General features: G+C 37.6%; 48 protein-coding genes and 3 tRNA genes. 17 read left to right on the forward strand and 34 right to left on the reverse strand.

Annotated elements, in window-relative coordinates; all coding sequences use genetic code 11:
• Positions 1 to 1239 precede the first annotated feature (1239 nt).
• From HMPREF9072_RS10345 to lysS, 4 genes are all read left to right on the forward strand, one after another.
• Positions 1240 to 2616 carry a sigma-54 dependent transcriptional regulator gene (locus HMPREF9072_RS10345; protein ID WP_002670899.1) on the forward strand — a complete coding sequence of 459 codons (1377 nt, stop codon included), beginning with the start codon at positions 1240 to 1242 and terminating at the stop codon, positions 2614 to 2616.
• A gap of 88 nt (positions 2617 to 2704) precedes the next feature.
• The gene (locus HMPREF9072_RS10350) at positions 2705 to 5635 is read left to right on the forward strand and encodes a glycoside hydrolase family 3 N-terminal domain-containing protein (RefSeq protein WP_009411671.1); all 2931 of its coding nucleotides are present in this window, start codon (positions 2705 to 2707) and stop codon (positions 5633 to 5635) included.
• 71 nt (positions 5636 to 5706) lie between these two features.
• On the forward strand, positions 5707 to 7032 hold the full coding sequence (gene nhaD / locus HMPREF9072_RS10355; RefSeq protein ID WP_009411672.1) for a sodium:proton antiporter NhaD: 1326 nt from the start codon (positions 5707 to 5709) through the stop codon (positions 7030 to 7032).
• 386 nt (positions 7033 to 7418) lie between these two features.
• Complete coding sequence (gene lysS / locus HMPREF9072_RS10360; protein WP_002670906.1) at positions 7419 to 9107, forward strand: lysine--tRNA ligase; 1689 nt, start codon at positions 7419 to 7421, stop codon at positions 9105 to 9107.
• A gap of 67 nt (positions 9108 to 9174) precedes the next feature.
• Here the strand turns inward: lysS and HMPREF9072_RS10365 are convergent, their stop codons facing one another.
• Positions 9175 to 10494, reverse strand: coding sequence for a sugar MFS transporter (locus tag HMPREF9072_RS10365; protein ID WP_009411673.1), 1320 nt, complete (start codon positions 10492 to 10494; stop codon positions 9175 to 9177).
• A gap of 280 nt (positions 10495 to 10774) precedes the next feature.
• On the opposite strand from HMPREF9072_RS10365, the gene HMPREF9072_RS10370 reads away from it, so the two are divergent.
• From HMPREF9072_RS10370 to HMPREF9072_RS10380, 3 genes are all read left to right on the forward strand, one after another.
• A complete protein-coding gene (locus HMPREF9072_RS10370; RefSeq protein WP_009411674.1) occupies positions 10775 to 13603 on the forward strand; it encodes a TonB-dependent receptor domain-containing protein in 2829 nt (942 codons plus the stop codon).
• Between the two features lie 167 nt (positions 13604 to 13770).
• On the forward strand, positions 13771 to 15801 hold the full coding sequence (locus HMPREF9072_RS10375; RefSeq protein WP_009411675.1) for a hypothetical protein: 2031 nt from the start codon (positions 13771 to 13773) through the stop codon (positions 15799 to 15801).
• Positions 15802 to 15813: 12 nt separating this feature from the next.
• Positions 15814 to 16941 carry an 8-amino-7-oxononanoate synthase gene (locus HMPREF9072_RS10380; protein WP_009411676.1) on the forward strand — a complete coding sequence of 376 codons (1128 nt, stop codon included), beginning with the start codon at positions 15814 to 15816 and terminating at the stop codon, positions 16939 to 16941.
• A gap of 57 nt (positions 16942 to 16998) precedes the next feature.
• On the opposite strand, the gene fmt is transcribed toward HMPREF9072_RS10380, so the two are convergent.
• A complete protein-coding gene (fmt, locus tag HMPREF9072_RS10385; RefSeq protein WP_009411677.1) occupies positions 16999 to 17949 on the reverse strand; it encodes a methionyl-tRNA formyltransferase in 951 nt (316 codons plus the stop codon).
• Between the two features lie 823 nt (positions 17950 to 18772).
• On the opposite strand from fmt, the gene HMPREF9072_RS10390 reads away from it, so the two are divergent.
• Complete coding sequence (locus HMPREF9072_RS10390) at positions 18773 to 20029, forward strand: sulfate adenylyltransferase subunit 1 (RefSeq protein ID WP_009411678.1); 1257 nt, start codon at positions 18773 to 18775, stop codon at positions 20027 to 20029.
• A 78-nt stretch (positions 20030 to 20107) separates the two neighbouring features.
• On the opposite strand, the gene HMPREF9072_RS10395 is transcribed toward HMPREF9072_RS10390, so the two are convergent.
• Positions 20108 to 20578, reverse strand: a complete 471-nt coding sequence (locus tag HMPREF9072_RS10395; protein WP_009411679.1) for a hypothetical protein — start codon at positions 20576 to 20578, stop codon at positions 20108 to 20110.
• 422 nt (positions 20579 to 21000) lie between these two features.
• Here HMPREF9072_RS10395 and rocD point away from each other — a divergent pair, with 422 nt between their 5' ends.
• The 5 genes from rocD to HMPREF9072_RS10420 all read left to right on the forward strand — a co-directional run bounded on the left by rocD (position 21001) and on the right by HMPREF9072_RS10420 (position 25026).
• A complete protein-coding gene (gene rocD, locus HMPREF9072_RS10400) occupies positions 21001 to 22245 on the forward strand; it encodes an ornithine--oxo-acid transaminase (protein ID WP_009411680.1) in 1245 nt (414 codons plus the stop codon).
• 120 nt (positions 22246 to 22365) lie between these two features.
• Positions 22366 to 23175: an enoyl-ACP reductase gene (locus tag HMPREF9072_RS10405; RefSeq protein WP_009411681.1), complete on the forward strand. Its 810-nt coding sequence runs from the start codon at positions 22366 to 22368 to the stop codon at positions 23173 to 23175.
• A 68-nt stretch (positions 23176 to 23243) separates the two neighbouring features.
• Positions 23244 to 23453, forward strand: a complete 210-nt coding sequence (yidD, locus tag HMPREF9072_RS10410; RefSeq protein ID WP_002680684.1) for a membrane protein insertion efficiency factor YidD — start codon at positions 23244 to 23246, stop codon at positions 23451 to 23453.
• Positions 23454 to 23466: 13 nt separating this feature from the next.
• On the forward strand, positions 23467 to 24810 hold the full coding sequence (gene dgt, locus HMPREF9072_RS10415; protein WP_009411682.1) for a dGTP triphosphohydrolase: 1344 nt from the start codon (positions 23467 to 23469) through the stop codon (positions 24808 to 24810).
• Positions 24811 to 24952: 142 nt separating this feature from the next.
• Positions 24953 to 25026 (forward strand) — tRNA-Asp (locus HMPREF9072_RS10420).
• 197 nt (positions 25027 to 25223) lie between these two features.
• Here HMPREF9072_RS10420 and HMPREF9072_RS10425 read toward each other — a convergent pair.
• The 9 genes from HMPREF9072_RS10425 to HMPREF9072_RS10465 all read right to left on the reverse strand — a co-directional run bounded on the left by HMPREF9072_RS10425 (position 25224) and on the right by HMPREF9072_RS10465 (position 32811).
• Positions 25224 to 25994 (reverse strand): ABC transporter ATP-binding protein, encoded by a 771-nt coding sequence (locus HMPREF9072_RS10425; RefSeq protein ID WP_009411683.1) that lies wholly within the window; start codon positions 25992 to 25994, stop codon positions 25224 to 25226.
• Positions 25991 to 26872 (reverse strand): ACP S-malonyltransferase, encoded by an 882-nt coding sequence (gene fabD, locus HMPREF9072_RS10430; protein WP_009411684.1) that lies wholly within the window; start codon positions 26870 to 26872, stop codon positions 25991 to 25993. Before fabD ends, HMPREF9072_RS10425 begins: the two co-directional genes overlap by 4 nt.
• A 37-nt stretch (positions 26873 to 26909) precedes the next feature.
• Positions 26910 to 28094, reverse strand: a complete 1185-nt coding sequence (gene coaBC / locus HMPREF9072_RS10435) for a bifunctional phosphopantothenoylcysteine decarboxylase/phosphopantothenate--cysteine ligase CoaBC (RefSeq protein ID WP_009411685.1) — start codon at positions 28092 to 28094, stop codon at positions 26910 to 26912.
• A gap of 89 nt (positions 28095 to 28183) precedes the next feature.
• Positions 28184 to 28498, reverse strand: a complete 315-nt coding sequence (locus tag HMPREF9072_RS10440; protein WP_002670957.1) for a DNA-directed RNA polymerase subunit omega — start codon at positions 28496 to 28498, stop codon at positions 28184 to 28186.
• Positions 28499 to 28510: 12 nt separating this feature from the next.
• Positions 28511 to 29317 carry an outer membrane protein assembly factor BamD gene (locus HMPREF9072_RS10445; RefSeq protein WP_009411686.1) on the reverse strand — a complete coding sequence of 269 codons (807 nt, stop codon included), beginning with the start codon at positions 29315 to 29317 and terminating at the stop codon, positions 28511 to 28513.
• Between the two features lie 36 nt (positions 29318 to 29353).
• Positions 29354 to 30100, reverse strand: a complete 747-nt coding sequence (fabG, locus tag HMPREF9072_RS10450) for a 3-oxoacyl-[acyl-carrier-protein] reductase (protein ID WP_009411687.1) — start codon at positions 30098 to 30100, stop codon at positions 29354 to 29356.
• 35 nt (positions 30101 to 30135) lie between these two features.
• Positions 30136 to 30459, reverse strand: coding sequence for a translation initiation factor (locus tag HMPREF9072_RS10455; protein ID WP_009411688.1), 324 nt, complete (start codon positions 30457 to 30459; stop codon positions 30136 to 30138).
• Positions 30460 to 30461: 2 nt separating this feature from the next.
• Positions 30462 to 31994, reverse strand: coding sequence for a DUF4270 domain-containing protein (locus HMPREF9072_RS10460; protein WP_009411689.1), 1533 nt, complete (start codon positions 31992 to 31994; stop codon positions 30462 to 30464).
• A gap of 7 nt (positions 31995 to 32001) precedes the next feature.
• A complete protein-coding gene (locus tag HMPREF9072_RS10465) occupies positions 32002 to 32811 on the reverse strand; it encodes a glycogen/starch synthase (protein WP_009411690.1) in 810 nt (269 codons plus the stop codon).
• A gap of 110 nt (positions 32812 to 32921) precedes the next feature.
• Here HMPREF9072_RS10465 and panC point away from each other — a divergent pair, with 110 nt between their 5' ends.
• On the forward strand, positions 32922 to 33764 hold the full coding sequence (panC, locus tag HMPREF9072_RS10470; RefSeq protein ID WP_034566412.1) for a pantoate--beta-alanine ligase: 843 nt from the start codon (positions 32922 to 32924) through the stop codon (positions 33762 to 33764).
• Positions 33765 to 33856: 92 nt separating this feature from the next.
• On the opposite strand, the gene HMPREF9072_RS10475 is transcribed toward panC, so the two are convergent.
• The 22 genes from HMPREF9072_RS10475 to HMPREF9072_RS12375 form a co-directional block, all read right to left on the reverse strand.
• Positions 33857 to 34480: a rhodanese-like domain-containing protein gene (locus HMPREF9072_RS10475; protein WP_009411692.1), complete on the reverse strand. Its 624-nt coding sequence runs from the start codon at positions 34478 to 34480 to the stop codon at positions 33857 to 33859.
• Positions 34481 to 34492: 12 nt separating this feature from the next.
• Positions 34493 to 34840 (reverse strand): hypothetical protein, encoded by a 348-nt coding sequence (locus HMPREF9072_RS10480; protein WP_009411693.1) that lies wholly within the window; start codon positions 34838 to 34840, stop codon positions 34493 to 34495.
• Positions 34841 to 34997: 157 nt separating this feature from the next.
• Positions 34998 to 36137, reverse strand: a complete 1140-nt coding sequence (locus HMPREF9072_RS10485; RefSeq protein WP_009411694.1) for a hypothetical protein — start codon at positions 36135 to 36137, stop codon at positions 34998 to 35000.
• Between the two features lie 83 nt (positions 36138 to 36220).
• On the reverse strand, positions 36221 to 36478 hold the full coding sequence (gene rpsT / locus HMPREF9072_RS10490; RefSeq protein ID WP_002670974.1) for a 30S ribosomal protein S20: 258 nt from the start codon (positions 36476 to 36478) through the stop codon (positions 36221 to 36223).
• Positions 36479 to 36548: 70 nt separating this feature from the next.
• Positions 36549 to 36620: transfer RNA gene (locus tag HMPREF9072_RS10495), tRNA-Glu, on the reverse strand.
• A gap of 42 nt (positions 36621 to 36662) precedes the next feature.
• A tRNA-Glu gene (locus HMPREF9072_RS10500) sits at positions 36663 to 36734 on the reverse strand.
• A gap of 184 nt (positions 36735 to 36918) precedes the next feature.
• Positions 36919 to 37923: an acyl-CoA reductase gene (locus HMPREF9072_RS10505; RefSeq protein ID WP_009411695.1), complete on the reverse strand. Its 1005-nt coding sequence runs from the start codon at positions 37921 to 37923 to the stop codon at positions 36919 to 36921.
• A 103-nt stretch (positions 37924 to 38026) separates the two neighbouring features.
• Positions 38027 to 40543 carry a DUF5686 and carboxypeptidase-like regulatory domain-containing protein gene (locus HMPREF9072_RS10510; RefSeq protein WP_009411696.1) on the reverse strand — a complete coding sequence of 839 codons (2517 nt, stop codon included), beginning with the start codon at positions 40541 to 40543 and terminating at the stop codon, positions 38027 to 38029.
• Positions 40544 to 40995: 452 nt separating this feature from the next.
• Positions 40996 to 41817: a hypothetical protein gene (locus HMPREF9072_RS10515; RefSeq protein ID WP_009411698.1), complete on the reverse strand. Its 822-nt coding sequence runs from the start codon at positions 41815 to 41817 to the stop codon at positions 40996 to 40998.
• Positions 41818 to 41844: 27 nt separating this feature from the next.
• Complete coding sequence (locus tag HMPREF9072_RS10520; RefSeq protein WP_009411699.1) at positions 41845 to 42477, reverse strand: hypothetical protein; 633 nt, start codon at positions 42475 to 42477, stop codon at positions 41845 to 41847.
• 228 nt (positions 42478 to 42705) lie between these two features.
• Positions 42706 to 43197 carry a hypothetical protein gene (locus tag HMPREF9072_RS10530; RefSeq protein ID WP_157236453.1) on the reverse strand — a complete coding sequence of 164 codons (492 nt, stop codon included), beginning with the start codon at positions 43195 to 43197 and terminating at the stop codon, positions 42706 to 42708.
• A 4-nt stretch (positions 43198 to 43201) separates the two neighbouring features.
• The gene (locus tag HMPREF9072_RS10535) at positions 43202 to 43630 is read right to left on the reverse strand and encodes a hypothetical protein (RefSeq protein WP_009411702.1); all 429 of its coding nucleotides are present in this window, start codon (positions 43628 to 43630) and stop codon (positions 43202 to 43204) included.
• A gap of 125 nt (positions 43631 to 43755) precedes the next feature.
• Entirely contained in the window at positions 43756 to 45051 is a 1296-nt protein-coding gene (locus tag HMPREF9072_RS10540; protein ID WP_009411703.1) for a hypothetical protein, read from the reverse strand.
• 4 nt (positions 45052 to 45055) lie between these two features.
• The gene (locus HMPREF9072_RS10545) at positions 45056 to 45568 is read right to left on the reverse strand and encodes a hypothetical protein (RefSeq protein ID WP_157236454.1); all 513 of its coding nucleotides are present in this window, start codon (positions 45566 to 45568) and stop codon (positions 45056 to 45058) included.
• A 26-nt stretch (positions 45569 to 45594) separates the two neighbouring features.
• Positions 45595 to 45759 (reverse strand): hypothetical protein, encoded by a 165-nt coding sequence (locus HMPREF9072_RS12290; RefSeq protein ID WP_009411705.1) that lies wholly within the window; start codon positions 45757 to 45759, stop codon positions 45595 to 45597.
• 18 nt (positions 45760 to 45777) lie between these two features.
• The gene (locus HMPREF9072_RS10550) at positions 45778 to 46101 is read right to left on the reverse strand and encodes a hypothetical protein (RefSeq protein ID WP_009411706.1); all 324 of its coding nucleotides are present in this window, start codon (positions 46099 to 46101) and stop codon (positions 45778 to 45780) included.
• Positions 46102 to 46822: 721 nt separating this feature from the next.
• Positions 46823 to 48406 (reverse strand): UDP-glucose--hexose-1-phosphate uridylyltransferase, encoded by a 1584-nt coding sequence (locus HMPREF9072_RS10555; protein WP_009411707.1) that lies wholly within the window; start codon positions 48404 to 48406, stop codon positions 46823 to 46825.
• A gap of 39 nt (positions 48407 to 48445) precedes the next feature.
• Positions 48446 to 49513 carry an aldose epimerase family protein gene (locus HMPREF9072_RS10560; RefSeq protein ID WP_009411708.1) on the reverse strand — a complete coding sequence of 356 codons (1068 nt, stop codon included), beginning with the start codon at positions 49511 to 49513 and terminating at the stop codon, positions 48446 to 48448.
• 12 nt (positions 49514 to 49525) lie between these two features.
• Positions 49526 to 50683, reverse strand: coding sequence for a galactokinase (locus HMPREF9072_RS10565; RefSeq protein ID WP_009411709.1), 1158 nt, complete (start codon positions 50681 to 50683; stop codon positions 49526 to 49528).
• A gap of 92 nt (positions 50684 to 50775) precedes the next feature.
• Positions 50776 to 51819: a phosphotransferase enzyme family protein gene (locus HMPREF9072_RS10570; protein WP_009411710.1), complete on the reverse strand. Its 1044-nt coding sequence runs from the start codon at positions 51817 to 51819 to the stop codon at positions 50776 to 50778.
• 143 nt (positions 51820 to 51962) lie between these two features.
• Entirely contained in the window at positions 51963 to 52826 is an 864-nt protein-coding gene (locus HMPREF9072_RS10575) for a sugar phosphate nucleotidyltransferase (RefSeq protein ID WP_009411711.1), read from the reverse strand.
• 47 nt (positions 52827 to 52873) lie between these two features.
• Entirely contained in the window at positions 52874 to 53038 is a 165-nt protein-coding gene (locus tag HMPREF9072_RS12375; RefSeq protein WP_009411712.1) for a hypothetical protein, read from the reverse strand.
• A 450-nt stretch (positions 53039 to 53488) separates the two neighbouring features.
• On the opposite strand from HMPREF9072_RS12375, the gene HMPREF9072_RS10580 reads away from it, so the two are divergent.
• From HMPREF9072_RS10580 to HMPREF9072_RS10590, 3 genes are all read left to right on the forward strand, one after another.
• On the forward strand, positions 53489 to 55960 hold the full coding sequence (locus tag HMPREF9072_RS10580; protein WP_009411713.1) for a DUF2339 domain-containing protein: 2472 nt from the start codon (positions 53489 to 53491) through the stop codon (positions 55958 to 55960).
• A gap of 221 nt (positions 55961 to 56181) precedes the next feature.
• The gene (locus HMPREF9072_RS10585) at positions 56182 to 56868 is read left to right on the forward strand and encodes a PAS domain-containing protein (RefSeq protein ID WP_009411714.1); all 687 of its coding nucleotides are present in this window, start codon (positions 56182 to 56184) and stop codon (positions 56866 to 56868) included.
• 45 nt (positions 56869 to 56913) lie between these two features.
• On the forward strand, positions 56914 to 57591 hold the full coding sequence (locus tag HMPREF9072_RS10590) for a PAS domain-containing protein (RefSeq protein ID WP_009411715.1): 678 nt from the start codon (positions 56914 to 56916) through the stop codon (positions 57589 to 57591).
• Positions 57592 to 57671: the final 80 nt, after the last annotated feature.

Here is a 57671-nt window from a genome sequence, read left to right on the forward strand (position 1 = left end):
CGAGGGACGAATGACGAATGACGAAGGTAATGTGATGAAAATATCTCCCTTCTCACATACCCAGCTGTCGCTGGCTATCTTCAAAAGGGGGAACTGTGGCGAGTCATTTATTGGGTAAGCCCCCGAACCTCCGAAGGGGGACTAGCTGGAAAAGGAGACAAACCTCATCTTTTACACATACTCCGCTATCGCGGTGCACAGGCCCAGCTATTGCTAGCTACCTCGAAAAGGGAGAGTGTGGCGACGGGAAAGCGAAGAAATGACGAATAGCGAGGGACGAATGGTGAAGGTAATGTGAGGATATAGTACGACGAGTAGAGATGAGCTGCACGGACAATTGGTAGAGAATTGGTAGAAGGGTAGTGGAGAAAATAGTTCTTTTGTACACTCAGATTTGTGGGATAAGTAGCACTTGTGAGATGAATTTGATAGTTGAATTGAGGTTAAGATGAAAATAAGATGAAGAGAAGAGGAGGAGATGATATTGTATAGGAGGGGTTGGATTGAGGAATGATAGTGTGTAAAAGGTTACATATTTACACATTTTGTGTATAACTACACACTTTGTACACAGGTTACGCACGGGATACTAACAAGTTATCAACAGGTTGTTAATAACTTATTGTGTTGATAATAAGTATTTTAATGTAGTTATGAACAGATTTACGGTATTTTGGCACGGAATTTTCTATATAGTAGACGTAAGTTGATAAAACTTATTGTGCATAGTAATAAAATAAATGATTTGTCACAAACAGAAAATGGTTAAAAATTAAATTACTGAAAAAATTGCTAAAAGAAACATTGTTAGATAAGAATCATTAAACAAAACTGTTGTTAAAAATTAAATTTCATTTCATTGTGTTGTTGGGAAACAACTTTTATATTAAGAACATTGCTAAAATTTTAATTGTTTAAACACAATCATTTATTAAACTATTTTAAGACATTCCTTTAAGTTTAGCCAAGCTAGCTTAAAGTACTAACAAATATTGGGAGTTAGTAGTAGTATTTATATTATATGCATTGAAGAAAGACTTTCTTGAAAAAAGAAAGTCTTTTTTCATTAATATAGTATGTTTATTAGAAAAGTTTTGTATATTTGCAAAATTTTTGTCCTGTTTTAAAGAGCGTTTTTTAAACGCACAAAGCTGATGTTCATATTTTTATCATATGATGATAAGTGAGAGAACGGCTAAAAACAGTATATTTTTTAATTTAAAAAGACATATATAAAGTATGAAGAATCCAATTCTTTTAGTAGAAGATGATGTAGTTTTTTCCAAAATGTTAGGTAAATTTTTGGAGCGCAATGGATATGAAGTAGTAAGATGTTATAATTTAGAAGAAGCGGAGAAAAGCCTAAATGCATCGCTAAGTTTAGTATTCACTGATTTACGTCTGCCCGACGGTGACGGTATCAATTTCTTGAAAAAGGTGAAAGAAGTATATCCAGATTTGCCAGTAGTGGTAATGACCAGCTATGCGGAAGTATCGACTGCGGTAGAGGCAATGAAATTGGGTGCTTTTGATTATATATCGAAACCGTTCCAACAAGAGGATGTACTGAATGTTATTAAGAATGCACAAAGCAGTACGCGTACGGCTTCGTTACCTAAGAAGGAAAATGTGAAGGCGGACAACAGCCCTGGCAAAGCTGCTCAGCCTGTTGTTACTAACGAAAATTCATATATAGAAGGTGTAAGTGCCGCTTCTAAAAAGCTGAATAAGTTTATCAGTTTGGTAGCCCCTACGGATATGTCGGTACTCATTACTGGTGAAAGTGGTACGGGTAAAGAGGTGATAGCCAAATCTATTCACTTGAAAAGTGAGCGTCGTAACAAGCCTTTTATTGCGGTGGACTGCGGTGCCATTCCTAAAGAAATTGCATCGAGTGAGTTCTTCGGTCACGTAAAGGGTTCGTTTACGGGAGCAATTACCGATAAAAAAGGACACTTTGAAGAAGCAAATGGTGGTACTATTTTCCTTGATGAGGTAGGAAACCTAAGCTATGACAACCAAATACAGTTGCTACGTGCCCTACAAGAGCGCCGTATTAAACCTATTGGTAGTTCTAAGGAAATAGAAGTTGATATTCGTGTATTGGCAGCTACTAATGAAGATTTATTGGCAGCAGTAGGAAAAGGAGAGTTTCGCGAAGACCTTTATCACCGATTGAACGAGTTTTCGATAAAAGTACCTTCGCTAAGTGAGCGCAAAGACGACTTGATGATATTTGCTTCATACTTCTTGGAAAAAGCAAATGAAAAGCTACATAAGAACGTACAAGGGTTTACTGAAAAGGCGGTACAAAAGATGCTTTTATACACTTGGGGAGGTAACTTGCGCGAACTATCAAACACGGTGAAACGCGCTGCCCTACTCACACAAGGTGATTATATTACCGAAAATGAGTTGCCAGAGCCTGTAATTACTGAAACACGCCATTTCCCTACCGAGCGTTTTTCTTTTTCAACCAAAGAAAACGAGCGTGAACTCATTATTAGTGCGCTACACGAGACCCATAATAATAAAACAGAAGCAGCTAAGCTGTTAGGCTTTACACGTAAAACACTTTACAACAAACTTAAAGCCTATAACATAGACGAATTTTAATAGGTAAAGGGTAAGAGGTAATAAGGTAAAAGGCAAGTAAAACGCCTCTTATCTGTTATTTCTTACCTTTTACTTTTTATACAAAAAAATGAGAAAGACTTATTTACTAATTACTTTTTTTAACTTATCACTATTTACTACACTTGCCCAGAATAAATCTCCTTTAACAACTACCGATGCCCAAGCACAACAGCAGTGGGTGAACGACACTTATAACAAAATGAGCCTTGATGAAAAGATTGGGCAACTGTTTATGGTATCGGTATTTTCAAGCCATATAGGCACAAAAAAATCCGAAGAGGTAAAAGACTTCATAAAGAAATACTACATTGGAGGGATTATCTTCTCCAAAGGAGGACCGAAGCGTCAGGCAAAGCTCACCAATGAATACCAAGCACTCTCTAAAATTCCGCTTTTTATGGCAATGGATGCCGAGTGGGGATTGGCGATGCGCTTGGACTCTACTTATGCTTACCCGTGGAATATGACCCTTGGGGCTATCAAAGATAACTATCTTGTGGAACGTACCGGTAGACGCATAGGGTTACACTGCAAACAATTGGGTATGCAGTTTAACTTTGCTCCTGATATTGATATTAACACAAATCCGAATAACCCTATTATAGGAAATCGTTCGTTTGGCGAGGATAAAGAGAATGTAACCCAAAAAGGGCTTGCTTTTACTCGCGGAATGCAGTCGGTAGGGGTGTTGGGCAGTGCCAAACACTTTCCTGGTCACGGTGATACTTCTAAAGATTCTCATAAAACTCTACCGCTTATATCTTTTGCTGCTAACCGTATTGACGAGGTAGAACTTTACCCTTTTAAAGCCCTCATCAGAGAAGGAGTAGCGAGCATAATGGTAGGGCACCTTAATATTCCTTCCTTAGAACCTAAAACAGGGCTACCTTCGTCGTTATCAAGTGCTATTATTACTGATTTACTCAAAAAGAAATTAGGTTATCAAGGGCTTATCTTTACCGATGCACTTGGTATGAAAGGGGTATCGGAATACTTGCCCGTAGGCGAAGTGGAAGTAGAAGCCTTCTTGGCGGGTAACGATATTTTGCTGATGCCAGCTAATGTAGCTAAGGGTTTTGAGGCAATGAAGAAAGCCTACCAGAACAAACGCATCAGTGAGGAACGCTTAGCCCATTCAGTAAAGAAAATACTAATGGCTAAATACAAAGTGGGGCTCACATCTTTTAAACAGTTAGACGAAAGCACTGTAACCTCGACTTTGCACACAATAGAAGACGATTTGCTCACTGAGGAACTGTTTGAAAATGCGATTACGGTAGGGCAAAACAAGGAAAATATACTGCCTATAAAAGACTTGGACAAGCGAAAAATAGCCTATGTGAAGTTTGGTAACGACAGTGGTTGGGCGTTTTATTCCACTTTACGCAAATACGCAGAGACCGTGCTTATTGAGCCTAAGAATGAGGCACAGCTATATGAAGCAGTTGAACCTTTTGACACGATTATCATCGGGTTGCACAAACCAGATAAGACCCCTTGGGACGCATACAAGTTTACAGAGAACGAACTGAAATGGTTAGAGCATATTGCTAAGAAAAAAAAGGTAATCCTCGCAGTGTTTACTCGCCCCTATGCGATGCTTGACGTGAAAAATATAGCTCCTATTAAAGCTATTGTATTTGCTTACCAAAATAACAAAGTAGCCCAAGAGAAAGCCGCTCAGCTCATTTTTGGTGCTATTGAGGGCAAAGGAGTTTTGCCTGTAACAGCACACCCTAACTTACCCGTAGGGACTTCAATTGCTACTCCCAGAATAGGACGCTTAGCTTACGGCTTACCTGAAAGCGTGGGGCTCAATTCTCTTAAACTAAAAGAGATAGACAGCATTGCTCTTGATGCTGTAGCACAAAAGATGACACCCGGGATGCAAGTATTAGTTGCCAAAAGAGGAAAGGTAGTTTACCGCAAGAATTTTGGTACTTTAGATTACAATCCAGCCAATAAAGTGACCGACAATACTATTTACGACCTCGCTTCGCTTACGAAGATATTGGCTACTCTCCCTGAATTGATGCGCCTTTATGTGCGTGGAGATTTCAAACCCGTAGATACTTTTGAGGATTTGCTACCCAAGCTCAAACATACAAACAAGGGAGATTTGGTAATGAAAGATGTGCTCTCGCACTATGCTCAGTTCCAGTCGTGGATTCCTTTTTACCGAAAAACCTTAGACATTGATAAAAAGCCTTCGCCTGAGTATTACAGCACTACCAAAAGTGATTCTTTCCCTACTGAGGTAGCCAAAGACTTATATCTTAGAGAAGGGTATACTGACAGTATTTATAAAACAATTGACGAGAGTGAGCTTATCAAAGATAAAAAGTACTTATATAGCGACCTCCCTTATTATTATTTTAAGAAGTACATAGAAAAAAAAAACAAGAAGCCCCTACAAGAAATCGTTCAGAAGCACTTTTATAGAGGTTTAGGAGCCTACCAGCTTACTTTTCTTCCTTTGCAACGCTTCTCACCTGTAAATATTGCACCTGCCGAAGATGAAAAGACCTTTCGTTCTCAGGAGCTTCGTGGGTACGTACACGACCAAGGAGCAGCCCTTTTAGGAGGGGTTGGTGGGCACGCAGGACTTTTTGGAACTGCCGACGATGTAGCCAAAGTGATGCAAATGTACCTCCAACAAGGGTATTACGGTGGTACGTGGTTCTTGCAACCTCAGGCTATAAAAATCTTCAACACTTGTAATTATTGTCCGGAAGGCAACCGTCGGGGCTTAGGATTCGATAAACCACAGTTAGGCAAATCAGGTCCTACTTGTGGTTGTGTGCCAATGGATAGCTTTGGACATACTGGTTTTACGGGTACTTTTGCGTGGGCTGACCCCACTAATGAAATAGTAATAGTTATCCTCTCGAACCGCACTTATCCCTCTTCTGACAATAAACTTTTAGTAAACCGATTGGTGCGCCAAAAGATACAAGGAGTGGTGTACCAAGCCCTATCTGCGAATAAAAACTTTTAAAAAGATTTGGTATATAACGAGAAGTTTTAGTACATTTGCGCCACGTTAATTTTTAAAATAGAATTTATTATATGGAAGCGTGGATTATTGCCATTTTTTTCATTGGCTATCTTTGTATTACTACCGAACACCAAATAAAGGTAGACAAAACCATTTCAGCCTTAGCTATGGCTGTCATCTGTTGGACGATACTTAAAGTATTTAACCTTGATGTACTAGAAGTGCTCAACGGAGTGTTAGTACCCGTAGATATAGCTAACAACAGTAATGCTATTGATGAAGCACTACGACATCACTTAGCTGAAACTTCCGAAATACTCTTCTTCTTAATCGGTGCAATGACCATTGTAGAAATCATTGATATGCACCGTGGGTTTGAAATCATCAAGCGGATGATTCGCACCAGAAGCAAAGTAAAATTGCTTTGGATTATAGGTGTTATTGCTTTTTTTCTCTCTGCTATTATCGACAACCTTACTACTACCATTATTCTCATAACCATTGTACGTAAGCTCATACCTGACCAAAAAGAGCGCATTTGGTATGCTTCTCTCATTGTGATCGCTGCCAATGCGGGAGGAGCTTGGTCTCCTATCGGTGACGTAACAACTACTATGCTCTGGGTAAAAAACAAAGTAACCGCTGCTAAATTAGTAGAATACGTACTTATTCCTGCTATTGTATGCTTGATAGTACCTTTGTTAGTTGCTTCGTTTTTACCTGTATTCAAAGGAAAGATAGACACTTCAAACAGCGAAGAGAGTATTACTTACAAGAGCAGTATGCCTGTGTTGGTAATAGGCTTTATCTCTATTATCTTTGTGCCTATTTTTAAATCGATTACACACTTACCTCCTTATATAGGTATGCTTTTTTCATTGGCTACTATGTGGTTTATTTCTGAGAAATTAAAACCTATCAGAGAACTTTCATCAACTGATAAGGATAAATTCAGTATTCACCGTGCGATGAGCCGTATCGAGTTTTCCAGCATACTATTCTTTTTAGGAATCCTCTTGGCAGTGGCTTCATTGCAAACTATCGGTACGCTTTTTAACTTTGCACAAACATTGAATGAGACTATCCCAAGTACAAACGTAGTGATTTTGCTCTTAGGTTTTGCTTCTGCTGTAATAGACAACGTACCATTGGTAGCTGCTAGTATGGGTATGTTCCAAGAAGGTATAGACGAGCGTATTTGGCACTTCATCGCTTATGCAGCGGGTACAGGAGGTAGTTTGCTTATCATCGGTTCGGCTGCGGGGGTAGTAGCTATGGGTATGGAGAAGATTAATTTCTTTTGGTATGTGAAAAACATCTTATGGATAGCCCTTTTAGGTTTTGTGTTAGGCTATCTTACTTTGGTAAGTTTTGAAGCTTTACACTTTTTTGGATAGCATAAAACGATACATTATATACGAAAGACTGCCTAAATATAATTCTTTAGGCAGTCTTTTTTAAAAGAGAACATCAGCGTAGTTACTTCTTAGTCTCTCTCTTTGTATATTACGGATGTTGTATAGAGAATATAAAAGTACTTCAATGCACAGTGTTCACATTTAAAAATAACTTAGTATCTTTGCTAGCAAAAGCACACTGTGAAAAATTGTTTTACAGAATAAATAGGATTGTAAGAGAGGAGACTCTTAAAACTTTAAATATGAACATCGTGTTTATTTGCGAATACTATTGTGTAAGTCAAAAAAACGCCGTACTTTTGCACCCTAAAAGTATTTCAATTAATCACTAGCCACTAACCATTTATCATTAATCATTAAAAAAGATGTTATCAGAACAAGAAATCATTCGTAGAGAAAAACTCTCTAAATTGAAAGAATTGGGGATAAACCCTTATCCTGCTCCATTATATCCGGTTGATACTACCTCTAAGGACGTAGCCAACCATTATGAAGAAGGTAAACAAGTGGTTGTAGCCGGTAGATTGATGTCGTTGCGTGTGCAAGGGAAAGCCTCGTTTGCTACTTTGCAAGATAGTGAGGGCACGATGCAATTGTACTTCAACCGCGATGAGATGTGCCCTACTGATGATAAAACGCTTTACAATGAGGTGTTCAAAAAGTTATTGGATTTAGGTGACTTTATAGGTGCTGAAGGAACGCTCTTCATTACTAAAATGGGTGAGAAAACCGTGTTGGTGAAGAACTTTACGCTACTTTCAAAAGTATTGCGTCCGCTACCTATGCCTAAGGTAGATGCCGATGGTAAAGTACACGATGCCTTCACCGATCCTGAACAACGCTACCGTATGCGCTATGTAGATTTGGTAGTAAATCCACAAGTGAAAGAAGTGTTTATCAAGCGCACTAAACTCTTCAATGCTATGCGTCAGTTTTTTAACGATGCAGGGTATTTGGAAGTAGAGACGCCAATACTACAAGCTATACCAGGGGGAGCTAGTGCACGTCCGTTTATCACCCATCACAATGCGTTGGACATTCCGCTGTATATGCGTATTGCCAATGAACTTTACTTAAAACGTCTTATTGTAGGAGGTTTTGACGGGGTGTATGAGTTTTCTAAGAACTTCCGCAATGAGGGTATGGATAGAACTCACAACCCTGAGTTTACGGCTATGGAAATTTATGTGGCTTACAAAGATTACCACTGGATGATGGACTTCACTGAACGCTTAATCGAACATTGCGCTATAGCCGTGAATGGTACTACTAAGGCGACCTTTGGTAAACATACAGTAGATTTCAAAGCTCCTTATCCGCGCCTTACGATGACTGATGCTATTAAACAGTTCACAGGCTTTGACATCACTGGAAAGACAGAAGACGAATTGAGAGCTTTTGCACAGTCTATCGGTATTGTGGTAGACGAGGCGATGGGCAAGGGCAAACTGATAGATGAGATATTTGGTGAGAAATGTGAAGGTAACTTCATTCAGCCTACTTTCATCACTGATTACCCCAAAGAGATGTCGCCACTGACCAAAGAACACCGCTACAACCCCGACCTTACTGAACGTTTTGAGTTAATGGTATGCGGTAAGGAGATTGCCAATGCTTATTCGGAATTGAACGACCCTATTGACCAACGTGAGCGCTTTGAAGAACAATTGCGACTCTCAGAAAAAGGCGACGACGAAGCGATGTTCATTGACCAAGATTTCTTGCGCGCTCTTGAATATGGTATGCCACCTACCTCAGGTTTGGGTATCGGTATGGACAGACTTGTAATGTTCCTCACCAATAATGAGAGCATACAAGAAGTGCTTTTCTTCCCACAAATGCGTCCTGAGAAGAAAGAAGTAGAGCTTTCGGAAGACGAGAAAGTAGTGTTTGAACTTTTAAAAACCTCAGAAAGACTGCTTTTAGATGCTCTAAAAACACAAACGGCATTTTCTAACAAGAAATGGGATAAAGCCATTAAAGGTCTTACCAGTAAGAAAGTAGCGAAAGTAGTAAAAGAAGGAGAAGAACTGTTCGTGGAATTAGCAAATTAACAAAATTGAAAATTAGTAAATTATGGACTCTGACAAAGTCTTTTATTGACCATTAACCTTTAATAAATTATTTATTGTTCTTGTAAAAACCAAAGAAAGCGATATAACCGTAGCAAACTACTAAGGTGAGGAATGCTAAGCGGAAACCTATATAGTCGGTAAGAGAACCGTACAGAATAGGCAAGAGTCCGCCACCGACAATCATCGTACAAAGGATACCTGAAGCTTGAGTTTTGAGTTCGTCTATCCCTTCACAAGCAAGCGCAAAGATAGTGGGAAACATCATAGAGTTGAAGAGGCCGATACTTAATAAAGTCCACATTGAGAGCAAACCACCAGTATTGATAGAAAACAAAATAAGAGAGATGACAACTATAGCAAAAGTAATGAGAACTTTGGCGGGAGCAATCCACTTGATGAGATAAACACTGATAAAGCGTCCTAACATAGCACCTCCCCAGTAGAAAGTGAGAAAAACAGCTATAATAGCCTTGGGGTCGGCTGAGGTTAGATGAGGTTTTCCTGCCAATGAGCCAAGCGTTTCTACAATAAAGCAAATAGAGGGGCTCTCTAAAATATCCTTAGTGATGTTCATATCGATGAAGTAGTTTACTGCATAACTTCCTATCACTACTTCAGCACCTACATACAAGAAGATACCTATAGCCCCCAACAGTAAGGGAGTTTTCTTGAGAAGATTCCAATAACTGTCTTTATTTACTTCTTCTTTTATTCTATAAGCATAAGGTAATTTAACTACTGCAAAAACAAATGCTAAAGCAAGTGCCCATAAGGCTATATACAAAAAAGGTAATTGTATAGAAAAGGCTTCTTCACGAAAATAAATAAGCTTATCTGTAGTGTCTAAGGCTTCTATTTCAGCTTCTTTTTTTATCTCGTTGCTCAGTAAGTAAGCGGCTCCAAATATAGGAGCAATAGTAGTGCCTATGGCGTTGAAAGCTTGAGAGAAAGTGAGCCGACGAGGCGTAGTGGCTTCATCGCCTAAGATTACCACATAAGAGTTCATAGCCACTTGGAGGAAAGTAACGCCACAGCCTAATACGAAGATAGCAGTTAAGAATATCCAATATAAGCGTTCCCCGGCAGCAGGATAGAAGAGCAAAGCGCCTAAGGAGATGAGCAAAAGACCTAAGATAATACTCCGCTGATAGCCTATTTTAGTGAGAATAAAACCTGCAGGGATAGAAAAAAATAAGTAAGACAAGAAGAAAGATAGGAGAATATAGGCTACATTGGAATAATGCAACTGAAACACATCACGAAGATGAGGTAATAAAAGCTGTATGAGCACTGTTAAACCTCCAAAAAGTAAGAATAAAAGTGCTACCAGAACAAAGGCTTGGGTATGTTTCTTTTGTCTATTCATTGCTGTATAAGCTCGGTTTAGAGCGCAAATCTACTACAAAAGATTAAAAAATAGTTAAAATTTAACACTTTATTTTTATTGTATACATAACTTAAAACGTACAACATACTTGTATTTAGTGTTTTATGTGTAAGTAGAATCCTTGTTAATAAATATGTTAGAAAATATTTTGACAAATCTGTTGGGGGATATCAAAAAAGTTAGTAACTTTGCTCCGAATAAATAGTACTACTTAGCTCACTACTGACCATAACCACTCGTAACTAATTTAACTAATATAATGAAAAGCTGGTTTTTAAATGTAGCCGTACTTTTTCTCACATCAATGCTTTACTCTCAGCAAGGAGTCATTACTGGGGAAGTAATTGATGGTGATTACAACGCTCCGTTAATGGGAGCAAATGTTTTGGTTAAAGGGACTACCAAAGGAGCTTCTACTGATATGGACGGTAAGTATTCCTTGAATGTAGACTCACCTACTGGAACCTTAGAGTTCTCTTATCTTGGATATGTTACCAAGACAGTTTCCTATAAACTTGTGAATGGTAAAGCGCACGTGCGAATTACCCTTACAAGCGACCAACAAACCCTAGGAGAGGTAATAGTAACAGGTAAAAGCACCTTGTTAGACATTGCACAAGAGCGTAAAACACCTGTGGCGGTATCTACTATTCAAGCTACCGAAATTATAGAAAAATTAGGTACACGAGAACTTCCTGAAGTACTCAATAGAACGCCTTCTGTTTATGCTACAAAAGGGGGTGGTGGCTTCGGCGACTCTAAAATCAATATGCGTGGTTTTGATAGTAAAAACATTGCTGTAATGGTAAATGGTATGCCTGTAAACGATATGGAAGGTGGTACTGTATACTTCAGTAACTGGACAGGGCTTTCAGATGTAACTTCTGCTATGCAGGTACAACGCGGGCTCGGTGCCTCTAAATTGGCTATAGCTTCTGTAGGAGGTACAATGAACTTTATTTTGCGCACTTCGGATATGCAAGAGGGCGGTAGCCTCTTTGCAAGCTATGGAACTAATCAAGAATATAAAGCAGTAGCCTCATACAACACTGGTAAAAGCCTTACAGGCTGGTCTACTTCAGTATTATTTAGCAAAAATTGGGGGCAAAAATATGCTGATGGCACTCAGTTTGATGGTTATGGCTACTATTTTGCATTAGGCTATGAAGCCTCTAAAAAACATAGCTTCCAATTTACCTTTACAGGAGCTCCTCAATGGCATAACCAACGTTCTTCAAGTCCGAGTATTGCTGATGCTCAACGTTATGGAGGAACAGAAGATAAACCTAACCGCAAATACAATCCTGATTTGGGGTATTTAAATGGTGATGAATATTCACTTAGAAAAAATATATATCACAAACCAGTAGCAATGCTCAACTGGGATTGGACAATGAATGAAAGAACCTCTCTCAGTACTGTGTTTTATGCTTCTTTAGGTCGTGGTATGGGAGTGAATTCTACCGGTGAAGCTCATTCAATAGCAGGTGGTAAATTGCAACGCCATTTCTTAAATTCACTTCGTACAGCTGATGGACTTATCGATTTTGACAAAGCTGTGAAATACAATAACGGAGAGGCTGTAGAAGGACTTTTGCCTATGCAAAATCCAAAACAAGCCGGAAAAAGTGTGTCTATACCTAAACCAGGAGGAGGAACTCTTAAAGCTAGTAACCAAGGTTATATTATGAATGGTTCTGTAAATTCACACAACTGGTATGGAGTGCTTACAAATTTACAACACCAAATTAATGACCACTTCACTGTGAATATGGGGTTAGATGGTCGTTACTATTATGGTTACCACCACCAAGTTGTTACAGACCTTTTAGGGAATGATAGCTATGCTGATAGTAAAAATGAAAATCTAACAGCGCCAAATCTTATTACTTCTGCTAAATCTACTAATCTTAACTGGAATCCATTTAGCACTGTAGCTCCTTTAAATGAAAGAATAGGTTATAGCAACGATGGAGAAGTAAAATGGTATGGTCTTTTCTCTCAATTTGAATACTCTGATGATCATTTTTCAGCCTTCATACAAGGATCTACTTCTTTGCAGTCATATCAACGTATAGACGAATTTATCAAACCAGGTAAATTGGCTGTAAAAAATAATCCTAATACAGCAATGTCTACAAAAACAGGCTTTAAAAATCTTGTAGGTTATAACATCAAAGGGGGTGTGAACTATAATATTAATGAACATCATAACATATATGCAAACACTGGCTATTATTCTAAACAACCATTGTTTAACGCTGTATATCCTAACTATTTGAACTATGTAAACCCTGCTCTTACCAATGAAAAAATATTTGGTGTTGAAGCTGGATATGGATTTAAGTCTAACTTCTTGAATGCAAACTTGAATCTTTACTATACTTCTTGGAAAGATCGTTACCTCCGCAAATCAAATAACTTGCACGTAGGAGGAAATACCATCACAGCTTATGCTAATATTTTAGGTATTAAAGAAGTACACCAAGGAGTGGAATTAGATTTCAAAGCTAATATCACTGAGTACCTAAAACTCAACGGTATGTTCTCTTTGGGTGATTGGTTCTACAAAGGAGATGCTGCGGGAACTCTTACAAATGAAAATAATAACCCTGTAGATTTCCAAGGGAATGAAGTGCCTGCAGGAAGCGCTGCCGAAATTAAACTCTTTTTGGATGGTGTGAAAGTAGGTGAATCAGCACAAACTACAGCTTCATTAGGGGTATCAGTATTGCCTGTTAAAGGATTTAATATAGATTTAGATTGGCGTTATGTAGATAATTTGTATTCAAATCTTAATATAGGTAATTTTACTACTAAAGCTGAAGCCGATAAAGGAGCAGTTAAATTGCCAGGTTATAACTTGTTTGATCTATCAGCTTCTTATAGATGGAAACTTACAGATAGTCAACGGCTCACTTTCTCAGCTCACGCTTATAACTTACTCGATACTTACTATATTTTAGAGTCTTATACCAGTAATCACGTTACCAATACAAGCAAAACTTATAAAGGTATTGATGTTACTAACCGTGTATATTTTGGCGATGGTCGTACCTTTAGCTTTGGAGTACGTTACAACTTCTAAACAGGTAAAACCAGCGAACAGGAGTGGCTGAATCTGAGTAACAGCTAACAAAGGCTATCCATTCATTTGGGTAGCTTTTTTATTGGTGAATGCCACAAATTAGCAAAATTTTCATACCTTTGCTCCCTCATTGTTAATTATCAATTCTTAATTATTCATTGTAAGATATGTTACGATTCGCAAAAGAATATAAATCTATTTATGAAATCTTTGAGACTTATATGCACTCATCAGACTATGAAGATATTGACTTCGTGTTTGATGTAGTGAACTACTTCCGCCGTAAGAGTAACAACAAAAAGACTCCCCTCAATATTGATGAACTCATCGTTGAAATCAAACACAAACCCGAGTGCATCGCTTTCTTCAAGGAAAAGCTCCACAACGTATTTGCTAATAAACAAAAAGTAATTCTTTTTACTGACGCAGGTCTGCTGAACAGTGTTTCTTTCTTCAAAGAATTGCGTCGCCGTATCAGTCGTCAGCTTTTGCCCGACCAGCCTTCGGAAGAGAATATACAATACGTACTCAACCAACTCTTCTACCGTCCTTCCGATGTGAAATGGGTACATCAAATTCCTTTAGATAACTGGAAAGAACTCTTTGAAATACTTGCTGTATCTACTTTCTATGAGGATAGTGAGAGCAAAACTACTTCCAAGCAAATCCTTTTGGCGATAATGATTCTCTCCCAACGTATGGGAGGGCTCGCCTTGCAAACTGATGTGCGCCGTATGGTGCCTGAATATGCTCACCTCAATAGTCCCTTTATTGCTCTCGACGATGAGCTGAACAATCTTGCACGTACTCTTTCCAAGGAAGATAACCCTTATCTATACATACAAGACCACGAACTCGATTATAAACAGCTGAATATCCTAGCTGGTCAGTGTGAGGATTTCGTAAACAAAGCTGATGCCAATACTTCTAAATATGGGGTGAGTTTCAGTGTGAACCAAACTCTTTTGCTCATTCGTCAGCAAATAAAACGCATCAAGCGACTTTATAACTACCTGTTTATAGAAAAAGAAGCTGATAAATGTGAAAAAACGATTGCCTTCTACTTAGATATGGTGAAAACTAATTCTAAGAAGAACAATATTCGAAAACTGATAGATGATAGTGTTTATAACATTACCTACGAGATTACGAACTATACCGGCAAGACCGGTGAACACTATATTACTTCTACTGCTGGTGAGTACTTCAAGATGCTTAAAACAGCTTTGTGGGGTGGCGTTATCGTGGGGTTTATGTGTTTGGTAAAACTCTATATGTCGATGCAACCTGACCAAAGTGATTTTTTTCGTGCCCTAAACTACAGTTTTAACTACGCTATTGGTTTTGTGCTCATCTACCTCACAGGGTCTACTTTGGCTACCAAGCAACCTGCAATGACGGCTTCTACGATTGCTAAGACTTTAGAGAGCCTCAGCGACAACGATAACAATAAGGAAAAACAGAAACACTATACCGAGTTCTCAGCACTCTTCACGCGTTTGTTCCGTTCGCAGTTCATCGCCTTTGTAGGCAATGTGTTTGGAGCTTTCCCTGTGTCTATGTTTTTGGCGATAGGAATGAGTTATCTCAGTGGTTATAATATCGCTACCAAAAAGAGTTTACATCTCTTGGAAGACCTGAATATATGGCACACCCCTGTATTTTTGCACGCTTGTATTGCAGGGATATTTCTGTTCTTATCAGGTATTATAGCAGGCAACGTAGCTAGTGTAAACAACTTTAACAACTTCTATTATCGTCTTTCCGAACATCCCTTTCTTAAAGGCTTCTTTGGTAAAGTACGTATGCAACGCGTTGCTAACTGGATGCAACAAAAGTGGCCGAGTGTCGTCTCAAATATTTGGTTTGGAGTCTTTATGGGAAGTGCGTGGGCAATAGGTCATTTCTTCGGTTTGCCCATCGATATACGCCACATCACCTTTGCCAGTGGTAATTTAGCTTATGGCTTGTATGGTATGAATTTTATCATTAGCTTAGAGAATATCCTTTGGTGTATTTTAGGGATAGGCATCATCGGTTTAGGTAACTTTATTGTGAGTTTTGGTCTGTCGCTATGGATAGCCTTACGTTCTCGTGAAGTCCCTGCTTCGGAACTAAAATATTTAGGTCGTTGCGTATGGAGAGCCTTTAAAGCACATCCCAGAGCCTTTTTCTTTCCTGTAAAGGAGAAAGAATAAAAGAATATTCAAATGAAACACATCGAAGAAAAATTAGCTGAACGTGAGGCTCACAATGCCTTACGCAGTCTCAAACAACGCCATTTTGCTATTGATTTCTACTCCAATGATTATATAGGATTCAGTATAAATTCTGAGATTACTAAACGCATCTCTCAATTACTCCCTCAGCAAACGGCTCCTCACGGGGCTACAGGCTCGCGATTGCTCTCGGGTAACTTGCCTATCTTTTCCGAAACCGAAAGCTATATAGCTCATTTTCATAACGCCAAAACGGCTCTTTTGTACAATTCGGGCTATGATGCCAATGTGGGATTCTTCTCCTGTATTGTAGGGCGAGGTGATATTATCTTATACGATAGTTACAGTCACGCTTCTATACGCGACGGTATTTCACTGAGTTTAGCCAACTCCTATAAGTTTAAACATAATGATTTAGACGATTTAGAAAAGCTCTTAAAAAAGTTTGCTTCCCCTGATAAAACGGTGCTCATCGTTACTGAAACAGTTTTTTCAATGGACGGTGATAGTCCTGATTTGGTGCGTTTGGTAACATTAGCAAAGCAGTATGGGGCTTATATAGCGGTAGACGAAGCTCACGCCATAGGAGTATTTGGCAAACACGGCTGTGGATTGGTGCAAGCATTGGGGTTAGAAGAAGAAATTTTTGCCCGCATCGTTACCTTCGGGAAAGGCTTAGGAGCACACGGAGCTGCTGTTTTAGCTTCAGATGAGGTGATACAGTATTTAGTGAACTTTTCACGCTCTTTCATATATACTACTGCTATGAGTCCACATAGTGTGGCAACTATTAGGGCAGGATATGAGACCTTACAGACAACTAAATCAATAGAACAACTGCATCATAATATACAGTATTTTAAAACGCAAATTGCCAAATACAAAATACAAGGTTTTATTCCTTCTGATTCAGCCATTCAAGCCATAGTAGTAGCAGGCAATGAACGAGTGAAAGCACTTGCCGAAGTACTACAAGCCCAAGACATAGGCGTATTACCGATTTTAGCGCCCACCGTACCTGCGGGACAAGAACGGTTGAGAATATGCTTGCACAGTTTTAATACCGAACAAGAGATAAATATTTTAATTAGTCAATTGGCCAGTTTGTCAATTATCTGATTAGAGAATCAATTTTTACCAAAGTTTTTTAATTGTCTGTCGTGCTACGACTCGTCATTATAGTATTGTGGTATTATCAAAGCTGAATCCATTTAGCAAGTCTGTGGTCTTCATACGTTTTTTAGCAGGTAATTGCAATTCTAATAGCTGTATATAACCATCTTTCACAGCTACACGTAGTCCCTTTTTATCTACTAAGAGTTCCCCAATAGGATATTGATGAGAGACAGGTTCGAAAAGAACATCATATACTTTTACATTTAACACTTCTCCTTTTTGTACAAACGCTGTCCACGCAGTAGGGTAGGGGCTCATTCCCCTCACTAAACGCTCTATTGTCATTCCTTCCGCTTGCCAATCTATCTTGCAGGTCTCTTTGTATATCTTAGGAGCTTCGGCAAAGGTTACTTCTTTGTTTTGTGGTTGGGTAGAGCAAGAACCTTCTGCAATGCTATCTACGGTTTTTAGTACCAATTCAGCACCTTGCACCATTAGTTTGTCGTGTAAGGTGCCCGCTGTTTCGTGAGACTCAATAGGTGTAACCTCTTGTGCGATAATAGCTCCCGTATCAATCTTCTCGTCTATAAAGAAAGTCGTTACCCCTGTTTCCTTTTCCCCGTTGATAATTGCCCAGTTGATGGGAGCAGCTCCTCGATAGTTAGGTAAAAGAGAGGCGTGCAGATTGAATGTGCCGTATTTAGGCAATCGCCATACCACTTCGGGCAACATACGGAAGGCTACTACTATTTGCAAATCGGGTTGTAAGGCTTTCAGTGCATTTACAAAAGTTTCATCTTTTAGTTTTATGGGTTGTAACACCGGTATCCCTTTGCTTTCGGCATAGAGTTTCACCGGCGACAGGTGTAGCTTCTGTCCGCGTCCCGAAGGTTTATCGGCTACCGTTACTACACCTACTACGTTGTAATGGTTCTCTACTAATGCTTTTAGCGACGCCAACGCAAAGTCAGGTGTCCCCATAAATACAATTCTCATTTTATCACTTGTCATCTTTTTTACCTTTTACCTTATAATCTTTTAATTGTCTCAGAGGCTTATTTTCTTATTTCAGTTAAGCGATGAGCTCGTTTTTAGCTTTGATTTATTTTGCGCAAAAATATAAAATTTGGTATTAATAGTAAAGTTTTTTGTAGTAAAACTTTTAATACGAGTTATTATTGGTTGTTCTTTTGTCCCTTAGAGTTAAATAACATCAATTCAATATAACAAAATTCTATTTTTCATTCTCCTTTCCCGTCACTAATTTCCCCTTTTTCGTCATACTTTCTCCTAGTGCCTATGGTCTATAGTCCAGAACTTCTCACTCCATTTACTAATTTCCAAATTTGCTAATTCTCTAATTTCCAGACCCGTCTATTATCTTTCCGTCATACTTCTTCCTAGTGCCTATGGCCTAAGGTCTAGCACCTATTTCTCTTTCTTTCGCCTCGAAACCCCGTTTTTAACATTTTTATTATTGTTGTATTATAGTGTTAATCAACTTTTTATATACCCTTTCTATAACAATCATCCAAGATTCGTATAAGCTTCCTATAAGCTCCCTATAAGCTAACCATACCCTCCTAACGACCATTTCTCACCGAAATCACTCTTAACTCACTTTCGAACTTCTCTGTTTTCTTCCGATAGCTCTAACCCTCTATCGCCCGTGTGACTCGCACCTCCCACCTGTCTGACTCTCGTTCTACAAGTCCGCCTCTGCTGGTGCATTTCTTGTAGTTCGTGTCCCATTTACTAAGCTCCAAATTTGCTAATTTGCCAATTAGTTTGTACTTTTGCACCAAATTATATTTACTCAACAGAAATAAAGCAAATGAATATATTACGATTTATCACCGCAGGTAGCGTAGACGACGGTAAAAGTACCCTTATAGGTCGATTGTTATACGATAGCAAAAGTATTTTAGCCGACCAGCTCGAAGCATTGGAACAACAATCAAAAAATAAGAACGACGATGGTATCGACCTCGCTATCATCACCGACGGGCTCCGTGCTGAACGCGAACAAGGGATTACTATCGATGTAGCCTACCGCTACTTTGCTACTCCCAAACGCAAATTTATCATCGCCGATGCTCCTGGTCATACCCAATACACCCGCAATATGATTACGGGGGCTTCTAATTCCGAGCTCATAATCATTTTGGTAGATGCTCGCAATGGAGTAACCGAACAAACTCGTCGCCACTCAATCATCGCCTCCCTGCTCAATATCCCAGAGGTAGTGGTAGCCGTAAACAAGATGGACTTGGTAGGTTATAGCGAAGAGATGTTTAACAATATCAAGCAAGAGTACGAAGAGATTGCCAAACGTTTAGGATTGAAGAGCGTGCACTATTTCCCTATTTCGGCTTTTGTAGGCGATAATATCGTTAATACCACTGAGGCAATGCCTTGGTACAAAGGTAATTCGCTTTTAGACTTTTTGGAAACTGTAGAAATTAGCAAAGACAACTATGACCAACCTCGTTTTCAGGTGCAGTATGTAATACGCCCACAAACCGAAGCTTTACACGATTACCGCGGTTATGCGGGAGAAGTCATTTCGGGCACTTATCGCAAAGGTGATGCGATAATAGTAGAACCAGAAGGTATTACTACAAAACTCAGTAAGATAGAGTATAACGGCGAAGAAGTTGCAGAAGCAAAGGCAGGTGACCCAGTAGTACTACACATCGAAGACGATATCGATATTTCTCGTGGCGACTACTTTGCCAAACAAGGAGCAGAGCCTCAGCAAGGACAAGATATCGAGGCTATTGTATGCTGGATGGATAAACGAGAATTGCGCGAAGGCAATAAATATTTGTTGCAACAGCGTAGTAAACTTGTAAAGGCAATTGTGAAGGAAATAGAGTATAAAATAGATGTCAATACCCTCAACCAAACTGAAGGTGTAGAAAGTGTAAAACTCAATGAAATCGCAAAAATCCGACTCAAAACGGCTTCCCCATTAGTATACGACGCTTTCCAAAGCAATCCTCCAATGGGTAGTGCTATCCTTATCGATGAGACCAGCAACGCTACCGTAGGAGCTGTGATGATAGATGCTAATAATAAGATATTATAAGAGTTTTATTTGATTGATATAAAAAAGCACAAAACAGATATTTCTTGTTTTGTGCTTTTATAGTTTTTTGTAAAAATACTAAAAAAAATCATCTAATAGTGTCCCAAATTCTCTTTTACATTTGTAAAGTAAAGCTCTTGAGATACCAATATTTGATTTAGGTCTATCTAAAGCGGTGATAGAAAAGAATTTACCTAAAGCTGAAATCATCAGCATAAACGTAATTTTATCTGTTTCAATAAGGATATAATCTAACTCCAATTTTCCTAAACCATTACCATCTACAACTTTCTTTACTTGATCAACAATAGTAAGGTGAAAAGCAGAGCCTTGCTCAATTATCCTTGAAGCTTCCTCATTAGCAGAAGCTTTACTTAAGATAGAACCATCAGTACTGCTCAAAATTCCATAGAAAAGGAATCCTGGCATTCCTGCTTTCATATCTTGACAGTGAGCATCAAGCATTTGTTGTAGTTGTGCACCTGTCAGTTGTACTTCCGTATCTGTTTTTACGTCTGTACTTTTTGGTTGTAATACTGTATCTGCCATAATCTATGATTTTTTAATCGAGGCAAAGGTATAATATTTTTTTAATAAAAAGAAATTTTTTACAAAAAATCTTTTTTCTATTTTTTGGATAAATATAAAATCTAATGTTAATACAAAGAAAATCAATAGTTAACACTGTAATAAAGTTATTGTTCAAAAGTATGAAATACTGCAGAATTATTTCTGTGAAAAGAAAAAATACTGTAAGTATAAAACGGATATTAATTATTTTATATAAGGAAAATTTAGGCGTCAAACTTGTTTTTTTATATGAATATATAGGATTATTTAATTTATTGTTGTATCTTTGTCCAAGTTTTTTACGATAGAAAAATTACTATTAGACACAAAGTAAATATGAAAATATAGTTTTGTAATAGAATGAATATTATTTTATCTTTAAAAGTATATAACACAAATATATGATAACACATAAATTAACCTCAGAACAAGCAATGGCACTCGAAAATCAGTACGGTGCCCATAACTATCACCCACTACCCGTCGTGCTCTGCAAAGGACAAGGGGTATATGTGTGGGACGTCGAAGGCAAACGCTACTACGATTTTCTTTCGTCTTACTCTGCCGTAAACCAAGGTCACTGCCACCCGCGTATTATCAAAGCGCTTACTGACCAAGCACAAACTCTTACACTCACTTCTCGCGCTTTCTACAACGATAAGCTCGGAGTGTATGAAAAGTACGTAACCGAGTATTTTGGCTTCGAGAAAGTCCTCCCGATGAATACAGGGGCTGAAGCGGTAGAAACAGCTATTAAAATATGTCGCAAATGGGCTTACGAACAGAAAGGGGTGCCTGAAAGTGCTGCCATCATCATCGTATGTGACCAGAACTTTCACGGGCGTACCACTACAGTTGTATCTTTTTCATCTGATAAAAATGCGCGTAAGAACTTTGGACCTTATACACCTGGTTTTGTTTCCGTTCCTTACAACGATTTAGTCGCTTTGGAGAAAGTTCTTGCTGATAATAAAGCAACAGTAGCAGGCTTTTTAGTAGAACCTATACAAGGTGAAGCTGGTGTATACGTCCCTTCCGAGGGGTATTTAAGCGGAGCAAAAGCCTTATGCGAAAAGTATAATGCACTTTTTATCGCCGATGAGGTACAAACAGGAGTAGCGCGTACCGGGAAACGTTTGGCAGTAGACCACGAGAATGTAAAACCAGATATATTGGTACTGGGGAAAGCTCTTAGTGGTGGGGTGTATCCCGTGAGTGCAGTCCTTGCCGATGACCGTATTATGCACGTGATTAAAGCTGGACAACACGGTAGTACTTTTGGAGGCAATCCTTTGGCAGCAGCCGTAGCGATTGAAGCCTTACAGGTAGTAAAAGATGAGCATTTGACTGAAAATGCCGCTCGTTTGGGTGAGATTTTTCGCAAAGAAATCAGCAACTATATCAAAACCTCAAAAATAGCTACCTTAGTACGTGGTAAAGGGCTCCTAAATGCGGTGGTTATCAACGATACAGAAGAGAGTGACACTGCTTGGAATATCTGCCTAAAGATGCGCGATAATGGGTTGCTCGCTAAACCTACTCACGGCAATATCATTAGATTTGCTCCGCCATTGGTAATGAATGAAACGGAATTAAGAGAGTGTATTGCTATTATTATCAATGCTTTAAAAGCGTTTGAAAAGTAATACGCTATATTGCATACAGATAAAAAGCTACCTAATATTTTAGGTAGCTTTTTATTTATACAGAAATATTTTGTACATTTGCCCCATAGGAACAAAATTCATTTTATAAAATAGAAAATTATGTATAATTTATTAAAAGGAAAAAGAGGCATCATCTTTGGTGCCTTAGACGAAAATTCTATTGCTTGGAAAACAGCAGAACGTGTACACGAAGAAGGTGGTAAGTTTGTACTTACCAATGCTCCCGTAGCAATGCGTATGGGACAAATAAAAAACTTAGCCGAAAAAACAGGCTCTGAAATTATTCCTGCCGACGCTACCAATATGGACGATCTCCAAAACTTGGTAACCAAAGCTATAGAGATTTTAGGGGGTAAGTTGGATTTTGTGTTGCACTCTATCGGTATGTCGGTAAATGTGCGCAAAAACATTCCTTATACCGAGTCTAACTATGTGAACACTGAAAAAGGTTGGGACGTTTCAGCACTTTCTTTTCACAAAGTATGCCAAGTGCTTTATAAGAATGATGCAATGAACGAGTGGGGTAGTATTGTTGCCCTTACTTATATGGCAGCACAACGCACCTTCCCTGATTATAACGATATGGCTGATAATAAAGCCTACTTAGAATCTATTGCGCGTAGTTTTGGCTATTTCTTTGGTAAAGACAAGAAAGTGCGAGTGAATACCATTTCACAATCACCTACCGCTACTACTGCAGGACAAGGCGTAAAAGGTTTTGATGGTTTTATCGCCTACGCTGATGCTATGTCACCACTGGGTAATGCCACCGCTCAAGATTGTGCCAATTATACGGTATCTCTCTTCTCCGATCTTACTCGTAAAGTAACAATGCAAAACCTCTTCCACGATGGAGGCTTCTCTAATACTGGTGTAAGCAACGAAGTAATTGAACGATTTACTAAGTAGTAGTTAGAAATTGGTTGTTAGTAGTTAGAAAACTAACGGCTAATAACTACTGACTAATAACTAATGAAATGAAGTATCTTTTCATTTATTTAGTACGCTTTTATCAAGTAGCCATTTCGCCACTCAAGCCTCCTACGTGCAGGTATACCCCTACCTGCTCGCAATACACTTTAGAAGCCTTGCAAAAGTACGGTTTTTTTAAAGGAGGCTGGTTGGCAATTAAGCGTATATGTAGTTGCCACCCTTGGGGAGGAAGTGGCTATGACCCCGTACCTTAAATAAACAATAAAAATGCTTTGGGAAAACTTACTCTCTCTTAACAAATATGGTGATACTAGTCTTCGTTTGCGAAAAAATGAAGATGAAACACGACTCAGTTTTGATATGGATTATGACCGTGTGGTCTTTTCAAGTGCTTTTCGTAGTTTACAAGACAAAACACAAGTAATTCCGCTTTCAAAAACAAGTTTTGTGCACACACGTCTTACACATAGTATTGAGGTGTCGGTAGTGGGGCGTAGTTTAGGGCGTGCTGTGGGTAAACACGTGCTCACCAAATATCCTCACTTGCGCGAATTGGGTTACCAAACTAATGATTTTGGAGCCATTATTGCAGCAGCTGCGGTAGCACACGATATTGGTAATCCACCTTTTGGACACAGTGGTGAAAAGGCTATAGGAGAGTTTTTTCAATTCAAAAAAGGAACTGCTATCAAACATTTACTCACAGAAGCCGAGTATGCTGATTTGTGTAGTTTTGAAGGGAATGCCAATGGCTTTAGAATCCTTAATGAAACACGTTTGGGGGCAGAGGGGGGCTTACGGCTTACTTATGCTACCTTAGGAGCTTTTACTAAGTATCCTAAAGAATCACTACCTGTGCGTCCTACTGACCGTATAGCTGATAAGAAATATGGTTTTTTCCAAGGCGATAAAAAATTCTTCAAAGAGGTGGCTGAAACTTTAGGACTAAAATCTAATAGTGTAAATGGTGAATTGCGTTATGCACGTCATCCCTTAGCTTTCTTGGTAGAGGCAGCCGACGATATCTGTTATACTATTATAGACTTTGAAGACGGTATCAACTTAGGACTTATCAGCGAAGATGTAGCCTTAGAGTATTTAGGTGGTATCATCTCAGATAAGATAAATACTCATAAATATAGCAAACTGCAAACTAAAGAAGAACGTATTGCTTATTTGCGTGCAGTTGCTATAGGAGCTTTGATACAAGATGCTACCGACATCTTCTTGCAAAATGAAGATGCAATCTTGGCAGGAGAATTTCACCAGTCGCTTTTATATGATAGTAAATATCGCCACCAAATCACTGATGTAATAAATTGTAGTGTGGAACGTATATATCAATCCGATGAGGTAGTAGAAAAAGAAGTATCGGGCTATGTGGTTTTACAACATTTATTAGATATCTTTTTTACAGCTATTATCAATCAAGAAAATGGACGTGAGACATCATTTGATAAACTTTTGCTCAAAAAGTTACCTGAAAAGTATCGAAAAAATGGCTCGTTATATGACAAAGTGATGGGCATTACTTGTTATATTACAAGCCTTACCGATAGTAATGCAGTGGAATTACATCTAAAAACAGCCAATACAACCTTTAATATCTAATATTTTAATATGTTTATTATCAGATATATTATAAAGAAAGATTAAAAAAAGTTAAAAAAAACGCTCTAAAAATTTGCAAGTAATAAAAAAAGTAGTACCTTTGCAACCGCAATGAAGAAATGAATTGCACAAAATTACTGAAGGTCTGGTAGTTCAGCTGGTTAGAATACATGCCTGTCACGCATGGGGTCGCGGGTTCGAGTCCCGTCCAGACCGCTTCATAAGATTTAGTTGTGTTGTTTTGTGTAAATATTTTTACACGGGTTTATAGTAAACCAATGAAAGCTTTCCTTTCTCCAAGGAGAGCTTTTCTTTTTAAGTGAGATTTAGAATATAATTTTCCTTAATTCTCTAATAATAAAAAAGCTACCTATAAACTTTATAGGTAGCTTTTTAGAATTTTAATTATTAATCTAATCCTCGTGTTCTTCTAAATAAGCTTTTCTTACCTTTTTAAACAGCTCTGATGAATACACAAAATCAGTAACTGCTTCGTTATCGGTGCGGAAAATAGTTTCTTTAGTGCCTTCCCATTCTTTATAACCATTTTTTAGGAATACAATCTTAGCCCCTATTTCCATTACTGAGTTCATATCGTGAGTATTGATTACGGTGGTGATGTTAAACTCTTCAGTAATTTCCTGAATAAGGTTGTCTATCACAATAGAGGTCTTAGGGTCTAGTCCTGAGTTAGGTTCATCGCAAAATAGATAGTTGGGTTGGTTTACAATCGCACGAGCAATAGCAACCCGTTTCTGCATACCTCCAGAAATTTCTGATGGTAATTTATCATCAGCATTTACTAAGTTTACACGGCTCAATACTATATTAGCACGCTCACGTATTTCTTCAGGTGTTTTCTGAGAAAACATCTTCAAAGGGAACATCACATTCTCGAGCACTGTCATAGAGTCGAATAAAGCGCTCCCTTGGAATACCATTCCCATTTTTTGACGCAAGGCTACTCGTTCTTTACGTTTCATATCAGCGTACTTCACTCCATCGTAGATAATGTCACCTGAATCAGGGGTAAAAAGACCTAAAAGTGATTTGAGAAACACAGTTTTACCTGAACCACTTTGCCCGATAATCAGATTTGTTTTACCTTTTTCAAAAGTAGTAGAAATACCTTTGAGCACTTCAGTTCCGTTAAAAGATTTATGTAAATTTTCTACTTGTATCATATTTCTGCTGAAGCTACCACTGCCTCTTTGTTTATTTTCTTCACCAAGCCTTGTAGCACTTTGCCAGGTCCTACTTCAATAAATTCGGTAGCGCCATCAGCAATCATCTGTTGTACACTTTGTGTCCATTTCACAGGAGCAGTAAGTTGCTTGATGAGGTTCTTTTTAATGTTAGCTTCATTGCTTACAGCCGTAGTAGTTACATTTTGGTATACTGGACAAAGCGGTTTATGGAAAGTCGTTTGCTCAATCGCTGCTGCCAATTCTTCTTCGGCAGGTTTCATCAGTACTGAGTGAAAAGCTCCGCCTACAGGCAATACAAGAGCACGCTTAGCTCCTGCTTCTTTCATCTTTTCGCAAGCTGCTTCTACAACTTTGAGTTCACCTGAAATCACCAACTGACCTGGGCAATTATAGTTGGCAGGGGTTACAATTCCGTCAACTGTTGCACAAAGTTCTTCAACCTTACTATCGTCTAAGCCTAATACGGCAGCCATTGTACCAGGTTGTAATTCGCAAGCCTTTTGCATAGCGGTAGCACGTTTGGCTACTAATTGCAAACCATCTTCAAATGAGAGGGCTTCATTGGCTACTAAAGCAGAAAATTCACCTAATGAATGTCCTGCAACCATTTGAGGAGCAAAATTTTTACCGAGTACTTTGCTAAGGATTACTGAGTGCAAGAAGATAGCAGGCTGGGTAACTTTGGTTTGTTTGAGGTCTTCATCAGTACCGCTAAACATTATATCAGTAATGGAGAAGCCGAGAATGCCATTAGCCACTTCAAAGAGAGCTTTGGCTTCAGCAGATTTTTCGTATAAGTCAAACCCCATACCTACAAATTGGGCTCCTTGACCAGGGAAGATGTATGCTTTCATTTATTTATATTTTTATAAGATTGAAAGTACAAAGATATTACTTTTCTATAAGAATGCCAAATATCTGTGCTAAAATATCTTTAGCGACTTCTTCTTTGCTTTTTAAAGGAAAACTGATTTGTGTTTCTTTAGTAATAAAAGTAACTTTATTAGTATCGGTACTAAAGCCCGCTCCTGCATCTCGTAACGAGTTGAGTACAATACCATTTAAATTCTTTTTCTCCAATTTGGTTTGGGCATTGGCAACTTCATTTTCGGTCTCTAAGGCAAAACCTATAAGCGTCTGAGTAGTTTTGATTTTCCCTAAAGATGCTAATATATCGACGGTAGGCACTAAGATTAGACTGAGATTACCGCCTTTCTTTTTAATTTTTTCGGAGGCTACAGTTTCAGGCGTATAGTCAGCCACAGCAGCGGCGAGGATAGCGATATCACAAGTGGGAAATTCGGTTACAGCAGCTTCGTACATTTGTTGAGCGCTTACCACCCTATGCAAGTGAATTTGTGAGTGAATATTCTTTTCAGAAGATGGTCCTAATATTAAATGTACCTCAGCTCCTTGTCGTACAGCTTCATTAGCAAGGGCAATCCCCATTTTGCCAGAAGAAAAGTTTCCTATAAAACGCACAGGGTCGATTGCTTCGTAAGTAGGGCCTGCGGTGATAAGTATTTTTTTACCCTTAAGAGGAAGATTTTTGGAGAGGGTATTCTCTAAAAACAGGACTATATCTTCGGGTTCAGCCATACGTCCTTGCCCTACAAGTCCGCTAGCAAGTTCGCCATAAGTTGCGGGAATGATATGATTACCAAAAGACTTTAATTTAATTAAATTCTCTGTAACCGTAGGGTGGGCATACATATCCAAATCCATTGCAGGGGCGATGAATACGGGTGCTTTAGCAGAGAAATAGGTAGCCAACAGTAAGTTATCACATACACCGTGAGCCATTTTAGCAATGGTATTAGCCGTAGCAGGAGCGATGAGCATCGCATCTGCCCATAGAGCTAACTCTACGTGGCTATGCCAATTGCCCTCGGGAGAGGAAAAATTTGTTAGCACAGGGTTTTTAGATACTGTACTGAGGGTAAGAGGTGTTACAAACTCTTTTGCATTCTCAGTGAGAATTACCTTTACATTGTGCTCCTTTTTGGTGAGTAAGCGTATTAATTGAGGTGTCTTATAAGTCGCTATACCCGCAGTGATACCAAGTACGATATTCATAATTCAGAAATATAATTAGAAAAAGGCTCTAAACGGCAAGCGAATGCTTACTGCTTAAAGCCTAACAAATAATCTATAAATACCCAATTCTATTCGGCTTCACGGTAATAAATCTTACCTTCGAGCCATTCTTTTACAGCAATAGCTTGTGGTTTAGGCAAGCGCTCATAAAAGCGAGATACCTCTATTTGTTCTTTATTCTCAAAGATTTCCTCCAAGCTATCATTATTAGTAGCGAAAGCCTCTAATTTTTCTACTAATTCCTTTTTAATTTCGGCATTTATTTGGTTAGCTCTTTTAGCAATAATAGAGATAGCTTCATAAATATTACCCGTAGGTGCTTCTATAGCCGATTTGTTATAAGTAACAGTAGTGGTAGGAGCATCTATTTTCTTAAAATCCATAATGTAATGATATTATTTTTGTGATGTAAAATTTTTTAATGATGTGTTTATTTTCGTAAGCATATTCTCTGCTTCCTTTTTGTATTTAGTTTCAGGGTAGGCACGCAATAAGTTGTCGTAAGCTTCTTTAGCGGTATTGAGGCGTTCTTCTTTCTTAGTTTCTATACTGTTTATAGCCCACTCGTAAGCTGAATGCAAACGTGTGTACAACGCATCTTCTCTAAAGACACTACCTGGGTTATTGGTCAAAAAGTTGTCTAACGACTTCATTGCTGCTTGATAGTCGCGTATTTGGTCGTATTGTTTAGCTATTTCAAACTCTTTTTTCTCTAAGCGAGTTACCAAGTCTAAGGCTAGCTCGTTAGCTTCTTTAGCATATTCACTATCAGAGTATCTATCCAAAAAGTATTGTAATTTCTCTAGAGCCTGATAGGTATAAGTTTGGTCTACACTATATTTAGGAGTTTCCAAGTAAAGCGATTTTGCTTCTAAGAAAGCCGACTCTGTAGCTTTTTCGCTACGAGGATATAATTTCTGAAGTCGTTCAAACTGATAAGACGCCAAACTGTATTGTTTTAGCTGATAGTAAGAATCTCCAAACATATAATAAATACGTTCTCCTTGTGGCTTACCCGCATATTCTGAAGCTATTTGTTCAAAAAGGCGTGTCGCTTTTTTATATTTTTTAGCCTTATATAGCTTTTCAGCCTCAGTGTATTTTACGCTTCCTTCTTTTGATTTCAAGGTTTTTTGATACTCTCCACACGAAGTAAAGAGCACAGTCAGCAGACCGATGATGATATATTTTTTTATTAACATTCGGCAAAAATAAAAAGTTTTTCTGATATAACAAAATTATGTGAGCATTCCTCCATCAACATTGAGCACTTGCCCTGTGATGTAAGCCGACATTTCAGAGGCTAAAAACACACAAGCATTCGCTACGTCTTCGGGTTGTCCGCCACGTTTTAGGGGGATAACATCACGCCAGCCTTGTACTACTTTTTCGTCAAGTACAGCTGTCATTTCGGTTTCTATAAAGCCTGGAGCGATAGCATTGCAACGGATATTTCGAGAGCCTAACTCTAAGGCAATCGATTTGGTAAAGCCGATAATTCCCGCTTTAGAAGCCGCATAGTTTGACTGTCCAGCATTGCCTTTCACGCCCACCACACTACTCATATTGATAATAGAACCTTTACGTTGTTTAAGCATAATGCGCTGTACCGCTTTGGTCATATTAAACACCGATTTGAGATTTACTTCTATTACCTTATCAAAATCTTCTTCACTAATGCGCATCAGTAGGTTGTCTTTAGTGATACCTGCGTTGTTTACTAGAATATCAACTGTGCCAAATTCGGCTACTACGGCATCTACAAATTCTTGCGACTGTGCGAAGTTAGAAGCATCGCTTTGGTAGCCTTTTACTTTCACACCTTTTGTAGCTAATTCTTTCTCTAATGCCATTGCAGCATCCACTGACGAACTGTACGAAAAAGCAATGTTTGCCCCGTGGGAAGCAAATACTTTGGCTATACCACACCCAATGCCTCTACTAGCACCAGTGATAATAGCTGTTTTCCCTTCTAATAATTTCATATTACTAATTGTTAATTATGAATTGTCAATTGTTTTCAACCGCCTATGCGCTTCACCTTAAACCCTTTTTCTTTGAGAAGTCGCATAATAGTGTCGCGGTAATCACCTTGTATGAGGATAGTATCGTTTTTCACAGTTCCCCCTACGCCAAGGTACGTTTTGAGTTCTTTAGCCAAAATCTTAAAATCGGCTTCTGCGCCATTATAGCCCTCAATTACGGTTACAGGTTTTCCTTTGCGTTTTTCGTATTTGCATAGTAAAGGCTCATCCTGCAACCAAATATTAGACGAAACTTCTTGAGGTATCTCCTCTTCTATATGGTCAGGGAAAAGTGATTTTAACTGATCTCTTAAATCCATCACTATTTAGGTTGAGTGTAGCTGATACGCAATTTTACATCTTTTATAACAGTACCCAAAGGAGTAACCACTGCTGAAGATAGTATTTTGCCTTTTGTATTAGTGTCTCTCAAATATGCTCCTGAGTTAGTGTTTTTTATATTAGAAGCTACTACTATTCCTAAAGGTACATTTGTTCCTATTTCATTAACCAGATTTAAAATATGATTGGTAATCCTCAATTGGTAAAAAGCTCCTTTTCCGTTTTCTTTTTGCAATTTTCCTAGATGATAGAGATATGAATAAGTAGACGAATCAGCATTTGATGTTGGGTCGTACTGATAATCTACAAGTACAGCTCCTGTTTGGGTGTTATAGATAAAGAGGCGTTCAGGCTCTTTTGTATAGCTTACTGAATTATCCACATATAACAATAAACTCGCATCGGTTACCATTAGTTTTTGCGACTTAATACTGGCAATATCTGTATTTGAGATAGTAATCGAAGCCGTTTGTCCTAAGGCTCCGCTGAGATATATTTTACTGCTATCAGTCAAACTCTCTCCTGAATTGTTAAATAAGTTTACTGTAATGCCATTCAATGAAAGTTCATAACGATTTTTACGAGTTTCTGTAGTTGTAGAATTCGTTCCTGAAGTTTCATAGCTATATACAATCTCTATTTTTGCATTTGCCATATTTAGGAGGATCATTAAATCCTTTGAAAAGTTAGAAGCACTGACGCTTATCCCCTTAAAATATTTTTTAAATTCATTAGCGTTAGCAAGTTCGCTACTGCCTTCCTTGTTGATAATTTTTGTTTGGAAGAAATTTGTGCTTAGTGGAATACGCAACCCTGGTGCTAATACATCTTGTACTTTTTTACTTTCATCTTCTGTAGTTCGTGGGTTGTCAAACTGATAGCGGGTGATAGATTTATTACTGATGGTATAAGAGGTAGCGGTAGTAGTACCTGACACTATCGATGCTCCCAAATTATTGGTAAGGTCAGTATTATTAGAATAATATACTTTAGCGTTGAGATCTGTATCAATATCACTTAAATAATAGTTGAGCTCTTTTACGTCTATATTGAAAGAAGCGTTTTTATGTCCATAAAGAGAATCTAGGGTATATTCACCATCTTTTTTATAAGTAGCTTTACTATTAGAACTGTTCGGATTAAAGAACGGAATGTATAAATAAGCTTCGGTTACTTTCTCTTTTTCTTGTTTATTATCCTTATTTTCAGAGGCTTGTGTTTTAGTTCCAAAAGTCGGATTAACAGCTGGTAATGTTACTTGTGCCACTATGGTAGCCGATTTAGTACCAAAGGGAACTTGGCTATACTGTCCTAATAAATATCCTCCTAAACCGTTGGTTTGTACCGCACTTTCTTTTACTTGGCTTACCTGAATAGTAGCTGTAAATACATTAGTGTCAAAATTAGGATTTTTTAGCAGTCCACCATCTATCTCGTTAAAATCATTACTTGAGCACGCACTGAAAAGTGTTACTATAGTAGCAAAAAATAAAATCTTCTGTATGTTATTCATTCGTTTGTTATTTCTTTAATATTTTAGTGTAAAATTCGCGGTAAGAATCTTGGAAAGTTTCCTTATCACTGTTGTAAAGCACAGGCTTTCTTAGATTTTTCAGGTAGGTTTGGAAATCCTCAGGCATATCTTCACTCACCACTACAACTCCATCCGAATACTTGATAGCGACACGCATCAAATTGTAATAAGTAGGATTTTTTAGCGGGTCTACCGTCTTTTTGCTAATACCGTCAAAAGCCACTTTATTGATAAGCGTACTGTCCAAAGCCCCCTCATAATCGCTATCGAATACTGAGGTAACAATCTTACTTTCTGAAAAGATAGGTTCATCTTTGTAATAGGTGCGCAAGTAAAGAGGCAACAAAGCCGATGCCCAACCGTGTATATGAATAATATCGGGTAACCAATTGAGTTTTTTAACAGTCTCTACAATACCTTTAGCAAAGAAAATACAACGCTCATCGTTGTCTGGGTACATATTGTTTTCCCCATCAAAGAGTGTGCCAGTGCGCCTGAAATATTCATCGTTGTCAATAAAATAAACCTGTATGCGCTCCTTAGGGATAGAAGCTACTTTAATAATCAGAGGTACATCAATGTCATTGATAATAATATTCATCCCCGAAAGGCGTATCACCTCGTGCAACTGATGACGTCGCTCATTGATATTACCAAACTTGGGCATAAAAATACGTATCTGCCCTCCATTGTTATTCACCATTCTCGGGGCTTCAAATGACATCTTTGCCAACTCACTATAAGGCGAATAAGGCAACACTTCCGACGATACGTAGAGTACTTTTTTATCTTTCATAAAAAGTAATTAGTTATTTTAATTAGCTCTTAGAAGGCACAAAAGTACAAAAAATTATGCACATATCCATAATTTTATATAAGTTTGCACCCAAAAAAGATTTGACACCGATGATTTATACACACCAAAAGGAACTCCATAACCTATTGGAAACCCTTAAAAATCAAGGAAAAACAATTGGATTAGTGCCCACTATGGGTGCTTTGCACGACGGACATTTATCGCTCGTAAAAAAAGCTAAACAAGAGAATGATATAGCGGTAGTGAGCATTTTTGTGAACCCTACGCAGTTTAACAACCCTACCGATTTGCAGAAATACCCGCGTACCTTAGAAGCCGATGCTCAGAAGATTGCTCAGTTCAGTAAAGAGATATTTATTTTTGCCCCTACCGTAGCCGATATTTATGGTGAAGAAGTAGTCGCTGAACCTTTTGACTTTGCAGGATTAGACAAAGTGATGGAAGGTACTTCTCGCCCTGGTCATTTCGATGGTGTAGGTACGATTGTTAAAAAACTTTTTGAGATTGTAATGCCCGATAGAGCTTATTTTGGTGAAAAAGATTACCAACAACTGCTTATTATTCAGCAAATGGTACGACAAACGGGCTTGCCAGTAACCATTGTTCCTTGCCCTATCGTGCGCAATGCCGATGGTTTGGCTCTCAGCTCCCGCAATGCTCTCCTCAGCGAGTCGATGAAACAGCGCGCTACCATTATTTACAACACTCTACTCGCTGCCAAAGAACGTTTTGCTACTCATAGCCCTGCCGAAGTAGAAGCGTGGGTAAAAGGAGTCTTTGCTCAACAGCCCGACTTCACCTTAGAATATTTTACCATTACCGATGCGCATACTTTGCAATCTATTACCAAAAAAGAAGCAGGTAAAGACTACCGTGCTTTTATAGTAGTACGCGCCGAGGGAGTAAGATTGATTGATAACCTTGCTTTTTAGGTAAAAAGTAATAAAAAACTTTGCCAAAACTCTAATAGTCTCTTGTGCTACGAGCTTTGGCAAAGTTATATACCTTGTAAATAGCTAATTGATTAATCCCCCTTCGTAACTATAAATACATTTTCTTTCTCTACTCCTATCACTTCGTGTTCTATATCTGCGGGTATTTGATAGGTATCGAGGTCTTTGAGCACAATTTCTTCTCCATTGATAAGAAAACGTACAGTTCCTTTCACCATAATAAGGGTTGCAGGGATACTGGTAGTGTGTTTTTTTAGCACTCCTCCTTCACCTAAAGCTATGGCTACTTGTCTCACATTCTTGCCGTCTTTTACAAAATAGGTAGTTTGTTTATCATTCCGGAAAGTGAGTTTATCGGCTAAGTTTACTTTCTGTAACGATTTTACGTGTTCTACTGTTTTGCCATTCACAGCTGTAATGTTGTGCATTTTAAGAATGTCCTGTGCTTTGCCAGCGCGTATACCGCGACGGCAAAAGAGAACGATATTTTCTTTCCCTTTTAGTTCTTGCCATCGGGCACCCATCTCTTCCAAAGGAATATTAATGGCTCCTTCAGCAGTCCCCGCGGCATATTCTTTTGGAGTACGTACATCCACAAGGGTTACGTTGCTAGCGTTGATACGCTCAGCTAAAGTCTGTGCTTGCGCAGTTACACTACATAATATCAGTGTACTCATAGTGATTATAAATTTCATTTTTTATATTGTTTAAATGTACCAAGCAGTTAATCCGTGTATTGTTGCAGCAATTGAAGGTCCTATAATCATTGGTAATTCTTTTCTCTTAAAACCTATGATAGCATCTATTATTTGTATTGTCATTGCAGTTGATAAAATTATTTTAACTACTGTATTATCAATATTAGTTATGAATGGTACTATAGCAACAATCAAACCAAAAGGGACAGCTCGCGCAGCATACATCTGAGTGAAAAATCTTTCCCCTATACTAACCTCTTGCGATTTACTCATCCATTGAGGATAGAAAAGAACTAATATAGAAGAGATTATGCTTATTAATGATGCAAAAGCATTTAAAAATAATAAAACAATCATAAACTATTATTTAAGTTATTAGAATACTAATTATCACGACTTACAAAAATACGTAATTCACATAATCTTTACAAGATTTTATAAGTATTTTTGTTACTAAGGTCAGCAACGCTAAATCTCGGATTACAGTATTTTTCCTATTTTTAATATTTAACTATTACTCAAATTTCTTCACGTCTTTCTTTAGTATGCTATCGGTGTCTTGTGTACCAATAAACTTCATTCGTTCTTCTAAGTCGTTTCCATAGATGTTATTGATACGCGCAATCACACTGTTAAACGTTTGTCCTAATAGCGAAATATTGCTTTTAAGCTCTTCTTCTTTAAAATCCGGATTGTTCTTTACATTGTCAGCTAAGGCTTTTATCTGTGTTTGGAAAAGTCTAAGACGTGCCTTTACAGTAGGAACATTTATCTTTTCAGGGAAGGTAGCGTCATCGCTGAGTAATTCTCGTAAGGCATCTTCAATCTGTACCAACCAAAAGAATACTGAATAATAAGAGCTCTCTACTTCCGAATGTTCCCCCACAATCTTGTCCGAATACTGTCCTACTTTGTGAAAGTATTTAGCAGGAAGTTCTAAAACAGAACGATACAAAATTACATTGTCATTCTCTTTAGCATTCTCATCTAAGGAAAGTTTTATAGTGTAAGGAGCTGATTTTTTAGGTGAAAAAGTAATCTGATATCTGTTCCAATCGTCTTCTAGGGCGGTCTTTTTTACGTTGCTTGTCGAGGAGTTAAGCGTATCTAATGCAAAGGTTGCCGATAGTTCATCGGTGTTAGACTCTGAGAAATTTAGGTTTACTTTTGGATAGTTTACTTTTTTTAAAATTACAGAAAAAGTATAAGGAATGTTTGCTACCAAAAATCTACTCCATTGTAAAGAGGCTACCTCATTGTTCTTTTTCTTTTCAAACCTAAAAACAGTGTCTTTCGAAGCCTCTGCGGGAGCTCGCCAATCACGTTCTACTAAGCTATTGATGTTTTCAGTTTTAGAGTTGATAGGGTACAGTCTACTGTACACCAAGAGGCTATCGGGGTTTGAGAGCATTAAATCATCTGTGTTTTTAATTTTGGCAGGAGCCATCGAAACAATCACCTGCATCAGCGATTGAAAACTCTTCCAATGCTTCATATCCTCTTGAGCTTTGGGGGTAAGGTCTATCAATTTGAACTCCTCAAAGTCAATTGATTTAACTTTGTGCGCTTGCGTTGTTTTGTTAGTCTCTTTGTCGTCATTACACGAAATGAAACACGTTAATAAACTGAATAATATGTAAAATCTATACTTCATAACCTCTTGTATTACTGAAAACACCAAAGCCAGACTTACTTACATAAATCTGGCTATTAGTGATAAATCTAAAACCTAAATGACTATTTAGCTAACTTGTTAATATGTTTAGCTAAACTGCTCTTTAAATTCGCCGCTTTATTAGCGTGAATAATATTTCTCTTAGCAAGTTTATCAATCATCGAAACTACTTTAGGGAAAAGAGCTTTGGCTTCTTCTACATTTTCCAAAGCGCGTAGTTTTCTCACGGCGTTACGAGCCGTCTTGTGTTGATAACGATTGCGTAAACGAGCTGCTTCGTTTCTTCTGATTCTCTTTAATGCTGATTTATGGTTTGCCATTTTCCTTTATTAGTTTTATTTTTATCGCCGTACCTTTTCTTTTGAAGATACTTCTAATAGTTGCATTTAGTAGTCCGTAGGGGAATCGAACCCCTGTTACAAGGATGAAAACCTTGCGTCCTAACCCCTAGACGAACGGACCTTGAAAATTATTGTTTAATCCAAAAAACTTAATATATGCTTGTAGTCCGTAGGGGAATCGAACCCCTGTTACAAGGATGAAAACCTTGCGTCCTAACCCCTAGACGAACGGACCATTCTACTATTAAAGTACTACTTCTCCTTTAATGCGGTGGCAAAAGTACTACTTTTTTTTATACCTGCAATATTTTTGAACATTTTTTTTTACTAAAACGCTAAAATTATTTCTTAAGTGTCTTATAGTTAGTAGGTTGTTAATCTGTGTTTTTTCTATGTAAACAATTCTTTTTATTTAGCTGTTACAAATTTAGTAAAAACGTAAGTGTGTTTACACCATCGGCGTAATCCCATAGTTTAGGAGTCTGCGTTTGCCCGAAGGGTATTTCACCATCTATAAAATTATGAGCTACTACACATTGTATTTTTTCTCTGTCGGTTGCTAATTTCTTTTTTAGGGCTTCTTTATTGGTGTAATATTCATAGAAAAGAGTAGCAATAGGTGAACCGTAATGTTCGTCTTCTTTCAGCAGTAAGAAACCGTTCTCGAGTAGTTTATACAAGCTCATTAGGTAAACGGCTTTGTTGTAGTCGTAGTTATTGGCGTATTTTTGTTCTTCAATAATGTCTTTATACGGGTAGATAGCCTGAAATAATAGGTCGAAATCATAACCCTGGGGTACAAATAGTTTAGAAACACTTCGGCAACCCAAGCCGTAATACAAAAAGATGTCTTTACCTAAATCCTGCAATTCCTCAGGTGTTTCTTCACCTGTAAGTACGGCTACTGAATGACGGTTTTTCCTTATAATATGGGGTTTCTTGCCAAAGTAATACTCAAAATAGCGTGCGGTATTATCGCTACCCGTAGCTATTACCGCATCGTATTCAGTTACTTTATCATCTGTAAAAGCTACCGCTTCTGCCCATTCAGGGGCAAAAGCCTTCATCTGTTTTATAAGGTAGGGAAGTAGTACGCCATCGTCGCTGGAGAGCTTCACTATTGCCTTATGTCCTGCTACCAATACGCACAACAAATCGTGGAAGCCTACCAAAGGCAGATTACCAGCCATTATAATCAATATTTTTTTAGGCGAAGTAGTTTGTGGTAATTGATATTGCGACAGCCATTGTTGTACATTGTTTTTGCTGAGGGCTTCACTCCACGATTTAAAGGCAAATGTTACATTAGCACGCGTAAACCAACTGTTCTGCTGTTCTGCTTTTTCAAATATATCGTTGAATTGTTCGGTTTTAGAAAGCAGTTCCCCTAACCGAACTAAGTTGTTTATATTTTGTTGCTTCATTAGAAAGTATCTATTTTACTTTTTACTTTTTGCCTTTTGCTCACATACCCAGCTGTGAGCCCTCGCTCGCTTTTCCTTTTCCTTTTTATCTTTTACCTTTTACTTAAAACGATGGTACTATCCCAATCCGTACTCCAAACTTAGGATTTCGCACCCCATTCACATCATTGAAATCGTTGCGCCATACGAAATCTACTCGTATAAAGCGAAAGTTTCCTAACCCTATGTTCTCAATCCCAAATCCGTATTCCCAATACAGTTTTTCAGGTGAATTGAATATAATATTGGTAATATTAGCTTGTTTGTTCTTGTCAGAGAGTGTTCCGTAAGCAAATCGTCCAAATATTAAACTCTTAAAGCGCGTTTTTTGCAAAAAAGGAATGCGGTTGAACAAGAAACCATCAAAATGATGCTCAAAATATCCATTGATATAGGTGTCGGTAATGAAATCGTAGTAATCTAAAAGCGCAAAAGTGTTAGGAGCTGATGAATACGATTGGTTTGCAGGAGTAGGGGTTAGTGCTATCAGAGGTGCTGTACCGAATACCTTCCCTGCTTCCACCGTAGCGTGGAAAATACCGTACCCGAAAAGTGGAATTGGTTTATAGAGTATCGTTTGTACTTTGTCGTAATCAAACTTACTGTTTAATACACCGTCTACGCCTTTGGAGTATTTAAGGGTATACATCGGGAAGAGCTTTTTGCCATAACGCTGTTCCACCCCATAGCCAAATACCTTTCTGTTGGGGGTAAAGGTTAATTGTGCCCCTGTATAAAAGTTGTCGTATTCGTGAATTTCCTCGCCTGTCTTGGGGTTTCGGTAGGCAATGAGGAAGTTCTCTTCGCTTGCCGAAGTGAGTTTTTGGTAAGTACCAAATACCGAAAACTGCAAGTTAGGCACAATATCATAGTTAATAACACCTTGTACTTTTCTGTTGCGAGTAAGATAATAGTTCTCACCACGTGCAATGATAAAGTTGGTAGTATTTTCAAAATCTAATTTGGTATCGTCGTGCATCACAAAGGTACCCAATTGCAAATTGTCGTTCTGATAGCCCGCTCCAAAGGTAATACGCGGACTGTGAGAGATAAGGTATTTACCACTGATACCGTATTTAAACTCTTTGTCTCTCACCCCATAAGCTCCGTATACATAGGTGCGGAAGCGGTCATCGGTAGAGAAGAACGAACGAAAGCCGGCTCTTAGCCGTAAACCCTCTACGTTGTTGCTCGAGAAAGTTTGCCAAAACCTGCCAAACTGCATATAATTGCCAATAGGAATATAGCCCGACGTCACAATATCGGTTACATCACCTATCATCTTGATGCGTTTATTGCTCCCCACTTCCCGAATCAGAACTTTCGTTTTAGTGAGATCTGCCCCTCCTAAGGTATTTGCGTCCCAATAACTATCGTCTTTGTAAAACTGATTTTTCGCTACCTTTACCACCTGCTCGTCATAAAAATTAGCAGGTTTAGGCTTGTTGAGAACAATATCCGAAAAAGTGATGTAGTTCTTTACATACAATCCCTTTTCTTCGTCTTTCTTCGTCAGGAGTGTAAAGTCCCCTTCTTGTATCTCGTGTTCAGGAAGGTAAATACTGTCGTTAGCAATGGTAAAGTATTTTTCAAAAGAAAGTCCACGTACTAAGTTGATATTCGTTTTAGCCGTAGTGTGCATCTGTATCGAACTCACTATATAGGTCTTAGTGTCTACTTCAAACTTTCCCTCTAATGCTAAATCTTGGTCATCACGAGGAAAAAAGTTGATGCGATAGAACGAGCGGTCGTCTCTCTGAATCGTATCGCTCAGCACGTACAGATATACGCCATAACCAAACTCCGCTAGCGGACTCACAAAGGGCTTGTTCAGTATCATATAAGTATTGTCGTAAATATCAAAATCGTCAAACGACTGACTTACGCGTTCCAATCCAAATCCTTGTTGTACAATCCCTTGAGCACGTTCAGCTTCTATGTCTACTCGCTTTTTCCCCAACTGATTGTTGCCGTAAACCGTTTCTATTTTTTCAGTGAGATACATTGGCAGAGAGAAGGTCTCTTTGTATTTCTTCTCAGAAAGAATACGCCTGATGGTGTCATATTCCTTTCCTAAAGCCTTTTTTAAGAAGATGGTATCGAGGTTGTTCACCCCCAATTCCGTTGTACTATGTTTTTTAAACTGATACGCCGTAGCGTTTTGCAGTCCACGCTTTTTTTTATTCTTCCAAATACCTTGCAATACGGTATAGGCAGGGTTCTCTTTTTTAGAAAGTGCCTTAGTAGGTTTCGCTACAACTGTTACCTCTTCAAGCAATTCCCCTTCCACCAATACCACTACCAAATCCTTGGTGTTGTCTTTGTCTAAATGTATTTTCCTAGTGTTGTATCCTATAAGTGAAACTTCCAAATCCTTCTGTCTTTTCTCCGAATACAGAGAAAACCGCCCTTGGTCGTCGGTATAAGCTCCAATGGTAGTTTTTGCAAAAATTACATTGGCATAAGCCACGGGGTTACCGTTTTCATCAATCACTTTACCCGACACGTGTGTCTGCCCCCATATTTTTGTAAGACAGAGTATTAAACCGAATAGAAGGAGTAGTAAGAAGCGTTTTTTCATCGTATAAAATCACTTTTAAAATGCAAAGATATAAAAAATAATAAAAATAATATACAGAATGTTACTTTTCTAAAACCAAATCTACTGTATATTATTATAAACTCTTATTTTTTGTAGACCTGCCTTTTACAAAAAAATAATACTCATTTTTCGTCTATTGTTCCTTTGTCATTCGTTACCCCCGTCCCTCTTCATTCGTCATTCGTCCCTCGTCATTACTTCCCTTTTCCGTCATCACATTCCCCCTTTGAACGGAAGTCCGCGAGAGCGGAGTATGTGATAGGAGGAAGGTTTCTTTCGCTTCCCCGTCCTCGCATTCCCCCTTTGAAGGGGGCTAGGGGGATGTTTCATTATTTTCTTTCTTTCTCTGTATTAACAACAAATGAAAAAAAAATAAATCATCCCTATCTAAATCAAAAACTTGTTTTAATCTTGGTTTTATTACTTCTAAATTATTTATCATCTTGTTTGACATAACTAAAATTAGAAAAAGCATCAAATATCACATCTTTAATTTCAAAACTACTCTTAGTATCAAACTTACTATTTTTTCTATCCTCAATTTCTCTTAAATCTTCTATATTATTTACAATAAAATAAACCTTTTTATGTCTATCTTTTGCTTTAACAGTTGTTTCATATAAGTAAAAATATGGTGCAGTTCCTTTCTTAAACTCATATTCTATTTCAAATATTGGTAAATATTTATGTTTTTCTTCGTTTTGAATTGTACTACTTATTGTCTCTCCTGTTTCTGTGGTAATAATAACTTCTACTTTACTAAAAAGAAGAAATTCTAGGTTACGCATGGGATAAGTACCACGAACACCACGTATTGTATAAGCCCCGTTTTTCAACTCACCATCATTTGTAACTTTACGGATTTGGTGTAATCTAACTTCAAAAGTTCCTTTTATATTTGTATCCAAAACAAGTGTTCTTTTATTTTCTTCTCTAATCAATGTCTTTTCAAATGGAAAAACGTCACTAATCTCTATACTTGGAGTAAATTTATAATTCTTTTTAACATCTTTAAGTTTTTGATTAAAGTTATAAATTAATGGTTCTACATCCACTTTTGGAACATCAGGTATTGGTGTATAACCACCATTATTATTTCCACCACCATTGTTAGGTTTACCGTTATTACCTGTTTGTGGTTTCTGAGGTTCATCGTTACTGTCTTTTTGACAAGATGTCAAAGTTAAGAAAGCTAATAGCATCACACCTATAAATAGGCTGAAAAATAATTTGTTGCTTGTCTTTGTTTTCATGATATTATTATATTTATTTTGTTATTATTAATTGTTTACAAATTTTCTTTTTTTATACTGTTCTTTGGCGAGGTCGTAACGATTAGGTCTTAAGTAAGGGTCGTTACAATTCTCTAACCCTTCCCATACTCTGTCTCGTAACTCTTTTGTCACACCTTCTTGTTTTGTATAATTTACTTTATCCATTACATAACAAGCAGGTTGGTACGTGCTTTCACAAGCATTATTAATATAAAACAAACCTCTTCGTATATCTTTTGCTTCATTAGATGTACATAAGAAATCGCCAATCATCATTTGTGCAGGTGGGTAATCTAAATCAGCAGACTGTTTGATTAATTTCATTCCTTCTACAAAATCTTCTTTTATTTTAACACCTCCTAAACCACCTTCATTCATTGCCACACCCCACATAAACATATATTTAGGGCGTTTTAAGTCGGATAATTGTTTTATGTAATACATAATCTTTTCACCGTCTTTATCCTCTTTGTAAAAGTAGTAATAATAAAGTTTCTCACACGCTTCGCTTTTACCTTCTCTACAATACTGTTCCATTTTCTTTATTGTTTGTAGGTTTGGTTCATCTTTTAATTCCCCTTGTGGGTAGGCTACAATTCCAACAAGGAATAGTAACCAAGTGTAAATTCTGTTTTTCATTTTTAGTACTTGTCTTTATTAAAGAAAACAAACAATAGAAATACTATTTGGTGTATAATCCATCCAATAGCTCCCCATAAGATTAGAAAAAGGATTATACTCCAAAAACCTTTGGGGTGAGTTATTTTCCAAGAGATAATTCCTGATACTATATAGAGAATTATTCTGTAGATGTTCATTGCGAAGAATAAATTTTCGCTTTCTTGTGAATTGTTATTACTCATAGTTTTATCGATTTTTAATATCAATATGATTCATTTGTACAAGTAGACTACCTGACAAACCTTTTTTACTCAAGAAGACATCTATATAAAGGTCTTCTTTAAATTTCCTATGATAACGAGTATATCCTCTACTATCTGTATAAGGTGCTGATACCCTTTTAAAACTCTCAAAGGCAATATCATAAAAGCTATTGTCTAAAGTCCATATAAAGGTAATTTCTTCTTGATTTTCTGAAATTTCTACTCCATAAATAGGGGTTCCAACTCCTGTTCTTGCAACCCACATATTTCCTTCATCATTGGTGTATCCATACTTAGTTTTGATATTGTACAAAAAAGTATTTCTATCAAAAGCTAAGAGAATATTATCTATTGTAGGAAGTACAACTATACCTTTATACCTACGATCAACTTCTATTTCATCATCTTGTGCCTGAACTTCTTGTGAAGTTATAATCATAAAAGCAAAAAGGAATACTTTTAGAATTTTACTCATACTATTAATATCCATTAAGCATTTTCTCAAAAACTTTTGTTATCTCATCTTCATAGAATTTTAAATGTTGAAGAACATTATTCGTTGTTGAATTAGAGCTAAAGTCTAATCTTTGAATATTAAACTTTTTTAAATCGTCTTTATACACTTCATATAAAGCATGCATATAGGGTGAATGAGGTTTAAATCTATCTAAGTCTTGATTTTGAAAAAATAAACTAAACCCTTTATTTATGCGGTTTAAATATTTTTCTATTAAGGCTAAATTCACATCACGATTGGCTTGCTTTCTAGCCATTACAGTAGCGGTTAATTCTACATCATAAGGATTAACCCATTCTCTATACTGTCTTCTCTCTCTATACTGAGAGTATGCGGAGAAAGATAGTAAGAAAAAAAATAATAAGAATAGTTTGAGAACACTTTTTTTCATTTTTATTATATGGTTAAGTTTAAAAATTCTTAATGAGAGTCGTGCTGTCTTTTATTTCACATTTCAAGTAAAACCTGAATTACCAATAATCATTATTGGAATATCTAATATTTTAAAATTTCTTTTCATTGATATAATTCTTTTATTTTTTGCTCGATTTCTTCTATTACATCAATATCTAAATCGCCTAATGATAGTTTGTCATAGAGTTCATTAGCTTTTTCTATTTTGTTAGGCTGGTATGGTTTCATAAAGTTTTTAGGGTTAGCCTTTTCTTTTAGCATTTCTACCTTATTTCTATCCAATAGATTAATTTCTAACTCTTGTAAGGCTCTATTTCTGATATTTTTTAGCTTATCAGAATCATTTTCATTAGTGTCTATTAATTCTTTATAGATAGAATTAGCTTTTTCAACTTTCTCTTTGTTGTAAGGCTTCATAAATTGACTTGGATTACAAAGTTTTAAAAGTTTTGAACGCAAAGGTTCTTTAGCAAGAGCGTTTAATCTTCTTTCTCTTATAAAAATTAAAAGGTAAATAATAAGAAATAAAATAGTTAATCTTATTCCCCAAGTAGTTAAAATCCTTTTAATCCTATCTTGCTCTATATCTTTGTATTTTGTTATTCTAAAAGTTATTGGTTGGCTTTTACGCATAAAAACTTTGTAATAGTCAGTATATATAAATCCATCGTCAATAGGTATTCTAGTTCTTCCATAATTTCTACCATCTTCTCCTAGAAAAAAGACAGTTGATATAGTGTCTCTTTCTATCCTATAATATTCATTCTCAACAAGAGAGTCTATTTCCTCTTTTTTATCTCCAACTCCTGTATAGTATTGACTATATCCTGATTTTTGATTAGTTGTATAGAAATTAAAAGTATTTTCAAGAATTATAGGAGAAGTTGGCATATAATCATATAGATATTCATCAGCTTGTTTTTTTATTCCTATTCTATAAGGATATATAATATATTGGATATATCCACCTTTTATCCTTTGAATATTATGGAGACACCAACTAAAGCAACAAGGGTATAGAGGATAGAAAGATTCTGTTTTTCCCTCTTTATGATAACAAGATTCATCTCCTAAAGAGTATAAAGCGTACAAATCTTCATAATTTTTCTTCCACTCTTCCTTTTTCTTTGGTGTATTATCAATTGGAGAAATAGATAATTCAGGGTTAAAAGGAATGAAAATTTTTTTTTCTTCTTTACTTGAAAAAGTTATGTCTCCTCTATCTTGTATATAAGTATATTTATATTGTTTTCTAAAAAAACTATCTAAAGCATTATAGGACTGCTCTTTTAATTTTTCACTTTTATGATAAATATATATTGGTACGCTACTACCAAGTATTATTAATAGCGAGAAATATGTTATTATTGCCCACTTTTTGATTTTTTTGAGCTTCATATATTTACAATTTTAATTGTTCTTTAAATCGATACCAAATGGGAGTGTTTAAAGGTTCTTTACTATACATACAAGAAAAAGTGATGGTATAGAGCAAATTGCCTTTTACAACTTGATAGTTCTTATAATAGAACAACCCATTATCTGTAAGATAGTCAAACCAAATAGCAGTAGCATCGCTAAGCGTTGTTTTACCATATTTTAATACTTGGGGTGTATTGAAATATTCATAAGCACCCGCTTCCCAATTCTTCATATAAGTTGGTAAATCACCTATTAAGTCACCAATGCTATATTTCCTATTGTCAAACGATATTTGTTTCACACCGATAGTGATAGAGCTTCTGCTTTCTTCACTACTTGCTTTGAAATCTACATTGCTACCTACAATTTGTTGTACATTAAAACCTTTAGGAATTTCAGCTGTATAGCCATATCGTGAACTTTTCCATAAGGTTTGAGCATTAGCTACTATAGATAATAGTGCTAAACTAATAAAAATCATCTTTCGTAACATATTCAATTTATTTAATGGTTTAAGAGTTAATTCTTCTTTTTCCAAATGACATTTAAACCAAAGAAAAAGACTCCAAAGAAAATCAAATAGCCTATAAAACCAGCCCCTCCCGCTTCTCTAATAACTGCAAGAACTAATGAGGCTACTATAAATAGTATAATAGATAATAAAATTTTTACACCTGTATTCATTATATAGAATTTAAAGCTCTAAACATTATCTAATAGATGTGTGCTAATACCTTTCATTTGGTAAAACTTTTTGGTAGCTATCAGAATAGCATTTTTAGTACGCCACGGAGCAAGATCTACTTTTTCATTAATAAAAGACAGTTCAATAGTAACCATTGATACGTACTGAAACTGTAAGAAAAATTCCATTCCTTGCTTGCTATGATTCTCGGCATAGTATTCCTGATAGTTGTCGTTAAGCCTTGAAAACACAAAGGCTTCGATGCTGGGATAGGCACTATGCCATTTAATAATGTGATAAACGAAAAAGCCTATTACGGCAATAATGATAAATGTCCACATTTCTTATTTAGTTACAAAATTTGTAAGATAGGAAGTGTTATCTTTATTCTTAGAAGAGAAGTTGCATACGGCAAAGGAAGACACAATTGCGCTTCCTTTGCTTTCATAAGCTAACCTATATTCTGCGTTGCGATTGAAAGTTTCCAGTTTTCAGACAACAGAATAAAGCTAACGCTTTTTTGAATATGTATATAATAGAAAAAGCGTGAGTAAATACTTTTTCTTTTGCTGTCTGAGGTACTGGATCACCTTGCAACACAAAAACAGGTATAACTCACGCCATAGGCGAAGAGCATTAACCCTTTTGAACTGCGTTGCGGTGAAAGTTTCCAGTTTTCAGACAACAGAACAAAAGCTAACGCTTTTAATATGTCTTTATTTTCGGTGCATAATTACGACTATTTTTTATACTATGCAAATATTTTAGTATTTATTTTTATTGTTTAATAGATAAGTTATTTATTATCAGTTAAAATACAAAAGGTAAAGCACAATTAGCCACAAACAACTAATGTCTAAATTATTCACGGTTGTTAGCAATTACTCCCCAGAGTTACCAAAGATACTTATAGCCCCACTAATATTCTCATCTACTAATTCTCTCATCTACTAATTCTCTTATTTTCTCATTCTCTTATTTTCTCATTCTCTCATTTTCTCATTCTCTCATTTTCTCATTCTCTCATTTGCTAATTTTCTCATTTGCTAATTTTCTCATTTGCTAATTAATCTGTCCGTGTGGCTCGCACTTTACCTGAGCAACAAATCTCCTAAACCCTTCTTCTCCTTTTGGAGTATGTTTGAACACGCCACAATTCTCCAAAACCTCACAAAAAGTATCACCTATACTCCTATTAATAAAGTTATCTAAGTTCTCTATGGAAAGTGGAGTAGGGGAGGAGCTCACGTAGCGTTCTAACCACTGAGTGTGTTTTTGCAAAGCAGAGTCAGCATTCATTTGGGTATATACAGTGCTGAAAGTGTTACCAGCTGTAATGGCTTCACTAAGCAAGGTTTTAATACTTGCCATTTCAGTCTTTAACCTACCAGGTAAAATCGCTAAGCCCATCACCTCAATAATCCCAATGTTCTCTTTTTTGATATTGTGCAGATGTTCGTAAGGGTGAAAGATACCCATAGGGTGCTGGGCATCGGTGCGGTTGTTGCGCAAAGCCAAATCGAGTTCATATTTGCCGTTTTTAAAACGTGCCACAGGGTTTACTGTATTGTGTCGCACACCCTCAGTATGTGAGTAGATGCCTAATGATTCATCGCTGTAGTTTATCCACGATTGCAAGATGACATCGGCTAAGGCGATGAGACGGTCTTTCTCACCGCGCAATCGCAATACGCTCATAGGCCAATTTACGATACCTGCTTCCACATCTTCAAAACCTTTGAAGCTCACGCGTTCTTTTATGGTAGCTTTTTCCATAGGGAAAACGTGTCGTCCGCCTTGAAAATGGTCGTGTGAGAGGATAGAGCCTCCCACAATAGGTAAATCGGCATTAGAGCTGAGGAAGTAATGAGGAAATTGCTCTACAAAGCCCAATACGTGCTCAAAGCAAGCCTTGTCAATCTTCATTGGGCGATGTTCACTCGAAAAGACGATACAATGCTCGTTGTAATAGATATAGGGAGAGTATTGGAAAAACCATTCCTCATTGGCTAAATCTAGCTTAATCGTGCGCAAGTTTTGCCTACCAGCGTGATTCACACGCCCCATATAGCCTTCGTTCTCTTTACAGAGCAAACATTTTGGGTAGTTAGTGGCTACCACATCTTTTTGGGCAGCAATATCACGAGGGTCTTTCTCTGGCTTAGAAAGGTTGATAGTAATTTCTAAATTGCCATAAGGGCTATTGTGTTCCCACAAAATGTTCTTAGAAATCCTATCGGTGCGTATGTAGTTGCTTTGCTTGTTGAGCTCATAAAACTGTTGGGTAGCGTCCTCTTTGCTCCTTTGGTAAGTATGCGAAAAATCGTTGCGAATCACAGAAGTACGAGGTAATACCTGTCCCATAATCTTAGAGTTCAGTAGGTCGCGGAAAGTAAGCGTATCGGTAGTGAGGGTGCCGTTCTCAGCTGCCCACTGCACTAAGCGGTCGAGTACTTCCGTAGGATAAGTTATCTGGGCTACCTCTTTAGCGATTTGAGCTTGCTCTTCTTTTGTAAACTCGGTATAGCTATCGCAACCAATACTTTCCAAAACAGCATTGGTAACAAGAATACGGTCGTCTTCCTTCACCAAGTTATGAAGTACCGCATAACTGATGAGCTTTTCAACTTCAATATAAACTTTCACGATTAATAATTATCAATTAATAATTAACAAGACTATTTGTTATTTAATAAGAAACTTATAAACGGTTTCTTGCTTGTACACTTCCCCTTTTTCTAAGGGTTTTACCCCAAACTTCGGCTGATTGATACCATCGGGGAAATCTTGCATCTCAATAGCTACACCTACAAATCGTGGGTTTTTTGATGGTTTTTCCTTGCGAGTACATACCTTATCGAATACAGGAACATCATCTAAAAAATTACCAGTGTAAATCACAGCCACACGTTGGGTAGTATAGGCTTCCATAGTAATACCACTGTGAGGAGAGTGCAATATCAACTGAGGAGCACCTTTGAGTCCGCTGTGGTTGAGTACAAAGGGGTGGTCGTAGGCACGTGTAATTTCAAATTGAGGGTGCCCTTCGGCAATACCCTCAGCGATAACTTTACCTTTGCGGAGGTCGAAAGTAGTACCTTTTACAGCTATGTAATTACCCGTAGGTATCAATCCTTCTGCTAATTCACAAATATTATCAGCAGCGATTTGTAGTACTTGGGTATCGCCATTCATTTCCATATCACCTGAAAGATTGAAATAACTGTGGTTGGTGATATTAAGGTAGGTTTTGGCATCGGCAACAGCTTCGTAAGTAATGTGCAGACTGTTGTCATCAGTGATGGTGTAAATCACTTTGAAATCTACTTTTGCAGGGTAGCCTTCTTCACCATCAGGACTTGTGTAGTGCATTTCTAAACCATTAGCGAGCTCTTTAACTTCAAAGAGTTTACTGCTGAAACCTTCTTTACCGCCGTGTAATGAGTTTTCACCATTGTTTTTAAATAGGTGATAGGTTTTCCCGTCGATAGTGAAAGTAGCGTTGTGAATACGCCCTGAAGTGCGCCCTATGGTAGCTCCATTATAAGCGCCATTACCTATGTAATCTTCTAAATGCGCATAACCTAATACTACGTTTTTAAGTACGTTGTGCTTATCTTTTACAGCTATTTCGGTAATAGTACCGCCTAAGTTCAAAACAGACACGCGAAAGCCATTCGCATTCTGTAAGGTATATTGATAGACAGCCTGTCCGTTGTGAGTACCGAACAGGCTTTTGTTGATGGTTATCATACTTTGTCTTGTTTATAGTTTTTTAGCACCGTCGCTTACAGAAGCGATATAGAAATCGGCAGCATAACCTATTTTGTTTTTATAAGCTTCGCCTACGTTTTTAATGAAGTCGTCTACTTTGTCTTTTTTCACGATGCTTACAGTGCAACCGCCAAAGCCAGCTCCCGTCATACGTGAACCTACCACTCCAGGTTGTTCCCAAGCAAGAGCAGCCAAAGTATCGAGTTCTACCCCTGTTACCTCATAATCGTCGCGCAAAGAAATGTGCGATTGGTTCATTAATTTGCCAAACTCTGCCAAATTACCTGCTGAAAGCTCTTTTTGTGCTTTAAGAGTGCGTTGGTTTTCATATACTGCGTGTTTAGCTCTTTTTTGGCGAACGGGACTCTTGATGAGGTCTTTGTTGGCTTCAAATTGTTCAATAGAGAGTTCTCCTAAGGCTTTAATAGGCAATTTAGTTTGCAATTCGGCTAAGGCTTCATCACATTCAGCACGGCGTTCGTTGTATTTAGAATCGGCGAGACCACGGCGTTTGTTAGTATTGGCAATCACGATTACCTCATCTTTAAGTACCACAGGGACATAGGCATATTTGAGGGTGTTGCAATCGAGGAGGATAGCGTGGTCTTTCTTACCCATAGCTATCGCAAATTGGTCCATAATACCAGAGTTTACCCCAATGAATAGGTTTTCAGTTTTCTTGCCTAATTGCGCCATTTCCACAGAGTCGATAGAGAGGTGGAAGAGGTCTTTTAGCACAATAGCGGTAAGCATCTCAATAGAAGCAGAAGAAGAAAGCCCTGCGCCATTAGGGATATTCCCAGAGAAGAGAATATCGAATCCAGAGTCGATTTTTTGTCCTGCTTCGAGGAACATTTTAATCACACCCTTTGGGTAGTTAGCCCAATCGTGTTTTTTGTCGTTGGTAAGTTCGTCGAGGGTGAACTCCATTACGCCAAGGTCAGCAAAGTTTTCAGAATACATACGGAATTTGCGGTCATTGCGTTTTTTTACGAGACCGTAAGTACCTTTGTCGATAGCGCAAGGGAACACATTACCGCCATTGTAGTCGGTATGTTCACCGATGAGATTCACACGTCCTGGTGCGAAGAATTGTTTTTCGGCAGGAGCACCGAAAACTTCTTGAAACTTTTGTTCTAAGTGTTTCATATCGTTTTTAGTTTTTAGTTATTATTATTTAGTGGTTAGTATTATGGTTTCAACTTTGGCAAAGTTTCAAACTTAGGCAAAGGTTATATTACCTATTTAAAGTACTTTTTAGCAATTGCTCTGAGTTCTTTTTCTTTGTCTTCCAAACGCTGAAAGAGCACGAACTGGTTACGGGCACGAATGTAATTCTCCTCAGGATATGAGATTTTGTAATACACATCGTTGTTAAAATAATCGGCGAGGAAACGAATACCGATAATGAATATCATATATTTGGCTCCGTCGACGATGTGTTTTTTCTCTGAAGGAGTCATCACAGGGTTCATTACTGAAAAACCTTTACAAAGCGCTTCGAAGAACTCGGTATTGAAAACGATTTTGCTTTCATCGGCTTCGTTTTCTTCGGTAGGGCTTACCGAAGTGCGCACCATATCGCCGAAATCGTACAGTAAGATACCTTGCATCACTGTATCGAGGTCGATTACTCTAAAATCATCGGGATTGGATTTATTGATGAGTACGTTATTGATTTTGGTATCGTTGTGGGTTACGCGTATAGGAATGCGCTTTTCGTCTACTTCTTTTTGGATAAGGTCGAAAATTACCTTGTGTTTTTGCGCAAAATCGTATAGCTTTTCAGCTTTGTCTTTGCGTGCAGGTGTTGCCTGAGCATAAGCCTCTTCGAGTTGTTGGAAGCGTAAATCTCCGTTATGGAAATTAGGAATGGTAGCCTGCAATCGAGAGGTATCGATATTGGCAAAGGTTTTCATAAAAGTTGCAAAGGCAGTGGCAGCTTTTTCGGCTTGCCAAGGAGCTTCGATGAATTCATAAGAAGTATAACCTTCGGCAAAAGGGAATACTCGCCATACAATGCCCTCGGCATTTACGGAGTATCCTCCTTGTTTAGCTTTCATCATCGGGAGAATCACGTGATTGTTAGGTTCAGTTTCCCAAAGCAGTTCGATGTTTTTGATGATGCTATTAGGGGTTTTGAACACATTGCTGTTAATCCCTTGAAGGATATAATTTGTATCGGTGGTTTTTACCAAATACGTACGGTTGATGTGTCCGTTGCCATAAGGTTCCACAGAAAGGAGGGTTCCTTTTAAGTTAAATTGATTGGCTATTTCTTTCATTTTATTTAGGTATTAATTAGTTTTTTGGTTTTAGACAAGTTGGATTATTTGGACTTGTCGGGGGATTGAGACTTATTGAACTTTGTCAAAGTTTCAAACTTTGTCAAAGTTGAAAGCTGTTATCTTTTTAGTCTTCCCTTGAATTAGAACCTATCGGGGTACTCGCCTTTATCTACGAGTTTTTGTATTTCGTTTTGTACCATTGCGAGGTCTTCGTGATAGGTCATACCGAACCAGTTGTCGTGATTGGGTAATACTTCTAATTTATATCCGTAATCCTTAATGGCGTGTTGTACTACCATAGGGATATAAAATTCGGATTTAGGGTCATCTTTATGTTCGGCTACAAATTCTTTGAAATAACGGTCGGCTATATCCAATACTTCGTGAGTAAATCCCCAGAAGTTCATAGATACGTAGGTGCTTAGGGGATACTCGGTGCCTGTAGCCTCATCGATAGCAGTAGTATTGCTGTTTTTGCGTAATTTGGTAGCTTCGTTGATAGAGAGTAGGTGGTGATTGGCGTCTACTTCGCAGATACCGCGTGAAACAGTTCCGTTTTCACTAAGGGTGTTTTTTAGTAGATATCCTCCTGAGAAGAACGTTTTTTCTTTACCAGCATTGAGCGCTTCGTACATTAAACGAAAGCCTTCTTTGCCATAGTAATCATCGGCATTGATGATGAGGAATGGGTTTTTTACAAACTCTCTTACACAAAGCATAGCGTGCCCTGTACCCCAAGGTTTTTTACGTTCGATTCCTTTTGGGTTAAAATCGTCTTGATATACATAAGTAATGGGCACATTATTGAATCGATTTTCTAAGTGTTGGCGTGCTAAATCGTCGATTTCACGACGGATAATGAGTACTACATCGTCGAAACCAGCTTGTAGAGCGTCGTAAATACCGTAATCAAACAAAGCGTTGCCATTGTGAATATTTTCTAACTGCTTGTCTGAACCAAAGCGACTTCCTAAACCTGCCGCTAAAATTACTAATGTTGTCATATAAAGTTAATTTCTTAATAAATAAAAGTCTTGATAAGTGAATGTACTTATTTTGCATCGGCAAAGATAGGGATAATTTTGTAATCTGGAAAAAAATATAACGAAATTTTTACGAAGAATTTAAAAATGCTTTCCGTTACTTGTTCTTTTATAAGAGTTTTGATAATGCCAATAATACCGATAATGTCAGTAATGCCAATTAACTTAGCCAAAGTTCAAACTTTGGCTAAGTGTTGTAGTGCAAAAGCGACACACCGGAGTTTTTCGGAGAATCTCGGGAGGACTTTGAAAGTCTCGGGAAGGGGAGTGAAAGGGGTGAAAATTTGAGGAGGAACGAAAGTTTTTGGAAGGATTTTAGAAAGGTTTAGAAAGATGTTGAAGGTATGGTTTAGTGTACTTAGCTTATAGAAAGCTTATAGGAAGCTTATACGAATCTTGGACGATTGGTATACAACGACTGTATTAAACGTTGAGAAACAGGCATTTAGGAGATGTTAAAGATATATTAAAACGAAAGCTAAGGTGTAGGGGTGCGCTTTCGTAATTTAGGGTGAAGGGCGTTTGGGGTAGGGGAGGGTTATACGAATAGTATTGGTAAATTAGTTTTTTTTGTTACCTTTGTGCTTTCATTGCTTATTAGCTTTCGCTTTTACTTATAAGTTATGGTATCAGAAAAAGATTTAGAAGCCTTAATGGCTCAGGTAGATGGTGCTGTGGATAGGCAGTACGACTTCATTAAAGAGATGAAGCAGATAAAGCAAACGCTTTGGGAACTGAAAGCCCAAATGCGCGCTACTTCGGTATTAACTTCGGCGGTACCCGCAGAAACGGCAGTGCCTGAGGGTATACGTGAGGCAGTAACAGAGACTCCCCCTGTGGAAACGGTAACTCCTGTTGAAGAACGAACCGTAATAAATACTGTGGCTGAGGAAATGACGGCAGCTGTTGTAGAGAAGCAAACGCCTGTTGCGACGGTTGCTGAAGCGGTGCAAGAAACTTCACAACCGAAACAAGAGACCCCTCCGATTACTTTTACAACAAAAACGAATCCGTTTGCGCCTAAAAAGAAGGTGAGAAATCCGTTTGAGCCGAAGCAATCTACTAACTGGGAGCGATTTATCGGTGAAAATTTGTTTAGCAAGATAGGGATAGTGATTATTATTATTGGGGTGTTTATAGGGGTGAAATACTCTATTCAGCACAACCTTATCAGCCCTGCAATGCGCTTGGTTTTAGGTTACTTAATGGGTATAGGGCTTTTTGTAACGGGAGCTATGCTCAAGAAAAAATATGAGAGTTTTAGTGCTATCTTGGTGAGTGGAGCAATGACGATTTTTTACTTCGTCACCTTTATTGCATATGCTGTTTTTGGTTATTTCCCGCAATCTCTTGCCTTTGTGCTGATGTTCCTCTTTACAGCCTTTACGGTACTTGCTTCGTTGAGCTATAACCAAGTGGTGATAGCTATTATAGGGCTTGTGGGAGGTTATGCGGTACCTTTTCTTTTGAGTAATAACTCGGGTCAGGTAGAAATCCTATTTGCGTATACAGCAATTATTAATATAGGTGTGCTGATACTTTCGTTTTATAAGCAATGGCGTTCACTGTACATTTCGGCGTTGTTCCTCACTTGGCTATTGTTGTTCTCGACGTGGGCATCGGCTTATCAGTACGACGATTTTGTACCTTACTTTGTATTTAATTTGGTAACGTTCCTCACTTTCTATGTTGCTTTTATAGCTCAGAAAATACACAGGGTACAGGAATTGGAAGCGGTAGATGTACTTTTGTTCTTGTTTAGTAGCTTGTCGTTCTACGCGATGGGTGTTTGGCTTATATTGGATTATTATCCTAATAATCGGACTTTTGTGGCGATGTTTACATTGCTTAACGCTGTATTTCACTTTTTGGTGGGTTATTATTTTCACCTCAAAAAGACGCCTTCTCAGGCTTTGAAATACTTAGTTTTGGTGTTGGCACTCTCATTTGCTACTTTGGTAATCCCGATACAGTTTAAAGGAACGTGGATAACTATCTTCTGGATAGCTGAAGCTACGTTACTCTTTGGGTTTGGACGTACTAAAAAAATGCCTGTGTACGAGCGAATTTCATACGCAGTAGTGATTTTGGCTACTTTCAGTTTGCTGATAGATTGGGGGAAAGGCTCTTATAGTATCTTTGATATGGAAGACGCGAGTGCGTATATCACGCCTTTTGCTAACTCGCTCTTTATTACAGGGTTACTTTATAGTGTGGCGGTAGGAGCAATGGCTTATATCAATGATAAATACAAAGAGACAGGGACGCTTAATAAAGTGTTGAGCTTTTTGTTCAATATTTTTTCGGTACTTATTTTGTATTGCACTTTTTACAGAGAGATAAGCGTGTTTTGCGATATGAGGGCTCTAAATCAAGACCCTGAGATTTACAACCATTATGAGGCATATCAAGACCTGAACACTTTTAAAGGAGTATGGCATATTATATACAGTGTGTTGTTTATTTCGGCTTATAGTTTTCTGAATGTGAAGTACCTGAAAAAGAAATTGTTGGCAGAACTACAAATAGGCTTAAACTTTTTGTTACTGACTATATTTATGACCTTGGGGCTTTACTATTTCAGTGAGTTGCGTGAACGTTATATGGAAGAAGCGCAGGAAGGAGGGCAGTTATCACTTTGGTTTTTAAATATTAGATATGTGGGTTTGCTCTCGCTGGTGGTATTAGGCAATAGCATTTATGCCCTCAGTAAGTTTTTGGAATTTAAAACAGGAGCAAGGCGTGTATTGGAAATGTTGTTGCATCTGGTTATTTTGTGGGTTGCTAGCAGTGAATTACTGCACTGGACAGATATATATGAATCGGTAGCTAATTATAAATTAGGTCTTACAATTTTATGGGGAGGTTATGCTATTTTATTGGTAGTATTGGGTATTTTTAAAAGGAAGAAATACCAGCGAATATCGGGTATTATATTGGTAGGTTTTACGCTGTTGAAGTTATTCTTTTACGATACTACCCACCTCGACACTCTTCATAAGACTATAGTGTTTGTACTGCTTGGGGTATTGCTACTGATAGCATCGTTCCTCTATAACAAATATACCAAAGAAATAGAGGGAGAGCAAAAATAAGAGGATACAAGATTAAAAAGAGAGAGAAAAAATGCTAAATGTGTATTATTTTTCCAAATAAGAAGAGAGAGATTAGAGGAGTTAGTTTTATTATAGTAAGCTGTAAATCAAACTAATAAAAGGCGAAGATTGTTGTAAGGAAAATTTTTTGATAAAAAAATACATATAATTAAAATAAAAGCATTACTTTTGTGCCATAATAACCAAAATTTAATTTTGTAATGATTAGAGATTATAGAGACATTAAGCTTACTGTACAACGTCCTACTCCTATTGACAAGGAGGTGAACTGGAATAAATCGTTGGTAGTGATTAGTGAAACTGATATTTATGGTCGTATTACCAATGTAAACGATGTGTTTTGCAATGTTTGTGGCTATAGTGCTGCGGAAATGGTAGGGCAACCACATAGTATCATTCGCCACCCTGATATGCCTAAACTGATTTTTAAATTGCTTTGGGATAACCTTAAATTGGGGAATAACTTTATTGGGGTGATTAAGAACTTAGCAAAATCAGGGGAGTATTATTGGGTAATCACCGATTTTGAAATGCGTAGAGATGGGGATGGGAATATCACACACTACATTGCACGCCGTAGATCGGTGCCCAAAGGAGTAATAGACAACTATGTAGCACCGTTTTATGATACGCTTTTGAAGCTTGAGAAGATAGGAGGAATGGAGCTTAGCACCCGTTTTTTCAAGAACTACTTAGCTAAACAAGGCAAGGATTATATTGATTTCATTATAGATATAATGAATGAAAATAGAGAAAATGTGTCTTTCGAAGAAAATCAAGTATCATCAGTAGATACTACACAAGTGATTTCAGATGATATTGTAACTATGAATGAGGCTCAAAACGAGAAACGCAAGAGTTTCTTTGGTAGATTGTTTGTGCAATAACTATCTAGAGCAACTTATGTGATTAACTAAAAAATTTAAAATAATATGTCAGAATTTAAAAGTGCTGTACCTACAATTGCAAGACTCACTCCTATTGACCGTGAAGTACAGTGGGATAAGACCAAAGTACTCATCAGTGAAACAGATGCGATTGGTACTATTACCAAAGTGAATGATGTGTTTTGTGAGGTATCACACTACACTGCTGAAGAACTCATAGGACAACCTCATAACTTGATACGCCACCCCGATATGCCAAAACTTATTTTTAAGCTTCTTTGGGATAACTTAAAGGCGGGAAATAACTTTGTGGGTGTGATTAAGAACTTAGCTAAAACAGGAGAATACTACTGGGTGGTTACTGATTTTGAAATGCGTCGTGATGCATCGGGTAATATTACACATTACATTGGCAGAAGAAGATCGGTGCCTGAAGCAGCGATTAAAGACTATTTGGCACCTTTCTATGATTCACTTTTGAAAATGGAGAGGATAGGGGGTGTAGAATTGAGCAGTCGTTTCTTTAAAAACTATTTGGCTAAGCAAGGGAAGGACTATGTTGACTTTGTGATTAGTATTATGTCAGAGGGTCAAACTAAATTTACAGCTGAAACTGTATCGGGCGTTGATAATAACAACGTGACAGTATCTGACGATATTTACCAAATGGATGACTCGAAGAATGAAAAGCGCAAGAACTTCTTCGAGCGTTTGTTTAACTAATAAAAATATTAGAGAGAGATAAGAGGGGAATAGAGGTAGACTCTATTCCTCTTTTTTGTGGCATAGGATTTGTTATTTAT

The sequence above is a fragment of the Capnocytophaga sp. oral taxon 324 str. F0483 genome, from assembly GCF_000318315.2.
Taxonomy (GTDB): Bacteria; Bacteroidota; Bacteroidia; order Flavobacteriales; family Flavobacteriaceae; genus Capnocytophaga; species Capnocytophaga ochracea.

What these genes read in the sequence shown, in the direction of transcription:
- HMPREF9072_RS10345 (WP_002670899.1), top strand. Translation starts at nt 1,240, where the DNA reads ATGAAGAATCCAATTCTTTTAGTAGAAGATGATGTAGTTTTTTCCAAA.
- HMPREF9072_RS10350 (WP_009411671.1), top strand. Translation starts at nt 2,705, where the DNA reads ATGAGAAAGACTTATTTACTAATTACTTTTTTTAACTTATCACTATTT.
- nhaD (WP_009411672.1), top strand. Translation starts at nt 5,707, where the DNA reads ATGGAAGCGTGGATTATTGCCATTTTTTTCATTGGCTATCTTTGTATT.
- lysS (WP_002670906.1), top strand. Translation starts at nt 7,419, where the DNA reads ATGTTATCAGAACAAGAAATCATTCGTAGAGAAAAACTCTCTAAATTG.
- HMPREF9072_RS10365 (WP_009411673.1), bottom strand. Translation starts at nt 10,494, where the DNA reads ATGAATAGACAAAAGAAACATACCCAAGCCTTTGTTCTGGTAGCACTT.
- HMPREF9072_RS10370 (WP_009411674.1), top strand. Translation starts at nt 10,775, where the DNA reads ATGAAAAGCTGGTTTTTAAATGTAGCCGTACTTTTTCTCACATCAATG.
- HMPREF9072_RS10375 (WP_009411675.1), top strand. Translation starts at nt 13,771, where the DNA reads ATGTTACGATTCGCAAAAGAATATAAATCTATTTATGAAATCTTTGAG.
- HMPREF9072_RS10380 (WP_009411676.1), top strand. Translation starts at nt 15,814, where the DNA reads ATGAAACACATCGAAGAAAAATTAGCTGAACGTGAGGCTCACAATGCC.
- fmt (WP_009411677.1), bottom strand. Translation starts at nt 17,949, where the DNA reads ATGACAAGTGATAAAATGAGAATTGTATTTATGGGGACACCTGACTTT.
- HMPREF9072_RS10390 (WP_009411678.1), top strand. Translation starts at nt 18,773, where the DNA reads ATGAATATATTACGATTTATCACCGCAGGTAGCGTAGACGACGGTAAA.
- HMPREF9072_RS10395 (WP_009411679.1), bottom strand. Translation starts at nt 20,578, where the DNA reads ATGGCAGATACAGTATTACAACCAAAAAGTACAGACGTAAAAACAGAT.
- rocD (WP_009411680.1), top strand. Translation starts at nt 21,001, where the DNA reads ATGATAACACATAAATTAACCTCAGAACAAGCAATGGCACTCGAAAAT.
- HMPREF9072_RS10405 (WP_009411681.1), top strand. Translation starts at nt 22,366, where the DNA reads ATGTATAATTTATTAAAAGGAAAAAGAGGCATCATCTTTGGTGCCTTA.
- yidD (WP_002680684.1), top strand. Translation starts at nt 23,244, where the DNA reads ATGAAGTATCTTTTCATTTATTTAGTACGCTTTTATCAAGTAGCCATT.
- dgt (WP_009411682.1), top strand. Translation starts at nt 23,467, where the DNA reads ATGCTTTGGGAAAACTTACTCTCTCTTAACAAATATGGTGATACTAGT.
- HMPREF9072_RS10425 (WP_009411683.1), bottom strand. Translation starts at nt 25,994, where the DNA reads ATGATACAAGTAGAAAATTTACATAAATCTTTTAACGGAACTGAAGTG.
- fabD (WP_009411684.1), bottom strand. Translation starts at nt 26,872, where the DNA reads ATGAAAGCATACATCTTCCCTGGTCAAGGAGCCCAATTTGTAGGTATG.
- coaBC (WP_009411685.1), bottom strand. Translation starts at nt 28,094, where the DNA reads ATGAATATCGTACTTGGTATCACTGCGGGTATAGCGACTTATAAGACA.
- HMPREF9072_RS10440 (WP_002670957.1), bottom strand. Translation starts at nt 28,498, where the DNA reads ATGGATTTTAAGAAAATAGATGCTCCTACCACTACTGTTACTTATAAC.
- HMPREF9072_RS10445 (WP_009411686.1), bottom strand. Translation starts at nt 29,317, where the DNA reads ATGTTAATAAAAAAATATATCATCATCGGTCTGCTGACTGTGCTCTTT.
- fabG (WP_009411687.1), bottom strand. Translation starts at nt 30,100, where the DNA reads ATGAAATTATTAGAAGGGAAAACAGCTATTATCACTGGTGCTAGTAGA.
- HMPREF9072_RS10455 (WP_009411688.1), bottom strand. Translation starts at nt 30,459, where the DNA reads ATGGATTTAAGAGATCAGTTAAAATCACTTTTCCCTGACCATATAGAA.
- HMPREF9072_RS10460 (WP_009411689.1), bottom strand. Translation starts at nt 31,994, where the DNA reads ATGAATAACATACAGAAGATTTTATTTTTTGCTACTATAGTAACACTT.
- HMPREF9072_RS10465 (WP_009411690.1), bottom strand. Translation starts at nt 32,811, where the DNA reads ATGAAAGATAAAAAAGTACTCTACGTATCGTCGGAAGTGTTGCCTTAT.
- panC (WP_034566412.1), top strand. Translation starts at nt 32,922, where the DNA reads ATGATTTATACACACCAAAAGGAACTCCATAACCTATTGGAAACCCTT.
- HMPREF9072_RS10475 (WP_009411692.1), bottom strand. Translation starts at nt 34,480, where the DNA reads ATGAAATTTATAATCACTATGAGTACACTGATATTATGTAGTGTAACT.
- HMPREF9072_RS10480 (WP_009411693.1), bottom strand. Translation starts at nt 34,840, where the DNA reads ATGATTGTTTTATTATTTTTAAATGCTTTTGCATCATTAATAAGCATA.
- HMPREF9072_RS10485 (WP_009411694.1), bottom strand. Translation starts at nt 36,137, where the DNA reads ATGAAGTATAGATTTTACATATTATTCAGTTTATTAACGTGTTTCATT.
- rpsT (WP_002670974.1), bottom strand. Translation starts at nt 36,478, where the DNA reads ATGGCAAACCATAAATCAGCATTAAAGAGAATCAGAAGAAACGAAGCA.
- HMPREF9072_RS10505 (WP_009411695.1), bottom strand. Translation starts at nt 37,923, where the DNA reads ATGAAGCAACAAAATATAAACAACTTAGTTCGGTTAGGGGAACTGCTT.
- HMPREF9072_RS10510 (WP_009411696.1), bottom strand. Translation starts at nt 40,543, where the DNA reads ATGAAAAAACGCTTCTTACTACTCCTTCTATTCGGTTTAATACTCTGT.
- HMPREF9072_RS10515 (WP_009411698.1), bottom strand. Translation starts at nt 41,817, where the DNA reads ATGAAAACAAAGACAAGCAACAAATTATTTTTCAGCCTATTTATAGGT.
- HMPREF9072_RS10520 (WP_009411699.1), bottom strand. Translation starts at nt 42,477, where the DNA reads ATGAAAAACAGAATTTACACTTGGTTACTATTCCTTGTTGGAATTGTA.
- HMPREF9072_RS10530 (WP_157236453.1), bottom strand. Translation starts at nt 43,197, where the DNA reads ATGAGTAAAATTCTAAAAGTATTCCTTTTTGCTTTTATGATTATAACT.
- HMPREF9072_RS10535 (WP_009411702.1), bottom strand. Translation starts at nt 43,630, where the DNA reads ATGAAAAAAAGTGTTCTCAAACTATTCTTATTATTTTTTTTCTTACTA.
- HMPREF9072_RS10540 (WP_009411703.1), bottom strand. Translation starts at nt 45,051, where the DNA reads ATGAAGCTCAAAAAAATCAAAAAGTGGGCAATAATAACATATTTCTCG.
- HMPREF9072_RS10545 (WP_157236454.1), bottom strand. Translation starts at nt 45,568, where the DNA reads ATGTTACGAAAGATGATTTTTATTAGTTTAGCACTATTATCTATAGTA.
- HMPREF9072_RS12290 (WP_009411705.1), bottom strand. Translation starts at nt 45,759, where the DNA reads ATGAATACAGGTGTAAAAATTTTATTATCTATTATACTATTTATAGTA.
- HMPREF9072_RS10550 (WP_009411706.1), bottom strand. Translation starts at nt 46,101, where the DNA reads ATGTGGACATTTATCATTATTGCCGTAATAGGCTTTTTCGTTTATCAC.
- HMPREF9072_RS10560 (WP_009411708.1), bottom strand. Translation starts at nt 49,513, where the DNA reads ATGATAACCATCAACAAAAGCCTGTTCGGTACTCACAACGGACAGGCT.
- HMPREF9072_RS10565 (WP_009411709.1), bottom strand. Translation starts at nt 50,683, where the DNA reads ATGAAACACTTAGAACAAAAGTTTCAAGAAGTTTTCGGTGCTCCTGCC.
- HMPREF9072_RS10570 (WP_009411710.1), bottom strand. Translation starts at nt 51,819, where the DNA reads ATGAAAGAAATAGCCAATCAATTTAACTTAAAAGGAACCCTCCTTTCT.
- HMPREF9072_RS10575 (WP_009411711.1), bottom strand. Translation starts at nt 52,826, where the DNA reads ATGACAACATTAGTAATTTTAGCGGCAGGTTTAGGAAGTCGCTTTGGT.
- HMPREF9072_RS10580 (WP_009411713.1), top strand. Translation starts at nt 53,489, where the DNA reads ATGGTATCAGAAAAAGATTTAGAAGCCTTAATGGCTCAGGTAGATGGT.
- HMPREF9072_RS10585 (WP_009411714.1), top strand. Translation starts at nt 56,182, where the DNA reads ATGATTAGAGATTATAGAGACATTAAGCTTACTGTACAACGTCCTACT.
- HMPREF9072_RS10590 (WP_009411715.1), top strand. Translation starts at nt 56,914, where the DNA reads ATGTCAGAATTTAAAAGTGCTGTACCTACAATTGCAAGACTCACTCCT.